Raw genomic sequence first — 57,671 nt, forward strand, 5'->3', positions numbered from 1 at the left:
CTTTCCTCAACATTATGGCCCCAATTGCGCAATCCCTCAAATGTTTCAGTACCGGCAACAATTCTTAACAAAGTAGATTTTCCTTTACCATTGGCACCAATTAGTGCTATTTTATCGCCTCGGTTTATTTCGGCACTTGCATTTTGCAGAATGGTGGAAATACCAAATTTTTTATCAATATTTTTTAATTCGCAAATAATTTTACCCGGTTGTTTTTCTACTTGAAAATTTATTCTCATGTTTGGCCGCTCAAGGCTAACATTTTCAATGCGTTCAATTTTGTCTAATCGTTTAATGGCACTTTGTGCAGCAGCTGCTTTTGTGGCTTTTGAGCGAAAGCGTTCAATGAATCTTTCCTGCTGGCGAATGTATTCCTGTTGATTTTCATATGCTTTTTGCTGCAGTTCAATACGTAGCTCTTTTTCTTTTTCATAAAAATCAAAATCGCCCACGTACACATGTAATTGTTGTTGGTACAATTCAACGATTTTATTCACCATTCTATTTAAAAAGAACTTATCATGACTGACAATTACCACGCTACCCTGATAGTGTTTTAGGTACTTTTCTAACCATTCAATAGAAGGCAGGTCAAGATGGTTGGTCGGTTCATCTAACAATAGTACATCGGGTTGTTGTAAAATCATTTTGGCCAAAAGTACCCGCATCCGCCATCCACCACTGAATTCTTTGTAAGGACGGTGCAGATCGGCATTTTGAAAGCCAAGTCCCTGTAATACCTCCTCTGTTCTGTGATGAATGGTATAACCGCCGGCTACTTCCAGTTCGTGTAACTTATCGGTATATGCCATTAAAAGTGCTTCGTCTTCTTTTGTTTCCAAAATTTTACCCAATTCCGCAATTTCTCTTTCTAATTGTTTTACTTTTTCAAAGGCACCCATCGCTACTTCAAGAATGGAATCATTGGTATCAAAACTCAATAAATCCTGATGCAGATACCCAATGGTGGTATCTTTCCCTTTTTCAACTGTGCCTTTTGATGGAGTATACTCGCCCACCAAAACCTTTAATAGGGTCGATTTTCCGGTTCCGTTATACCCAATTAATCCAATTCTGTCACCCGGCTGTATGTGCCAGGTAGCATCTGCTACAATTACTCTTGCACCAAATTCAAACGTAACATTTTGTAAACCTATCAACATTTTTTTTTGTATGTTTTGCTGCAAAGGTAATTGTCTGGTTTGAATGCATGCATGCAATAAGTGACATGCATCTAATTATCAATATATTGAAGGTAATTCAGAACTGATTTGCGCAGGTTTAAGTAAATTTGATGTATTATTCAGTATAAAATTGATGGTATGAAATTATGGCATTGGGGTTTTGTATGTTGTTTTGTTGTAATAGGATTAATAGCATGTAATCAAACCAATAATAAAGTTCCTATTCAGGAAAATACAGATGAGCCACTCATGGTATCGAAACACCAAATAAAATTTGATGCTGCATTTTCGGTGTTTCTGCACCAGTATTATCAATTGTCTGACGGATTGTATCATCAACAAATGAATACTATGAACAAAGCTGCTACCGATATGATGACTGCTGCCGATAGTTTACCGTTTCAGTTACTGAAAGCAGATACAGTGATTATTGAAACAGCACAACAAAATGTTGCGAACATAAAGGCAGATTTAGCGGGTATGGTTGGTGAACAAAATATGCAGGAAAAATTAAAAGGTTTTGCTGCAGTAAGCCAGGCGTTATATGATTTAATTAGAACCGTTCAATACAGTAAAGAAACAGTATATCATTTTCATTGTTCTACTGTTTTTAATAATGCCGGAGCCGATTGGTTAAGTAATTGTTCTGAAATTCAAAATCCATATTTGCCAAAAGCAAAAACTGTTTGTGGTAGTTTATTGGATTCATTACAATTTAAACCTTAAAACAAGCTTGCATTTGCATCATTATTATTTTAATATTTTTCTGCCCGGATGGTTTTGGGTCGGTAAGTAATTAGTACTTTGGCATTGGTGCCTTCATCAGAAGTAATAAAAATTTCATGCCTTTCATTACCGGCTGTGACTACCATTAATGCAGTATTGGGCGGTACATCGCCTAAATTATTGGCCACTGTAATAATTTCATGTGTTGGATTTTCTTTGCTCAGATGCAAGTATACTGTAATGGGTTTTTCGCTGAGCCTGCCGCTGTTCACCACTAATTGATGGTCATCATATACAGTAATAGTATCATTGTCAATTACACCATTGTCGTAAAAATCTATTTTTACATCTGGTGCAGCAACAAATATTTCCTTCACCATTTTATTTTTTCGTTCGGTTAATTCAGGTGGAATAACCGAAGACTGGGGAGTTGTTTTTACAACCGGTTTTTGGGCCGTATCCGGTAAAACCGGCGTTGTTTCCCTTTGCTTGTTTTGTTGTAAATTGGGTGTTGCAGGTTTTGTATTATTCCCACTTATTGTATTTTTTTGTTGTATTTCCTGAATCAATGCATTAATTTGTTGATTGTTGTTGAAATCAGGCGCTGGATTTACATCGGGTATTTTTTTTAGCAAAGCAGCTTTGCTTTTGGGCCCCCAGTTGCCATCTACAGTAATTCCCAATGCCTGTTGTAATTTTTTGATATTAACATGCTCAGAAGAGGCAATAGCCGGTGGTGAATCCGGTTTATTTTTCTCAACCAGCGGGTTTTGTTTTAAGAAGGGGGCAGGTTCAAAATCAGATTCGGGCACTTTTTCTAAATATACCATCCCACTGCCGCAATCCGTTTTATCTTTTTCACCCATACTGGAATAAGTACCGGAAAGCGTTTGCAGTTTACCTTCTTTACTATAATCCAAATAACAGGTCATTAAACAGGGCACACTGTAATCGCCAGCTTTTATTTCCAGCATTTTGGTTTCTTTGATTACTAAATTTTTAGTAGCAGGCGTATACAAGCCCCTGAATGCAGCCTTACCATAAAATACAGTGGTTTTATAGGAATAAGTAACACCTTCCAATGCTTTATTGGGCAGCTCATTAATTTGCACTTCATACTTATATCTGTCTTCCACAAACTGTCCGGAAAAGGGGTTATAATTTTTTTGTATAAAATAGCCCCTCCATATTCCCGTTAATTTTTGAGCGGGGAGCAATTGAAAATTCATGCAGAGAAAAAGGCAGATTGCAACAACACGATACATATCTTACAAAGCTAAGTTTCTTAATGAGGATGGCAGTATAATAAAGCGTTAAGGTTTTTTGAAGCAATTTAGTACAAAAAAAAATCTCTGCTGCCAATTTGTTACCTTTGTGTTTCTTTAAAAAATATATTTAAAATTGAATATGATTGAAATTCGTTTTCCCGATGGTGCAGTGAGGACATACCCCAAAGGCACCACTTCATTGGAAATAGCAAAATCTATTAGTGAGGGATTAGCAAAAAAAGTACTGGCAGCTAAAGTGAATGGTGTGGTTTGGGATGCCACACGACCTATTGAAACCGATGCTACATTGCAATTACTTACCTGGAATGATACCGATGGCAAACAAACTTTTTGGCATTCTTCAGCTCACTTAATGGCCGAAGCGGTTGAAAGTATGTTTCCGGGTGTTAAATTTTGGGTAGGCCCGGCCATTGACCATGGATTTTATTATGACATGGATCTGGGCGACAGAAAAATGACGGAAGAGGATTTGCTAGCATTAGAGAAAAAAATGAATGAACTGGCTAAACAAGCCAATGCCTACCGGCGTAAAGCCATACCCAAAGCCGAAGCCATTGCTTATTTTAATGAAAAAGGCGATGAATATAAATTAGACCTTTTACAAAACCTAAACGATGGCGAAATTACTTTTTATACCCAGGGTAACTTTACCGACCTGTGCCGTGGCCCGCATATTCCCAATACCGGATTTATTAAAGCCATTAAGCTTACCAATATAGCCGGTGCATACTGGAAGGGAGATGAACACAATAAACAACTTACCAGGGTATATGGCATTACATTCCCCAATCAGAATGAGTTGGATGAATATTTAGCCATGTTAGAAGAGGCTAAAAAACGCGACCATCGTAAATTAGGCAAAGAATTAAGTATTTTTACAATGGATGATGATGTTGGTCCGGGTTTGCCTTTATGGATGCCCAATGGCACCATTATTATTGAAGAATTAGAAAAATTAGCCAAAGAAACAGAAGAAGATGCCGGTTATAAAAGGGTAGTAACACCGCATATTGCCAAAGAAAGCATGTATTTAACCAGTGGTCACCTGCCTTATTATGCCGACAGTATGTTTCCGCCCATGGAAATGGATGGAGAGAAATATTATTTAAAAGCCATGAACTGTCCGCATCACCACAAAATTTTTGCTGCGGAATCCAAAAGTTATCGTGATTTGCCTTACCGCATTGCAGAATATGGTACCTGTTATCGGTATGAGCAGAGTGGCGAATTATTTGGCTTAATGCGGGTGCGTTGTTTGCATATGAATGATGCACATATTTATTGTACCAAAGAACAGTTTGCTGAAGAATTTGAGGCAGTAAACAATATGTATCTGAAATATTTTGATTTATTTGGAATAGATAAATATGTGATGCGCTTATCATTGCACGATCCGGCTAAACTGGGGCAGAAATATGTGAATGAACCGCAATTGTGGTTAGAAACCGAAGAAATGGTACGTAAAGTTTTAATAGAAACCAATACACCTTTCATTGAAGTGCCCGATGAAGCTGCCTTTTACGGGCCTAAAATTGATGTACAGATATGGAGTGCCATTGGGCGTGAGTTTACTTTAGCCACCAACCAGGTAGATTTTAATTCAGGAAGAAAATTTTCATTAGCCTACACCACCGCCAATAATGATACAGATATTCCGCTGATTATTCATAGGGCACCTTTAGGTACACATGAGCGATTTATTGGCTTTTTGTTAGAACATTATGCAGGTAAATTTCCGGTATGGCTTGCGCCGCAGCAAGTGGCTGTATTGCCCATTAGCGATAAGTTTGCTGCTTATGCACAGGAAGTAGTACGGCAATTGAAGCAATACCGGGTACGTGCTCAGGTAGATGAACGCAATGAAAAAATAGGAAAGAAAATTCGGGAAGCTGAAATGATGCGAATACCTTATATGTTGGTAGTGGGCGAAAAAGAAATGAATGAAAATATGCTCTCAGTTCGCCGTCAGGGAAGAGGAGATGCAGGCACTTTACCTGTTGAAGCTTTCATAAAAAATATCGTTGCAGAAATATCTAACCGTAAATCTGTTGATTAGCAATATTTAATCATTATTTTTACATTCGAATTTATAATTTAAACCAGTTTAATGGCATTACCTTTTAAAAGTAACAGCGGTGGATACGGAGGAAGAATGAATCCCCGCTTTCAAAGACATCAGGAACCTGAACATCGAATTAACGAAAGAATCAGAGCAGCGCAGGTAAGGTTGGTAGGTGATAATGTAACCGTGGGAATTTATCCGTTACAGGAAGCATTGAAAATTGCGGCAGAACAAGAGATGGATTTGGTGGAAATATCGCCCAACGCAGATCCACCAGTTTGTAAAGTAATTGATTACAAAAAATTTCTGTACGAAAAAAAGAAGAAAGAAAAGGAAATGAAAGCCAATGCCAAACAAAGCGAAGTAAAAGAAATTCGCTTTACGCCAGGCACCGACGATCATGATTTCGACTTTAAATCCAAACATGCAGAAAAGTTTTTACAGGATGGCAATAAAGTGAAAGCTTATGTTCAATTTAAAGGAAGGGCTATTCAGTTTAAAGAAAGAGGAGAACTGATATTATTAAAATTTGCTGAAAGACTGGCAGAAATTAGTCAGCCGGAAAGTTTACCCAAATTAGAAGGCAAAAGAATGTTTCTGATGCTTACGCCTAAAACAGCAAAAAAGAAAAAAGAATCCGCATAAATTTAAATTGTTACATCATTATTAAGAGGCTGTCTCAAAATTGAGGCCGCCTCTTTTATTGTACATTAGTTTTTTTGATATTTATCAAACCAGTAATACCGCTCATACATTTTAACATACTGCAAAGTTTTTATACAGATTTCCTACAGAATACAAGGTTAGTTTTGCAATTTAATTAGTTGCCGAAAATTCTTTTAACTGATGTATAAATTTTTCCTCACTGTTTTATTGTTTATTGTTTCAACACAGGTTCAGGCTTTTGATGCTGCTGCGGGCAAAGTAACCGGTAAGGTAATGGATGCTGTAAGCAAACAACCCATTGAATATGCAACGATAACCGTTTTAAATAAAAGCACAAAGAATGTAGTCAATGGAACCATTACCGATGGCACGGGATCTTTTGTAATAAAAGGATTGGCTCCGGGCAATTATATTTTTAAAATACAATCGCTGGGTTATCAGGAATATACCATTAATACAGTTAGTGTACAAAAAAACGCTTCCATCAACTTACCGGTTATTGCATTGGTAAAACAGGAGAATGTACTACAAGGCGTTACCGTTACTGCTAAAAAACCTTTGGTTGAAAACAAAATTGATAAGATGGTTTTTAATGCAGAAAAGGATCTTACCTCTCAAAGTGGGGTTGCTACCGATTTATTGAAGAAAGTGCCCATGGTTTCAGTAGATGTAGATGGTAATGTACAGTTGGCAGGTAGTTCCAGTATTCAGTTTTTAATTAATGGGCGACCTTCTACCGCATTTGGCAATAATATTGCCGATGTATTACAGGCAATACCTGCCAGCCAGATTAAAAGTATTGAAGTGATTACCAACCCCGGCGCCAAATATGATGCATCCGGATTAGGTGGTATCATTAACATCATTTTAAAAGATAACCATGCAAAAGGCATCAATGGTAATTTGTCATTAACAGCAGGTACTTTATTGCAAAATGGTTCTTTTAACCTAACAGCAAGAAAGAAAAATTTTGGTATCAATGCATTTGTAAGCGGCGGTGCCCGTTTAAGATCAACCACTCCCAATACAGTTGACAGAGTATCGATGGATACGCTGAATAAAACCAATGTTGCTTTATTACAATCAGGCACATCACGTTTTACCCGTCATGGCATGCAATCGGGGGTTGGCTTCGACTGGACACTCGATTCAATGAATAATATTTCAGGCGGTGTAAATTATAATTTGTTTGGGTATGCCGGCAGCGGTTTTGTGAATCAAACACAAACCACCACCGATATAATGAACGGTGGCAATGTGTTATCTGACATCGCTTCTTTCAGTAACTCAAATGGCGGATTTCATTTTCATAATATTGATGCCAATTTAAATTACAAGAAAACATTTGCAAAGCCCGATCAGGAATTAGATATTTCATTGAATTCCAGTTTTGGACATAATCATGGTTACTCAAACAGCGAGCAGTTTTTAGTACCATCCGATTCAAAGTTTTTTGGAACACAGAACGATAATCCGGGTACCAATAACGTACATGTATTGACGGTAGATTATACACAACCCATTACCTCAAAAATAAAATTTGGAACCGGAGGCAGAGTTACTTTAACCGATATTAACAGTACAGCTTCCATTCTTTCACTCAATAACAATACCGGCAATTATTATTTTGATTCTACACAATCCAACCATCTCAACTACCATCAGCAGGTATATGCTGTATATAGCGAATTAAGTTTTCCGGTTGGGACCTTGTTTGATGCTAAAGTTGGCGGACGTTACGAAAGAACTGAAATAAACGATTATTATTCCAATGCAATCTCCCAGGTAAAAACCCCGGGTTACAATACATTTGTACCCAGTGTTTACTTCATCAGAAAATTAACCGGCAATTCAACTTTAAAAATTAGCTACTCTAAACGAATAGAACGCCCCAGCTATCAGGATTTGAACCCTTTCGTTAATACTAGCGATCCTAAAAATATTTCAACAGGTAATCCTTATTTGCAACCCCAAATAGGTAACCGCTATGAGTTGAGTTACAACAAGCAAATTAATAATATAGGTTCGTTTATGATCGCAGCATTTTATCGCACATCAAATCATGATATACAGCCTTATGTGGTTTTTTATCCTGATTATACCGTAGGAGACTCAGTTTTTACAAATGTATCAGTGAGTACCCGACAGAACATTGGCTTGGAAAAAAATATAGGTATAAATTTATTTTCCAGTATTGATGTATCCAATGCACTGAACCTGCGAACCAATATGTTTTTTTATGAACGCAATACCATCAACGCATTAGATCCTGGCTATAATTCAAATAGTTTCAATTACCATATTAATTTAAATGCGAGTTACCAGTTTAAACATGATGTAGCAGCAGAAGTATTTGGTAATTTTCGTTCTGCCAGAAATGAAGTACAGGGCAGGTATCCCTCTTTCACTACTTACAGCTTTGCGGTTCGTAAACAATTTTGGAACAAAAAAGGAAGTTTGGCTTTAACAGCAGTAAATGTATTCAGTCAATATCTTGATCAGAGAACGGTTTTAACAGGACCCAATTTTACCACCAATAATTTAAGACAAATTCCTTTTCGCTCTATCGGACTCAATTTTACTTGGAAATTCGGTAAGTTAGAATTTAAAAAAGACGACAATACCAAGCCAGATTCCGGGGGAAATGGATTAGACAATGGTTAGTATATGCTACTGAACTGTTGATGTATTTGTATTTCCAATTTATCAATCACCATCATAGCATTCAGAATTTATTCCAGGCCACCCCTGCCACTCATTTTTGGCACCCTAAAGGCTCTTTCAATGTGCCATAGGTTCTTATAATTTTCAATGACCTGCTTATCGGATATTTTGGTATTGGTGGTGTATCCTTTTAACCCATCCCAGACTTTATCCTGATGAAACTTTTGATAATCAATAGCTATAGATATATTGCCTTCTAATTTTAAGTATTTGTTGTAGCCTTTGTTGTTGATGTTTTCATTTTCTGTTGTATTGATGCATGAAAATAACTTTCATGAGAACATAAGTAATTGGACATGCGGCTACTCATGTATGGCTATCACAAAAAAATGATTCTTTTAAAAGTAGTGAAAACCTACAGTCATCAAAAAGCCACCTTTTACAAGATGGCCTTTTTTTATATACGGGTTAATCTGTGTTGTGTTATTCACCACCGTCAATCCGAACGGGATAGCTATAGGTATCACCATAACCGGGATAAATACCATCTATTCTAACGGTACCACTATTGCTGGAATTAGATAGGGCAGCTTTTAAATCGTCTACTGTTTTTACTTCAATACCATTTACGGCAGTAATCACAAATCCTTCCTGTATGCGTGATTTTTGAATAGCGCCACCGGGCTGTATTTTCTTTACTACTACACCACCATTTAGGTTATTGGCATCGGCGGTCTTCTTATCTACATTCGCCAGATCGGCTCCCAAACGATCCATTACATTGGCTACCTTCACTACATTGGTGTTACCTGCTTTGTTTTTAAGGGTAACGTTCACGGTTTTCTGTTCGCCGTTTCTGATATAACCCAGTGTAATTTTATCACCCGGTTTGTAACGGGCAATTTGTTCAACCATTTCTGGTCCTGTGGTAACGGTCACCCCATTGATGTTGGTAATAATATCGCCTTTTTTAATGCCTGCCTCAGCAGCGGCACCACCGGCGGGTACATCTAATACATAAATACCATTGTTTACATCTTTAATACCGGCTTGTTTTTTCTCTTCATCACTCAAACCATCTTTAGGATAAGATATACCCAAAAATGCACGTTGTACGGTTCCGTATTTAATAATATCGTTCACAACTTTCTTTACAATATTTACCGGAATAGCATACGAGTATCCTGCATAAGAACCGGTAGGAGAGGCAATAGCCGAATTAATACCAATTAATTCGCCACGGGTATTGATTAATGCACCGCCACTGTTACCCGGGTTAACTGCCGCATCGGTTTGGATAAATGATTCAATAGGTGTTGCACTTTGGCGTGAGTTAATATTAATCTGCCTGGCTTTGGCACTAATAATACCGGCGGTAACCGTAACGTCTAATGTCAATGGATAACCAATAGCCAGTACCCATTGTCCTAATTTGGCTTCATCACTATTGCCGTATACCAGATAGGGAAGGTTTTTGGCATCAATTTTAATAACAGCCAAATCACTACTGGGGTCGGTACCTACTACCGTTGCTTTGTACGTTTTGCGGTTAGGTAAGGTAATATTAATTTCATCGGCACCATCAATCACGTGGTTATTGGTAACAATATAGCCATCTTCACTAATAATAACCCCACTGCCACTGGCTCTTTGTTCAGGAATAATTCTGGGGCCCATGCCACCAAATAAATCGCCAAACATATTATCGCCAAAAAAATCGCTGAATGGGTCATTGCGTTTGGGTAAGTCATTGCTAACCTGTTTGGCTTTGGTTCTGGTTTTAATATGAACAACTGCAGGTGTGGCCGCAGCACAAGCCTCTGTAAAATCAAAACTGTTGTCTGATGATCCGGAATGGTTGTTAAAAAAACCGGCATAGTTTACGGGTAATTTACCGGGTTCCTGCATTCCTGCATACCTGTATTCCTGATAACGGCCAAAGCCCCATACACTTAATAAAGCGGTTGCAGCACTAATGGCAACAATCGCTAACACGTTTTTAAGTTTCATAGTATATACATTAATAAATGTGAAAAATTAAACTTCTATTGCAAAGTAACGAAGCAGTTTGAATACTGTTTGTTAGTAAAAATCCATTTAACAAATGTTTTACGATGCTTGTCGTATTTGCTGTTAGTGAACTCAAAAAAATTATAACACGCTTTGGTTAACATGGTTGTAATTAGCAATGTTGTTTAAAAATAATAAGGTGTCTTCTCCATCGGCATAATCGTTCAGTGCCGGTTGTTGCGCATTTCCGAAAGGTACATCTTTTTTGCTAACAATGCATTGTACATCGTTGTTTCGTTGCAATGTTTTTTTCAATTCCTGTGCATTGCTGTAATAACCGTAGTGTATTTGTGCAATGGGTGAGAAGAGTGTTTCTTTTTCTACCAGCAGCACCGATTCATTCGTCATATAATACTGATTGCTCATAATTAATACAGCCAGTTGGTAATCATAATTGTGTTTGTATTTATGAAAATCCATATAATAATCGTATTGCTTCAAGGCTTGCAGCAGAAGGATGAAATCATAATTTTCCGGAACATAAATTTTGGTAACATTTCTGCATCCCAAACCAAAATACAATTGAATGTCTGAGGCCAGGGCAGCAAGTTCCTCTTTTGTTTCCTCACCGGTTAACAGTGCTACAGAGGTTCTGTTGCGGCGTATAATGTGCGGATATTTTCCAAAATAATAGTCAAAATACCGGCTACTGTTATTGCTGCCTGTGGCAATATAGGCATCACAGCCTTTTAATTGTGGCGCAATAGTGATGCTATCTTTCAGTGAAGGCTCAAAGACAAATAATTTTTGTATCAGGTGGGTGATCAGTACTTCATCTTTTGAAGAAGGTTTAATAATGGCATTGTGCCCGCTGATGCATACACATAAAAAATCATGAAACCCAACCAATGGAATATTACCAGCCATTACAATACCAATATTTTTGGGGCTTGCATTGTGTTGGGCAATATCGTATTGCTGTACCCAGGCGGCTAATTTATCTTCCTGTAAAAAAGCGGTACAAATATTTTCAATGGCTGTATCAATAAATTCGGGTAAAAACCAGAAATTTTTTTCGGCAGCTATTTTTTTTATAGCTTGCCATTCTGCCTCATTTGCCTGCATATAGGCGCCTAATTTGCTCAATGCGATAATTCTTTGTGCTAAATCCATTTGTTGAATTGCTTTTGCGTTTAAATTTGTTACATCTTTCAAAAATTCAAAATTACACTTATGGCCATTAAAATTACAGATGAATGTATTAATTGCGGTGCCTGTGAGCCCGAATGTCCCAATAATGCTATTTACGAAGGCGGTGTTGAATGGGCAATTGCCGATGGAACTACTGTAAAAGGCACGTTTACTTTAATGGACGGTACTGCTGTGGATGTAGAACAACGCTTTCCACCCATATCAACCGATACCTATTATATTGTTCCCAATAAATGTACGGAGTGTCAGGGTTTTCATGAAGAGCCCCAATGCGCCTCTGTTTGTCCGGTAGATTGTTGCGTACCCGATGAAATGTATCAGGAAACAGTAGAAGGGCTGCTTGCTAAAAAAGACCGTTTGCATATTTAACATTTGTGCATATTTTTTTGTAGAAAAAAATTTGTCATTTTCTACAAAAGCATATTAACTTTATAAGGTCAATCAAATGCTACTGAAAAGTAACATTCTGTAACGGTGGGTGATATTTCCCGCCAGCGTGAGGTGAAGAAGCTATAGGTTTCTTCACCTTTTTTGTAGCCGATTGGTGCTGAGCATAGCTGCTGATTCTCGAACTCGTATCCATTGTAAACATAGAATAGTTGCTATATTTGGCGTATACATGTAAAAAAGGTAATTGGGTTGGCCTTTTAATACACATGATAATTGCAAATGGTAAAAAGTATTAATCATAATATATGAAGAAAAAGATTGCTTTGGTTACGGGCGGATATAGTCGCGAGGCGGAAATAAGTTATAAAAGCGCTAAAACAATAGAAACGCATATCAATCGCTCATTATACGATGTATTTGTGATTGATATTACTCCGGAAGGATGGTGGTATATTCCATCCAATGGTCAACAACAGCCAGTGAACAAAGCCGATTTTACTATTCAGGAATCGGGTACTACCATTCATTTTGATGCCGTTTTATTTTGTATACACGGCACACCCGGCGAGGATGGTAAAATGCAGGGCTATTTTGATATGCTACATCTGCCTTATACTAGTTGTGATGCTGCTACATCGGCCATTACCTTTAATAAACGGTATACCGTTGCTGTAGTAGCATTCAGTGGCATTTCGGTTGCCAAAAGCATGCATGTATTTCATCATACACCGGTAACTGCAACTGAAATTTTGCAAACCATACAATTGCCTGTGTTTATTAAACCCAATAATGGTGGCAGTAGCATTGGTATGAGTAAAGTGAATGATGCGGCCGAACTAATGCCCGCTATTGAAAAAGCATTCCAAGAAGACAATCAGGTGTTGGTAGAAGAATATATTGCCGGCCGTGAATTTACCATTGGGGTATTTAAATCTGAAGGAAACATTATTGTATTGCCCATTACAGAGGTGATGACCGAAAAAGATTTTTTTGATTTTGAAGCAAAATACCATGGAAAAAGCAAGGAAATTACGCCGGCCATTATACCTGCCGAATGGCAAAACAAATTAGAAGCAGCAGCAAGAAAGGTTTATGAAGTGTTGAATTGCCGCGGTATTGTACGAATGGATTTTATTTTTAATGAAACCAGGCAAGCGCCTTATTTGTTAGAAGTGAACACAATACCCGGACAAAGCGAAGCGAGTATTGTACCCCAGCAGGTTAAAGCAATGGGGTGGAGCCTGCAGGAATTTTATACCCGATTAATTGAGGAGGCTTTTAACAAATACTAAATGGCTTTTACCCTTCAAATCAATTATTTTCACCGAACCAACTAAAAATATCGTGTTTAAATTCATTACGCGTAAGCCTCTTTGGGTAAATATTATGGCAGCCATTGGCATTGTATTGGTTGCGCTGTTTGTTTTCATTGAAATGTTGTCGTTTATAACCCAACATAATAAAACCGAAAAAGTACCCTCTGTAATTGGGCAAAATATAGATGCTGCACGAGAAGCTTTAACCGCAAAGGGTTTTCATGTGCAGGTAATCGATTCAGTATATGATAATACCATTGGGGCATTGGCTGTGGCCAAACAAAGTCCTGATGCCGATGCACAGGTTAAACTGGGGCGTACTATTTATTTAACCGTGAATCGGGCATCAGCACCCGAAGTATCAATGCCCAACTTAATCGGTTTTTCCATTAAAAGTGCACAAATGTATTTGCAAACCCTTGGGTTAAAAATGGGTGATACTACTTATAAACCGGATATTGCCCGTAATGCTGTGTTAGAGCAACGGTATAATGGAAGCAGCATTAAGCCCGGCACCAAATTGCCCGTGGGCAGCGCTATTAGTTTTGTGTTAGGCAGCGGTATTGGCAGTGGTGAATACCAGGTGCCCGATTTAATTGGACTCACTTTGGCACAGGCACGTAACCAGTTGAATGCTTTAAATATTAATATTGGTTCAATTGTACCCATGGATAACGTGTCTGATACATTGAATGCTTTTATTGTGAAACAAATTCCGGAAGTATTTACCGAAGTATCACCGGGTACCAAAGTGCATAATGTAATTCATCAGGGACAGGTGGTAGATGTATTTATCAGTAGTACACCACCACCCGCAAGAGATTCTGCCTTGCGCTACTAAACTATCATTCACTAATTTATAAAAATATGAAAGTACTTTCAGTAGATGACTTAAAAATGAAAATTGAAAATGGCGAACCGGTAAACCTGATAGATGTGCGGGAACCGCATGAAAATGCAGAATTTAATATTGGTGGAATTTTACTGCCTTTAGGCAAAGTGCAAACCATGCAAATTGAAGCGATTGAAGATTTAAAAGAGGAACCTATTATTGTGTACTGCAGAAGTGGCAACAGAAGCATGCAGGCTGCCATGATATTAGAGCAATTAGGTTTTAGTGATGTTACCAATTTAGCCGGTGGTATGCTGGCATGGGAAGATAAATTTGGCCGATAAAAAAGAGGTTAGCTTGATGAACCGGCTAACCTCCTTTGTTGAATTTGTGTACAATCTTTATAAAAAAATATTCACAGCCATCATAAAATTGGTGCCGGCCATGGGGAAATAATTATTATCGGTGTACAACTGATTGTTGCTGATGTAACTATAGGTATAACCGTTGGGCTGGTATAATTTATTGAATACATTATTCACCTGCAGAATAAAATTCCATTCCTTAAATACTACATTCTTTACACTATAACTGGTGCGAACGGTTTCAGTAAAAAAGCCGGGCAAACTTCTGTTTTCGGTTTGGGTATTATCCATATACTGTTTGCTTACATATTTGCTTAACAAACTAAGGGTAACATTTTTTGCAGGAATAATATTGATGGTAACACCACCAATATTATCGGGCGAAAAAGAAATATCTGTATTGTTGTGTTGCACGGCATTTTGTCCGCCGGTATCATAATTGTCTATATACTCGGTAAAGCTTTTTATTTTATTTCTGCTAAAACTAAAATTAGCTTGCGCATTTAGCCATTCATTAAATACATATGCACCTTGTAATTCAATTCCCATTCTGTAACTGTTCGGAACATTAATGCGGGTATAAGCACCTACATCGTTAATAATACCGGTTAACACCAATTGGTTTTTGTACAACATATAATACAGATTGGCGCTATAATTAAAACGGCTATTTTTTCTGGCAACGCCTAACTCAAAATCGTGTAGGGTTTCTGCTACGGGCTGATTTTGTAAACTGGCCTGAAAATCATCTCTGTTGGGTTCTTTATTACCCAAGGCATAACTGAAATAGGCCTGCCAACTATTGTGGCTGTAGGTAATACCTGCTTTCGGATTCACAAAGTGAAAAGTACGGTTTACATTTAAATTGCCATTGCCTTCAAAGCCCTGCATATTGTGGGTAACGGTACGGTATTGCACATCGGCAAAACTATACCAGTACTTTGCAAAATTGTGTTGCCATTTGGTATACACATTGATGTCGGTTTTTACTGCAGGATAATAATAATACTGATAGTTGGGCTCTGTTACACCATATTGTGCCCATATTACATTACCGAAATGGTTGCCTTCATACCGCGTCCATCCACCACCAATAGTGAGTTCATCTTTGGCGTTTTTGTATTGCAGTGAGGCAATTTGCCCGTAAAAATGGTTGCTTAACCAGCGGCGGCGAATTAAATCGGTTGAATCAAGCACCGTATTGCCCACGATAAATGGCGATAAACCATAATCACTAAAATTTTGCGCGGCTTTGTATTCTTCATAATAACCCCGGCCATAAGTCATGAATAAAGCTGTATTAAAATTCCAACGATTGTTGATTTCCTGATTCAGAAATAGCTGATAGTGGTCTTGCTGGTAATTGTCGGTTTCGTTGGCGTATGGTGCTCCGGGTTTTTCTGTTCCGGCGGGATTGTAGGTTCTGTCTTTTGCCAACAGGGTATCGGGTACGCCGTACCAGGCCTGATAAGTTTTTTCTTTTCCGGAGAAAATATTAAAACGAATGGAAGTTTTTTTGTTGATATAAGCGGTAGAAAGCGCAAATGATTGCAGCAGTGAGCTGGCACGGTCAATATACCCATCACTGCTGATTTTGCTCAAACGGGCATCAACGGTAAAATGTCCATTCAATAAACCACTACCCACTTTCAATGTATTTTTCCAGGAGTTGAAAGAGCCATAACTATTATTGACTTCAGCATAAGGCTTTTCATGAAATTCGTTGGTAGAAAGGTTGATGGTAGCGCCAAATGCACCAGTGCCGTTGGAGGAAGTACCTACGCCACGCTGAATTTGAATGCTATTGAGCGATGAAGCAAAATCAGGTAAATCCACCCAATAAGTACCCTGGCTTTCTGCATCATTATAAGGAATACCATTAAGGGTAACATTTATTCTCGTAGCATCTGTACCTCTGATGTGGATATCGGTATAGCCAATGCCATTGCCGGCATCTGAGTTTACAAACACAGAAGGGGTTTGGTTGAGGAGGAATGGAATATCCTGTCCCAGATTGGTTTTGGCAATTTCCTGTTCATTGATATTGGTAACTGCAAATGGTGCTTTACTGCCTGCGCGGATGGCCTTCACTTCTAAAGGCTGTAGGAATAATGGAATGTTGGTTAAAGTAATTTCTAACTTTTGTCCTTCCTGAGGTATTTGAATGGTACGCTTGTACACTTCAAATCCAATGCTGTTTACAACAACGGTAGTATTGCCGGTTATCAGGTTCATGAAAATAAAATGGCCATCATCACCGGTAATGGTGGTTCTGTTTTGCGTTGTAATAGCAGCGCCTGCAACGGGTTTTTTGGTTTGTGCATCTACTACTACACCCGAAAGAAAAGCATGTTTTTTTATCTGGCTAAAGCTGTTAACGTAACAAAGCAAAAATGCCAGCGTTCCCAAAAAGAATTTCATTTTTTTTTGATTAAATGGTTAAAAAATTTGGGAACAGGGAGCTGTGCTAATGGAGAGGCTGACTAAAATAAGCAGTACACCTTCCCTTCGCAGGAATTACCCTGTTCAGGTTCAACGGGTATTATCTCAGCCGGATGTTGTTGATGTGTTAACCCATCAAGGCAATCCAGCACCCCGGGGAAAATCTGCCGCAAAATTAATGCGTAAAAATTTAAAAAGGGTGTAACTTTTTTTGCAGTGCTGCGTTTCAATGTAAAAACTAACTTTTTTGTTTCATTTCTTTAAACAAATAACAATGAAAAAAATAATGTTGATGCTGGTAATCCTTCTGTCGCTTTCTTTTGTAAAAGGGCAGGAAGTTAAAAATTTGGTGTATGATGCCAATGCCGAAGTACGGAAGGTGGGCAATTTTTCCGGATTAGATGTTTCCGGTGCTGTTACGGTGTACCTTTCACAAGGTAATACCAATGCCGTTGCCATTAGTGCCGATGGGGGCGATAAAGCAAAAATTATCACTGAAGTAAAAAATGATGTATTGCACATTTATACGGAAAGTGGTTTTTGGAACAAATGGAATTGGAGCGATAAAAAAATTAAAGCTTATGTAACAGTTACTGATTTAAATAAAATTGTGCTTTCAGGGGCCAGCCAGTTGAATATTGTTGATCAATTAAAAGGAAATGCTTTAAAATTAAAAGCAACCGGTGCCAGTTATGTAAAAGGCAGTTTTAATGTAGCTGAATTATCCATTAACTTAAGCGGAGCATCTAATGCAACAATGAAAGGACAGGTAGGAACTTTAAATGTAGATGTTAGCGGCGCCAGTGTAATAAAAGGTTATGATTTAACCGTAGCCAACTGCGATGTATCTGCTTCCGGCGCATCGAATGTTCGTGTAAATGTAGAAAAAACTTTTACCCGATTAGAAGCCAGTGGTGCCAGCAGTATACGATATAAAGGCAACCCCGTTATTCAAAATATTCAGTCGAGCGGCGCATCTTCCATTAAAAAAGAAGACTAATGTTAAATTAGTTTTGGCAGTTCACCTTACTAACCTTAATTTTGCAACTTATTAAATCGCGAGGTAGAGCAGCGGTAGCTCGTCGGGCTCATAACCCGAAGGTCGGAGGTTCGATTCCCCCCCTCGCAACTAAAACTTTAAAAGCCTCAATTCGTGAGGCTTTTAGTTTTTAAACACAGTTATCATCATGAAAGCGGGATTTGTAGGTATTTTTGGAAAACCCAATGCAGGTAAAAGCACATTACTCAACGCCTTATTGGGCGAGAAGTTGGCTATTGTTTCTTCAAAAGTGCAAACCACACGCCATCGTATCAAAGGGTTTTTAAGCAAACCCGGCGAATATCAAATTGTATTTTCAGATACACCCGGCATCATTGAAGCCAAATACAAATTGCACGAAAAAATGATGGGTGCAGTGAAAAGTGCATTGGAAGATACGGATGTGGCAATTTTATTAGCAGATGTTACCGACGATTTGGAAAGTTGCGATGCCCTGTTTCAATCGCTGCATTTAAAAGTGCCCGTTATTGTGGTGTTGAATAAAAAAGATAAGGTGGGCAAAGAAGTGTTGCAAAATGCCATTCATTTCTTTGAATCAAAACCTTATGCTAAAAAAGTGTTGGCCATTGCAGCATTGCAGCAGCAAAAAACCGATGAACTGGTCAATTCAATCGTTGAATTTTTGCCCGAAGGAGAACCTTTTTATCCCGAAGATGAATTAAGTGATTTACCCACCCGTTTTTTTGTGAGTGAATTAATCCGGGAAAAAATTTATACTTTGTTTGAAGAGGAAATACCTTATCATGTGGCGGTACTGGTAAACGAGTTTAAAGAAAAAGAACACTTAATTAAAATACAGGCCGATATTATTGTAAACAGAGATACCCAGAAATCGATCATCATTGGGCATCAGGGTAATAAAATAAAAGAAATTGGAACTTTGGCCAGAAAAGATATAGAGGCCTTCTTAGGCGGGAAGGTATTTTTAGAATTATTTGTAAAAGTGCGGCCAAAATGGCGGGATAATGATTTGTTTTTGAAAGAATTTGGCTATCATTAAAAATTTAACCATCTGTAAAAAATGTGAATTATGGGCTATACAGTAGCAATTGTAGGCAGACCAAATGTGGGGAAAAGTACACTGTTTAACCGTTTATTAGAACAGCGCAAAGCTATTGTAGATGATATTAGCGGCGTAACCCGCGACCGGCAATATGGTATTTCTGAATGGGCCGGCAAAACCTTTAATGTAATTGATACCGGCGGTTTTGTGCCCGATTCGCAGGATGTATTTGAAAAAGAAATTCGTAAGCAGGTGCAAATTGCCATTCAGGAAGCCGATACTATTGTTTTTCTGGTAGATGTTGCCGTGGGCATTACCGATTTAGATGATGCCATGGCGCATTTGCTGCGGCAGGCAAAAAAACCAGTGTTTCTAACTGTGAATAAAGTTGATAATGGGCAGCGCGAATTAGAAGCCGCCGAATTTTATCGTCTGGGTTTTGATACCATTTATACCATCAGCAGTATCAGTGGAACGGGTACCGGCGAATTATTAGATGCCATTGTGGCCAATATACCTGAAGTGCTTGATGAAAAGGAAACAACAGAAAAAACAATTCCCAAATTAGCCATTATAGGGCAGCCGAATGTGGGTAAATCTTCATTACTGAATGCTTTGCTGGGTGAAGAAAGAACCATTGTAAGTGATGTTGCCGGAACCACCCGTGATACCATTCATACTCATTACAACTTATTCAATAAAGAATGTATACTAATTGATACCGCCGGTATTCGGAAAAAAAACAGCGAGAAAGACGATTTAGAATTTTATTCTGTAATCCGTGCCATTAAAGCCATGGATGAAGCCGATGTTTGTTTGATTGTAATTGATGCACAAAAAGGTATTACTGCTCAGGATGTATCGTTATTTAGTTTAGCTACCCGTAAAGGAAAAGGTGTAGTAGTAGTGGTTAATAAATGGGATTTGATGGAAAAAAACACTAATACTGCCCGTGATTATGAGAAAAAACTAAAAGAAAAAATTGCGCCATTTACCGATGTGCCCGTTTTGTTTATTTCAGCATTAGAAAAAACAAGGTTACTAAAAGTGCTGGAAGCCGGTATGGCGGTATTTGAAAGTAAGCAACAAAAAATTGCTACATCCAAACTAAATGAAGTAATGCTAAAAGCGGTTGAAGCTTACCATGCACCGGTAGTGCGGGGGCATACCGTAAAAATAAAGTATGTAACACAGTTGCCAACTCATGTGCCTTCTTTTGCTTTTTTTACTAATTTTCCGGATGATATTAAAATGCCGTACAAAAATTATCTGGAAAATCAGCTCCGTGCACACTTTAATTTTAAGGGAGTACCCATTAGAATTTTCTTTCGGAAAAAATAAATAACAAAAAATATCGTTAAATTTTGTGTATTTTAAGCGTGAAGCCTATATTTGCGCAAATTTTAAAATTTTAAAAAAACAAGTACAATGAAAAAATTATTAGCTCTTTTAGCAATCGCAGGTTTTGTAGCTTGCAACAGCGGTGAAAACAAAGAAGCAAAAGCAGATTCTACAGCAACAACTGCTCCTGCTATGGACACAACCATGAAACATGACAGCATGCCAGCTATGGATACTGCTAAAAAAGCAATGGACACTACTAAAAAAATGTAGTTCTTATCTTTTGCAGATATTGAAGAAACCCCCCGGATTCATTTCAGGAGGGTTTCTTGTTATTGAAAAGCAGTGCGAACTGCCTCCATTGTTTTGGCTCCTGGGAAAAATGATACCAGCCTTTCTATTACTGCTTCTACAATATTATCCGGACAACTTGCTCCGCTGGTAATTAAGATTTTAAGAGGTGTTTTGCCAGGTAAATAACCTGAAATGGTTTGGGTTGCTTTGGTTTGCCAGTTGCAATGCACTAAGTTTTGTGCATCTAATAATTTATTGGCACTATCAATAAAATAAGTAGGTAATTGCTGTTCGCACAATTCAACCAGGTGTGAAGTATTACTGCTTTTATAACCTCCTATAACAATAGCCAAATCGGCAGGAGTCCGCAACATACCTGTTACTGCAGTTTGGTTATCGTTGGTAGCATAACACAATGTATCTCTGGTATCAGCAAATCTTTGTTGCATGGTAGCATCGGTTAATTGATATTTTACAATCATTACATTTTTTAAATAATCGGCTATGGCCTGGGTATCGGTAGCTAATTGTGTGGTTTGATTTACTACGCCAATTTTCTGCAAATCCTTTTCCACATCAAAACCTTCAGAGAAATGCCCTTTGAATACTTCATAAAATTCTGCAGCGGGTCTGCTGCCGGTTATAAATTCTCCCAATATAATGGCTTCCCGCATATCACTAATAATTAATGTGGCTGTATTGGCAGCTGCATGCGAAAAAGTAGCCCTTGTTTCTTCATGCTTTGGTTTGCCGTGAATAATAATGGTATAACCTTTTTGTGCAATCTGTTCACTTCGGTTCCATACTTTTTCTACAAAAGGGCAGGTAGTATTGTATTGTGCTGTTTCAATTCCTTTTTCGTGTAATATTTTTTCAATGGCCAGCGTAGTACCAAAGGCCGGAATTAAAACAATATCATCCTGTTTTAATTCATCAAAAGGAATCAGTTGGTTGCCCAAATTATCTTGCAGAAATAAAACACCTTCTGCCTTTAAATCGGTATTTACCTGTGGGTTATGAATCATTTCACTCAATAAAAATATGCGCTTGCCTTTATGTATTTCAATGGTTTTAAAGGCAATTTCAATGGCATTTTCAACGCCATAGCAAAACCCGAAATGGCGTGCCAGGAATATTTGTATCGGTCCAAAATCTAATAGGGTGGGTGTAAAATCCTTTTTCAGTTTATCTGCATTTTTCCTGTAATTTTTAATATGGCTGATTAAATTACTTCTATAAAATACCGGAACATTAAATTGCTTCATGCTTTATTCATTATGGGTTAATGCAGGTAATGTTTTTTCAAAAGTTTCAAAATATTCTTTAGTTGCTAATTGCTACTCCTGCTACAAACTTGATTAAAATGGTATAACCATTTAACTGCTGTAAAGTAGTAATATCATCCATGCAAAGGTACAATGTTCGGCTGCAATTTATAAGCACCTGTGCATTTCGTTTTCGGGAACGTTTCCGTAAAATTTTTTCTGTTCATCTTCAATGCATAATAGATTTGACTAAATAGGAATAACCGATTGCTCAAAAATGATATACAAACTTATTTATGAAAAAAACAATTTCTTTTCATTCCTTCTCAATACAATACAGGTTGTTGTTGATGGTAGTAATCTGCAGTTTATCAGTAGTAACCCAAGTAGCTGCACAGGATAAAACCATGGATGATTATCATAAACTGGCACCCTTTGCCATGCCGGAAGTACAATTACCGGTTTTTTCTGAAAACAGCTACCGTATTACAGATTTTGGTGCCATTGGCAATGGTCAGGCTTTGAATACCAGTGCCATTCAGCAAGCCATTGAAGCCTGCAGCAATGCCGGTGGTGGAACCGTGGTATTTCCACCGGGTTTATGGCTTACCGGACCTATTACGTTAAAAAGCAATATTCAATTGCATATTTCAACCGGTGCAGTTGTTTTATTTACACCTGATAGAAACAGTTATCCTATTATACCAGCATCAAAAAATACCATCAAAAATTTTATCGTACAGCCACCTGTTTATGGTTATAAACTAAAAAATGTGGCCATTACCGGTGGGGGTGTATTAGATGGTTCAGGAGAAGCCTGGAGGCCGGTAAAAAAATCGAAAGTTTCTGAGATTCAATGGAAATATTTTTTATCGGCAGGTGGTGTATTGAGTAAAGATGGGCAAATTTGGTGGCCATCTGAAGCGGCAATGAATGGCGATAAATATTTAAAATCGATCCGGAAAAAAGAAGCGCTAACGGCGGATGATTTTTTGCCGGCACGTGATTTTCTCAGACCCAAAATGGTGGTATTAGTGGATTGTGATAAAGTATTGATAGATGGGCCTACTTTTAAAAACGCACCCAATTTTGTAATGAATCCGCAACATTGCACCAATCTGGTGATTAGAAATGTACAGGTGAATAATGAATACTGGGCACAAAATGGGGATGGTATTGATATTAGTTCCTGTAAAAATGTTATGATTTACAAATGCACTGTTACGGCAGGTGATGATGGTATTTGTATGAAATCGAGCGGCGAAAAAACACCCGGTGTGGCGGAGTTAGCCAATGTAATTATTGCAGATTGTATTGTATATCATGCACATGGTGGTTTTGTAATTGGCAGCAATACCGATGGTGGTATGCAAAACATTTTTGTAAACAATTGCAGCTTTATTGGCACTGATATGGGTGTAAGAGTAAAAAGTAATGCCGGCCGGGGCGGAACAGTAAAAGATATATATGTGCAGAATATTTATATGACTAATATAGTAAATGAGGCCATAGGGTTTGATACATATTATGAAGATATGCCTGCAGGAAAAGAAAAATCAACCTTACATGAACAACCCATGGATAAAGTGCCCAACTTTTCAAACTTTTATTTTCAGAACATTTATTGTAATGGTGCTGCCACAGCAATCAGTATTAAGGGAATGCCTGATGCATTGATTCGGCAATTACATTTTAAAGATATGGTCATAGCAGCCAAATCAGGCTTTGCCTGCGAAAATGCAACAGACCTGTTTTTGGAAAATGTACACATTATTACCGGTAAACAACCTGTTTTTGAAACCAATGGTTGTAAAAATATTCAAATAACAGAATAGGTTCAAGTAAGCGGTATTAACTGCACAATTTGTTCCAGATACAACCTGTCTGTTTCATCGAATTGTGAAACAGTTTTTGCATCTGCATCCAACACACCCATAACAGCACCTTTATGCAAGATTGGAACTACAATTTCTGATTGTGATAAACTACTGCAGGCAATATGTCCCGGAAAAGCATTTACATCCGAAACAACAATGGTGGCTGCCTGTTGCCAGCTGGTGCCACAAACGCCACGGCCTTTGCGTATGCGTGTACAGGCAATGGGCCCCTGAAAAGGCCCTAAAACCAGTTCATCATTTTTTACCAGATAAAACCCCACCCATAACCAGTTAAATTGTTCTTTTAACATGGCAGCTATATTGGCTAAATTGGCAATTAAATCAGTTTCTCCCTCAATAATGGCTGCTATTTGTGGTAGCAAAGTATTGTATTGTTCTGTTTTACTTCCTGTTGCTTTTATAAAATTTTCTGCCATATTATGGTATTGAATCTTTTTGAACGAATGGTTTATTTAATGGAATGCATTTGTAAATAATTCCATCTGAAAATGTATGCATCGGTATGCATTGTTTTACTTTATTCATTTCATTATGTTCTATCAAATCAGGGTTGTCGCCACTATTCAGCCAAATAACATACAAAGCATTAGTTTGTAAAAACACATTGAGTTCATTTTCGTGGGTTAGTTCGGGTAAGGTTTTTACTTTTTTTCCGGTAAAATAATAAATGGCAGCATAGTCATTACTGTATAAAGGAATGGTAGCAGTATCTGTAAATGGAGAAGTTTTTAAAAAATGCAATATATCAGATGATTGCCAGTAATCTTCCGCATAACCTCCAATACCCGCTTCATGATTGTTTTTTAAAGTAGTATAGCCATTCTTTAAATTGCCTATGAAAGCAAATAAGGCCAGTAATCCGGCCAGAATCATGGTTGTTCTGGATGATTTTTTGGGGGCATTGATCATTTGAGGAATTCCGGCACCAATGATTAAAAAAAATGGAATGGCAACTGGGGCCAACAAGCGATTATTGATATCATCATAATTAGAAAATGTAGAAGAAAGAATAATAAACAACACATATATCAGAAGAAAAGCTTCAGCAATGACAGTAAAACCTATTTCCTTTTTTTGATGAACGATGGCTGTATACAAATAAATTCCTGTGATGATGATTAATAAAATACCCAACAACAACGCAAAAAGCATGGATGGATGATTAGAGCCCAGCCATCCTGCCAGTACATTGCCATATAGCTGTATGTTTTCAATAAAGCCTGTATCTGCCGGTAATCGTTTACCGGTTAAATATCCCGACTGTAGTATGTTCGATAACAAATTAATACACAAAAAACTACTGCTGATGCATCCAAACAAAATGGTATGCATCCATCTTTTTGTCCAGTTGGAATGTGTTGCAAACAGCAACAAAAAGCAACCTGTTGCAATTAAGGTAATACCTGCATAACGCGTAATGGCGGCAAAACCGGCAATAACAGCAGCAAATAATAAATTTTTAAAATCAGCGTGATGCATATAACGCTGTTGTACTACAATAAACAACATTACCAGAAAAATAAACAGTGTTTCAGACCAAAGCATGGTATACACCTCCAAAAGTGCAGGGTTGGTTATCAGCAACAGCAGTATAACATTTTTGTATATACGATTTTTCATCCTTGCATTTTCTAAAATATACCCTGCTATATAAATATTACCGGCAAATAAAATAGCGGTGAGGTAGGGAGCAACCACAACAATATCCTGCTGTGTTAGCAACATTATCAAATGTAAAAAATAAGGAAAGGCAACCGGAAACATGGTAAGCGGTTTGCCATCAAACTGCAGAAAGCCATTGCCCAACGTAAGATTTCTGGCTACGCTGGTATACATAATTGAGTCGGGCGAAATACCAATGCCACCATGTTGCGTTAGTAACAATACAAAGTAAAATGCCAGTGCTGCAGCAATACAAGTGTCAATATGTTGTTTCAAAAATTGAACAATAAGTTTCAATGCTTTGTTTTTTGGGGTTATAACGCTGTAAAATAATGGTATATGATTATTTCGCAAAAATAAACAGATACTTGCAATCATTCATCTATGTTCATTTCACTGAGAACATGCGCTCATTTCATTAAAGCGGAATATATTGTTGAAAGATGTTGGCGTATTGTGCTGAACCTTGCGGTTTAACCTGTATCAGGCAGTATATTTGCAGCATGCATTATGTTTCTGTAGAAGGACTTACAAAGAGTTATGGGATCAATCCCTTGTTTAAAAATATTTCATTTCACATTAATGAAGGAGATAAAATAGCATTGATTGCCAGAAATGGAGTAGGCAAGTCAACCTTACTGCGTATTTTAAATGGGGATGAAACAGCTGATTCCGGCACCATTTTTATACACAAAGATGTTACCGTAGCATTGTTTGAGCAGGAACCCAAATTTGAAGAACATTTAACGGTATTGGAAAATATATTCTCATCTGATCATCCCGTTATGAATGTAATCAGGGCTTATGAAGCTGCGGCTGATAAAGAAGATGGAGAGACAATGGCCGAATTGTTCGAAAAAATGGATACTTATCAGGCATGGGATTTTGAAGTGAAGGTAAAACAGATTTTAACCAAATTAAACATTCATCATTTAGAACAACCGGTTAGTGCATTGAGTGGCGGGCAAAGAAAAAGAGTAGCCCTGGCAAAAACTTTAATTAACATAGGTTTTAATCATCAACATACTTTGTTAATGATGGATGAACCTACCAACCATTTGGATGTTGAAATGATTGAGTGGCTCGAAAATTATTTAAGTCAGCAGAATGTTACCTTATTATTGGTTACCCACGACCGCTATTTTTTAGATACCGTTACCGAAGAAATTTGGGAATTGGAACGTGAAAATATGTATGTGTATAAAGGTAATTATGAAAACTATCTGGAACGAAAAGCGGCACGTATTGAAAGTGAATTAGCCAGTATTGACAAAGCAAAAAATCAATACCGGAAAGAATTGGAATGGATGCGTAAGCAACCAAAAGCACGCACCACCAAAAGCAAAAGCAGGCAGGATAATTTTTATGAAGTAGAAGCCAAAGCCAAACAAAGAATAGAAGATGCCCAATTGCAATTAAACGTAAAAATGAGCAGGCTGGGAGGTAAGATTGTTGAAATGAAAAAAGTATACAAAAGCTATGGAAATCTTAATGTATTAAAAGGGTTTGATTATACATTTTCAAAAGGGGAGCGTATTGGTATTGTAGGAAAAAATGGGGTAGGAAAAAGTACATTTTTAAATGTGTTGCAACAAATTGAACCAACCGATAGTGGTAAAATCAATATAGGCGATACGGTGTTATTTGGAAATTTTTCACAAGCCGGATTAGTGATTAAAGAAAATATGCGGGTAATTGAATATGTAAAAACTTTTGCAGAAAGCTTCCCCTTGGCCAATGGTGGCTCTATTAGCGCTGCGCAGTTTTTAGAATTGTTTCTTTTTACTCCTGATAAACAATATACTTATTTGCAATCGTTGAGTGGTGGTGAAAAAAAACGCCTGCAGTTATTAATTGTGCTTTTTCAAAATCCTAATTTTTTAATTTTAGATGAACCTACCAATGATTTAGATTTACCAACATTGGCCGTTCTGGAGCAGTTTTTAAGCGAATACCAAGGTTGTGTGTTAATTGTAAGTCACGATCGCTATTTTATGGATCGGTTGGTAGATCATTTATTTATTTTTGAAGGAGATGGCGTTATACGCGATTTTCCTGGAAATTACACCCAATACCGTATCTGGCTAAAAGATCAGGAAAAGAAAACACTGAATATGGTGAGCCCATTGTCTGAAACAAAGGAAGAAAAAGGCGGAAAAAATAAAACAGAAAGCACAACTGAAGAAAAAAAGAAATTTAGCTTCAAAGAGAAACGTGAGTTTGAATTGTTAGAACAAGAAATTGTTGCACTGGAAGAACAGAAAAATGAACTCACCACCAAAATGAGTAGCGGTAATTTAGATTTTGACGCTTTACAACAATTGAGTCAGCAAATGATTGAAATAACCAACATGCTTTCATTGAAAGAAAACCGCTGGCTTGAATTAAGTGAAAAAATGTAGCAGTAAAAATTAATTGATATGAATTAACTCCACTTCAAAAATAAGGATGCTGTTGGGATCAATGGCAGCACTTACCTGGCCTGTCGCCATAGCCTAAATGTGGCGGTATAAACAATCTCCATATACTTCCTGTGGGCATTAATTGCAAAGCTTCGGTCCATCTTTTTATAACCCTGTTTAATGGAAAACTGGCTGGCGTACCTCGTTGCACACTGCTGTCAAAAACAGTTCCATCAATCAGCTTTCCATGGTAATGGCAGGTTACTGTATCCGTAGCTAATGGCTTTTCTCTATTCCCGGCAATTAGAATTTCATACTGAAGCCCATCCGGAAGTGTAACTACATTATTTCTTTTGGCATTTTCTACAAGAAATTGAAGTACCGGCTGCTAAATTTTCAGTTGCTTTTTTCGATTTCCATTGAAATAATTTATCAGAAAGGCTCACTTTTTTTTTGTTACAAACTTAACCGTAAACAATGTAAACCATTTACTTGTGTAGAAATAAACTTAATTTTATTGTCTGAAAAGTATTGTGGTAATGGCTTGCAATTGCTGCTGAGTTCTAAAAAATCATATTATATTGAAACGTATACATCCTTTAGTTATTTGGGCGGGCATCATCATTATCATCCTTACCATTGGCGTTTTAGGATTTATGCTGGTTGAGCACTGGTCGTTTTTAGATGCGTTGTATATGACCATCATTACCATTACTTCCGTTGGCTATCAGGAAATTAAACCACTATCTGATAATGTAAAAATATTTAATATTATTTTTATCATTGGTTCTTTTTCAACTTTTACCTATGCGTTGGCCAGTTTAACCCGCTATATTATTAGTGGTGAAATGCAATTGTATTTTAAAAGCAAAAAAATTATGAGCAGTTTAGATAACCTTCGCAATCATGTAATTGTATGTGGTTTTGGCCGAAATGGTCAGAAGGCAGCCATTACGTTAATGGACCAACAAATTCCATTTGTAGTAATTGAACCGGAAGAACGCAATACCAGGGAGTTTATCATTGAGTATTCTAATTTCATTTTTATTATTGGTGATGTTACGGAAGATGCTTTGTTAAAAAAAGCAGGAATTGAACAGGCAGTTAGTTTAATCACTACTTTACTCGATGATGCGGATAATGTTTTTATTGTTTTATCAGCCTATTCTTTAAATAGTCATTTACAAATAATCAGTAGGGCATCTTTTAATTCTGCAGTAGCTTAACTATTAACTAAAAAAAGCTGGTGCCAAAAATGTAATTATGCCCAATAAAATTGGTGGTTAACACATGGCTACCATTGTATCAAAACCCGATGTAGTTGCATTTATTGATTATTTAACGGGCCATGAAGATGAAAGTATGAATATAGAATCGGTAGGGTATGAGCAATTACCTGCAGCCATTCGTAATAGCACTTTACAACAAATTATGGATTGGCAAAAAACAGGTGTGAATTGTATTGGTATCAAACAAAAAAATGGAAGGTTTTTGATCAATCCGCCGGAAAATACTGTTATTTCAGACGGTATGAAATTAATTATTTTAGGCTCTAAGCAACAAATTCATAAAATGAAATTGAATCTTGGTTAAATAGGCTGAGCCGATTTTGAGGGATGAAATTGAATTATTCATTTTAAATATTCATTTATGAAACAAAAAAAATTAGGCAGCCAGGGAATTCTGGCATCTGAATTGGGTTTGGGATGTATGGGTATGAGTGAATTTTATGGCCGGGCAGATGACAACGAAAACATAAAAGTGTTGCATCATGCATTGGAAATTGGTGTCAATTTTTGGGATACCGCCGATATGTACGGTCCGTACACCAATGAAATTTTGGTTGGAAAAGCACTAAAAGGTCATCGTTCTGCGGTAACACTGGCAACAAAATTTGGTATTGTACGTAGTGGTGCCGATCACCAAACACGAGCATTAAACGGTACACCTGCGTACGTAAAACAAGCCTGTGAAGCCAGCTTAAAGAGATTAAATACCGATGTAATTGATTTGTATTATTTACACCGTCGCGATCCGAAAACGCCTATTGAAGATACGGTTGGTGCCATGGCCGAATTGGTAAAAGAAGGTAAAATTAGGGGTATTGGTTTAAGTGAAGTATCTGTTGAAACTTTACATAAAGCCCATGCCGTTCATCCTATTACTGCCGTTCAGAGTGAATATTCATTATGGTCAAGAGAACCTGAGGAAGGTATGTTAGCTGCATGCAGCTCAATGGGTATTGCATTTGTACCATACAGCCCCTTAGGCAGAGGATTTTTAACAGGGCAGTTTAAAAAGTTTGAAGATTTTGCGCTGGATGATTATCGTAGATTTTCACCGCGTTTTCAGGGAGAAAATTTTACCAGAAACTTGCAATTGGTTGAAAAAATTGCAGAATTGGCAAAACAGAAAAATTGTACACCTGCTCAATTGGCACTAGCTTGGGTGATGGCACAAGGCGATTATATTTTTCCCATTCCCGGTACCAAAAAAATAAAGTATTTGGATGAAAACATTGGTGCTTTAGCGGTGCAGCTTACTAAAGATGACTTGGCGGCAATTGATGCTGTGTTTCCTAAAAATGCAGCAGCTGGTACAAGGTATCCGGAGAGTATGATGGGTACTTTGAACGGGTAAAATTTCGTATTGCTTTTGTTCAATTCATTGCTTTCTGCAATCATTGTATTGCAATATTTTTATAAAATAAAAAAGCCTGTTTGCTTTTGGCAACAGGCTTTTGTTTGGTTGAGCTTTACTTATTTTTTTAAGGAAGCAATATCAATTACAAAACGATAGCGTACATCGCTCTTTAACACTCTTTCATATGCTTCATTTACATAATCAATATTAATTACTTCAACATCTGATACAATATTGTGTTCACCACAAAAGTCTAGCATTTCCTGCGTTTCTTTAATACCACCAATTAATGAACCAATGATACTTCTTCTTTTGGCAATTAAGTTAAAAGCAGGTACTTGAGATGGAGTAGGGGGAACGCCCACTACAATCATAGTTCCATTTGTTCTTAAAAGTGGCAGGTAAGTATTGTAGTCATGCGGAGCAGAAACGGTATTTAAAATAAAATCGAAGGTGTTTTCTAATTGCTGCATGGTTGCTTTGTCGGATGTTAATGCAAAATGGTGTGCACCCAAACGTTCAGCATCTGCTTTTTTTGAGGGTGATGAACTGAGCATGGTTACTTCAGCTCCGAAAGCAACAGCAAATTTTACAGCCATGTGTCCAAGTCCACCTAAGCCTAAAACGGCTACTTTGTCGCCTTTTTTAACGCCAACATGGCGTAAAGGTGAATAGGTGGTAATACCGGCGCATAATAGTGGTGCTACACCTACTAATGGTAAATTGGCAGGTATTTTTAAAGTGTATTGTTCATCTACAACAATTTGAGTAGAATAGCCGCCATAAGTAGGTTTACCTTCTTTGTCCAGTGAATTGTAAGTGCCAATCATACCTGTATCGCAATATTGTTCTAATCCATCTAAGCAATTTTGGCAGGTACGGCAGGAGTCTACAAAACATCCTACACCGGCTAAATCACCAACTTTAAAGTTTTTAACATGATTGCCTACATGCGTAATTCTACCTACAATTTCGTGTCCGGGTACCATGGGGTAAATTGAGTTACCCCATTCATTTCGTACCTGATGAATATCGGAGTGGCAAACACCACAATACAATATTTCAATTTGTACATCATGTGGGCCGGGTGTTCTTCTTTCTAACTGAAAAGGTGTTAAAGGGGTTGTTGCTGCCTGTGCGGCATAAGCTTTTGTTGCTGTCATATTCATGAATTGATTTGTTACAGAAAAGAAACAAAAGTAACGCATAATGGTTTAAAAAAGGTGCAGAACTGTTAAAGTGGAAAACAAGTCTAATTGTTTTTTAATGAAAATTATAAGTACTTATCCGTGATACTTGCTAACTTTATTCACTTCAAACAAAGCATATCATGCTAAATTATGCATTTACCAACTTAAAAAATAATACATATGCGTAAGTTTTTATTTGTTTCGGCGGCAGCAATGATTGTTTTTACTGCCTGTAATTCCGGCTCAGAATCGGCCGCTTCTAAAGATTCAATGGCTGCAAAAGCAACAGATACTGCTGCTAAAATGGAAGAAGCCATACCTCCTGTGCCTGCTATCCCTGCAGGAGCAAAAGTGTTTTTTAAAAATTTAAAAGATGGGCAATCGGTAACTTCACCACTTAAAATTGAAATGGGTGCTGAAGGTATTAGTGTAGATTCATCAGGCCATGTGGTTGCCAATTCAGGGCACCATCATTTGTTAATTGATAGTGGAGATTCTATTCCAATAGGTGTAGTGGTTCCAAAAGATAGTCTGCATTTGCATTTTGGGAATGCACAAAAAGAAACCACCATTCAGTTAGCACCTGGTAAACACCGTTTGGCTTTACAGTTTGCAGATGGTATTCATCGTTCTTATGGAAGTAAATTATCTGCTGCCATTACGGTGAATGTTAAAAAATAAATGATATTTTTTTGGGTACTAAAAAAGCCTCACTGCAATGTGGGGCTTTTTTGTAAGTAGGTATTTGGATAAGGTTAACCAATTAATTCAATGCCATTTTCGGTTAAGGTAATTTTCTTTTTTTTGTATAATGTGCCTACTACCATTTTAAAAGTTTTTTTACTCATTCCAAATACCTTATAAATTTCTTCAGGTGCTGATTTATCGTGGTACGGTAAGAAGCCTTTGTTTTGTTGAAGCAAATGCAGAATGTGTTCACTTTCATCGGCAACTTTTTGAAATCCGGGTTTGCCTAATGCCACATCAATTTTATTATCGGGTAATATGTTTTTGATATAGCCTTCATATATTTTACCAATCACCAAATCTTTAAACACTTCATTATCATGCAGCAAGCCAACGTGTTGCTGATTGATGATCATGCTATATCCAAGATCTGTTTTGCGATAAGCCATTAGTTGCACCATTTCTTTTTCTGAAACAGTTAATATTTCATTACTTAAAAAATGGTCTATTTTTTCAGATGCTGCAATTCTATTACTCTGCTGGTCAATATAAATTTTAACCAAATAAGTATCACCAGTTCGCATTCCCATTATTTGTTGCGATTTTGCAACAAATAAATCTTTCATTAAACCCCAATCTAAAAAAGCTCCGGCGCCTGTTGCACTTACACATTTTAATAAAACAATATCGCCAACAATTCCTTTTGGATCCTGGGTGGTGGCAATGAGTCTGTTGTCTGAATCGTGGTAAACAAATACTTTTAAACTGTCTCCAATTTTTAGTTCCGGTGGTGCAAAGCGCTTCGGTAATAAAATACCTTCTCCACCATCATCCATATAAAAACCAAAGTCCACTTTTCTGCTAACGGTAAGGGTATTGTATTTTCCAAGTTCTATCATCATTGCTGTAGAATTAATCGGTGAAAATAACAAAGCTTTTTTAATATAACATATAAAACTGAAAGCAGTTATTAATTAACCCAAGTTTCCTAAAATAGAAGCATTTGAAATAGGAATAATTTTGAGTTGCGAAAACAAAACTTCTACTCAAATGCTTCAGGACAAAGTTATTGGAATTTACTGTTTAGTGGATGATATATTGAAAGGCATCCATCATCATGAACACAAGGAACGAAAAGTTAGTGATAGCGAGATCATAAGCACGGCAATAGTGTCAGCTCTTTATTTTAAAGGAAACCAGTTTCATGCTATTAATTATATGCGCACACATGCTATGATACCTGGTATGATTGGCAAGAGTGGTTTTAACAAACGGTTGCATAAGGTTGCCTCGCTGTTGATGTGGTTGTTTTTACACATTGGCAGAATGTTCAAATATTTGTGTGCAGAGTTGGAATATATCATTGATTCGTTTCCATTAAAAGTCTGCCATAACATACGTATTAACAGGAGCAAATTATTAACAGGAGAACAGTGGAGAGGCTTCAATGCCAGTAAAAGGGAATATTTTTATGGGGTAAAGGTACAGTTGATTACAACCAAAAATGGTATACCGGTTGAAATTTGTTTTTCACCTGGTAGCGAACATGATGTAGAAGCCTTGCAGAAAATGTTTATGGATCTGCCGCCAGAGAGCTCTTTATTTGGAGACAGTGCCTATACAGCATATGAATTAGAAGAATTATATAAAGAAACTGAGCTGATAGAGTTAAAAATATGCAGAAAATCAAACAGTAAAAAACCAGATAAACCTTATCATGCTTTTATTAAAAATGCAATGAGAAAACGTATAGAAACCACTATTAGTGAAATTGTAGAAATGACACCCCATTCTATTCACGCAGTCACTAAAGATGGATTCTTACTTAAAATATTACTATTCGTTTTAGCTTTTCAAGTAAAAGCAATCGTTTAAAATAGGAAACTTGAATTATTTATTTAAATTTTTTTTCATAAAACTCCCATTATAATCAATGAACCAATCCTGCACTGGTTTCAATAACCGTTCTGTAGAAATTGTAATATCTTCTGTAATCGGCAATGGGCAACCGTTCATTCAATCCGTGAAAACCTTTACTATCCATCAATGCAGAAAAATTAACCACACCATTACTTATTTTTCGATAACTTCTGCTATCTGTAGCACCTATCATAATAAATGGAACAGGTATTACATCATCTACCACATCTGTAATAGCCTGTTGTACAGCTAAAAATGCAGGGCCATGTGTATCAGTAGCAGCAGAAGGTTCTGTATTAAAATCGCCTGTAACAGTAATGTGTACCCTTTCATCCTGAATGGTATTTTTCATAAATTGAATTACATCATGGGTTGTTTCTCCCGAAAGAATTCTGGAATTTACAATAGCAGTTGCAATGGTCGGTATTACATTTTCTCTTACACCACTTTCCAGAATAGTGGGTACAATCGTTGTTCTGATCATGGCATTGCTTTCAGGGCTGGCAGATAGTACTCTTTTATCTGCCCATGCAAATAACCATTGATTGGTGAGTAGTACTTTATTGAAAAAATTGGTAGAAGAAGCGCCTGCCCTGTCTAAAAACGTAGCAACCGGTTCGGTAATGGTTGCAGGCATTTGTGTGCTGCGCAATTTGTATAAAGCCCTTGATAATACATCGATTGCTGTTTCTCTGGCGGGTTTGGAAGAATGCCCGCCAGGAATACTTACTTTTAATTGAAAAGTAGCATATCCTTTTTCTGCCACACCAATAAACGCAATGGGACGAGGTATATCTTTTATTTTTTCAGTACTGATTTCGCCACCCTCATCAATAACCAGATCTGCACGTATACCTCTTTTTTGCAAAGTATCTACAATAGCTATTGCACCGGTTCCGGTAGATTCTTCATTGTGTCCAAAGCAGAGTAAAACTGTTCGTTTAGGTTGATAGCCTTCTTTTAATAACTGTTCTACGGTTTCTAAAATAGAAACGACACCCGATTTATCATCTACCGATCCGCGACCCCAAATAGCACTGTCTGCCACTACGCCACTAAATGGTGGATGCTGCCACATGGTAACCGAGGCTTGTTCAACCGGTACCACATCATAATGGCCCATTAATATAATGGGTGCTAGTGTTTTGTCGGTTCCATCCCATTGGTACACATAACTATAGCCATTTACTACGGTTCTTTTCAGTTGCTGATGAATGAGCGGGTAAGCATTGGTTAGAAATTGATTGAATTGGGTGAAATGCAAGGTGTCGATATGCAGGGTATCTTCCGGCGATATAGTAGGTATTTGAACTGCCCGGCTCATGTGTACAATAGCCGAGTCGGGTAATGGCAATAATGCTTTTGCTTTTTGTGCAGGCCAGGGTTTTTGAAAAACAGTGTGGAGAATAAGGGTAATCAGCAAGACTAAAAAAGATGCCATTAAGATTTTAATCCAATTATATTTCATAAGTGTAGTAGTGTTGGTTTTTTGAAGTAAAATAATGCATTGCACCTACCATTTACTGTTGATGTAAAAAGCATTTAATCATTATTTTGTTGAACAGAAAATAAAATTAACCAAGTTGTGTGATTGAAGAGCATAAATGTAGCTTAACTTTGTGCTTATTTGTTAACTTAATTATAATTGTAACCTTGTTAGAGATTAAAAAAGCTTCCCGGAAAGAAGTAATGTTGCATTTGTCAAAAGAAATGGATGACATTATTGAGACTTATTTAAAACCAATTGACGAAAATTGGCAGCCCGGCGATTTTTTGCCCCAAAGTAATCATCCCGATTTTATTGATGAAATCAAAGAAATACAGAAGGAGTGTAAAGAATTACCGTACGATTATTTAGCGGTATTGGTAGGTGATATTATTACAGAAGAAGCATTGCCCACCTATGAAGGGTGGTTAATGCAGGTAGATGGTATTGCAAATCAGGAACCGCACGGCTGGAGCCGGTGGGTCAGAATGTGGTCGGCAGAAGAAAACCGGCACGGCGATTTGCTGAATATGTTTATTTATTTATCTGGCAGGGTAGATATGCGTCAAATGCAAATCAGTACGCAATATCTTATTGCAGATGGAATGGATATTGGCGTTGCTAATGATCCTTATTTGAATTTTGTATATACCTCATTTCAGGAAACGGCTACACAAATTTCGCACAGAAGAACTGCAACAATGGCCAAGAAATATGGTAATAACCGCTTGTCTAAAATTTGTGGTGTTATAGCAGGCGATGAAGCCCGGCATGCAAAAGCATATAAAAGTTTTATTGAAAAAATATTTGAAATAGATACCAGTGAAATGATGTTAGCATTTGAAGATATGATGCGTAAAAAAATTGTAATGCCTGCACATTTTTTACGACAACAGGGCGAAAAAATTGGTGCAACATTTTCTCATTTCAGTGATGCCGCACAACGGTTAGGTGTTTACACTTCTAAAGATTATACTGATATTGTTGAAACCCTTGTAAAAGAATGGGGTATTGAATACATGACGGGTTTAACCGATAAGGCTGAAAAAGCCCGTGATTATTTAATGAATTTACCTGCCCGATTTAGAAAAGTGGCAGAGCGCACTGCTATAAAAGCGCCATTAGAATATGAATTTAACTGGATTTACCGATAATATTTATATAGAAATTTTAAAAAGCAGATCTTGTTGGGTCTGCTTTTTTATTTGGCAGGAATCTTGCTTAGATAGCTTGAAGAATTGAATTAGAAAGAAACGTTAAACTATTGTATTTTATCTTATTTTTTTGCCGGATAGTTTAATAGTTCTGCCTTTTTTAAAGTCTATGTAATATTGTCGCAGCATTATGTAACTAATTTTACTTTTTTAAAATTTGAGTGTATGAAAAAATTACGCCTATTTTTTAGCCCTTTACTTTTTGTTGCTTTTTTGATATTACATTCGGCAGTAATGGCGCAGGATAATACAGAATGGCCAAAAGTGATTACTGCCAATGATGGATCAATCATTAAAGTTTATCAGCCAGAACCTGAGTCTTTATCCGGTGATATTTTGAAATTTCGTGCAGTAGTATCTGTACAAAATTCAGATAGTCAAGATCCTTTGTTTGGAACTTTTTGGTCTGTAGCAACCATTTCAACCGATAGAGATACTCGATTGGTGCATTTTGTATATACACGGGTGCCCAATTTAAAATTAAGCAGCGATAGTGACGTAAATCGTATTGCCTACTTAAAAACAACTTTAGAAACACAATTGCCACAGGCAGGAATTACATTGCCTATGGATCAGTTATTAACCCAGTTAGATAATAATATAGAAAAGCATAAGTTGGCGCAAAATTTTGATAATAATCCGCCTCATATTATTTATGCTAACCGACCTTCTATATTGGTGTTAGTAGATGGTGAGCCTAAAATGAAAAAAAATCCGAATTGGGGATTAGATGCCGTTGTTAATACCCCTTATACCATTGTAAGAAATACCGATGGACAGTTTTATTTATATGGTGCCAAACATTGGTATCGTGCCCCAAGTGCAACGGGGCCATTCTCTCCGGCAAATAATCCTCCGGCAAACTTATCTAAAATTGCCAGTGATGTAGATGCAGCCAATGATGCACAAGCAGGCTATAGTAGTAAAGCAGAAAAAAGTGATGATAATGTATATACCGGCTATTCCGATATCATTGTAAGTACCCAACCTGCCGAATTAATTCAAACCAATGGCCAGGCGAATATGGTGCCGATTGATAATACTGCTTTATTGTACGCAGCCAATAGCAGCAATGATATTTTTCTGGATACTAATACACAGCAATATTATATTTTAATTTCTGGAAGATGGTATACTTCCAATAATTTAAACGGAAACTGGCAAAACATTGAAGCAAATAATATTCCTAATGATTTTACTAAAATTCCTGAAGGTTCACCGAAAGATAATGTTTTAGCCAGTGTGCCCGGAACCTATGCTGCCAAAGAGGCGATTATAGATGCACAGATACCCCAAACAGCGAAAGTAGACAGAAATAAAGCTGCAGCTGAAGTAACTTATGATGGTGATCCACAATTTAAACCTATTGAAGGTACCCATATGCAGTACGCTGTTAATACTGCCTCTTCTGTTGTGAGATATGGTAACCAGTATTATACTGTGGAAAGTGGCGTTTGGTTTGTAGCACCTTCACCCAACGGCCCCTGGTCTGTTGCAACTGAACGTCCTGCTGAAATTGATATTATTCCGCCCAGTTATCCGGTATACAATTTAAAATATGTGTATATCTATGATGTTACTCCCGATTGGGTGTATATGGGCTATACCCCGGGTTATTTAAACACATTTGTGTATGGGCCTACAGTTGTGTATGGTACCGGTTATTATTACAGGCCCTGGTGGGGTAACTATTATTACCCCAAGCCATATACATGGGGTTTTAATATGATGTATAATCCCTGGTACGGATGGGGTATGGGCTTTAATTATAGTTTTGGCTGGTTTAATATTGGCTTTGGTACCAGTATCTGGAATGAATGGGCCGGCGGCTGGTGGGGCCCAAGAATTTATCATCCACCTTATTGCTGGTCGCCACGCAATTATGGTTTTTATGGAAGAAATGTAGGTGGAGGTGGTTTTGCCAGAAGACCTATAATTGTTAACAACAATCGTTTTGTAACCAACAATATTTACAATTACCGGCATGATGTAATTACCAACAACAGAATGATATATAATAACAGCAATGTGAATGTCAGAAACGATCGTTACAATTACGATAGAGCTAATATTCGAAATAACAATTATGGTAATGATAGAAATATAAGAGGGGTACATGTTCAACCCAATATGCCCAATAATGTAGCAGGAGAAAATAATATTTTATCTGACAGACAGGGAAATGTGTATAGAAATCAGCAAGGCAAATGGGAACAAAGAATCCCCCAACGACAATGGGCACCCGTTAATAACAATTATCAGGAAATTATTAGAAATTTAGATCGGCAGCAGGCAATGCAGCAAAGAGGACAAACGAGGTTTCAAAATTTCCAAATCAACCGGCCGGCACCAGTACAACGTTCAGCACCGGCACCATCCAGAGGTGGCGGCGGATGGAACAATAACAGAGGTGAGAGAGGCGGACATTAATCCTGTTCATCGCAAAAAAACTGTTGAGGTAATTTATAATTTAATGCCTCAACAATTTTTTTAGGAATGTACCTCTAAGATTATTTCTCCATGTAACTCTCAATGGGCTCGCAGGTACAAATTAAATTTCTGTCGCCATACGTGTTATTGATTCTGGCAACCGATGGCCAGAATTTATTTTGCGTAACATAAAACAAAGGAAATGCTGCCTGTTGCCTGCTATAACTATGGTTCCAGGTATCGGCAGCAACCATTAATTGTGTATGAGGTGCATTTTTTAAAGGATTATCCACTGCATCTAACTCGCCGGATTCAATGGCTTTAATTTCATCGTGAATAGCAATTAATGCATCGCAGAAACGATCTAATTCCGCCTTATCTTCACTTTCAGTGGGTTCAATCATAATGGTGCCCGGTACCGGAAAACTCATGGTGGGGGCATGAAAGCCATAATCCATTAAACGTTTGGCCACATCTTCCGCTTCTATACCTGCGGTTTGTTTATATGGTCTTAAATCAACAATAAATTCATGTGCTGCAAAACCATTGGTACCAGTATATAAAATTTTAAAATAGGGTTCTAATCGGGCCTTCATGTAATTGGCATTTAAAATGGCATATTCGGTAGCCATTTTAACGCCATGTGCACCTAACATTTTGATATAAGCATAGCTAATCAGTAAAATAGAGGCAGAGCCAACCGGTGCAGCACTAACAGCGCCTGAGCCATGATTATTGTTGTTGCTGTAAATGGTATGACCCGGTAAAAAAGGTGCCAGTTGGGCTGTTACACAAATAGGTCCAACACCCGGTCCGCCGCCACCATGCGGAATTGCAAAGGTTTTATGTAGGTTTAAATGACAAACATCGGCACCAATTTCTGCAGGAGAAGTTAAACCCACCTGTGCGTTCATGTTGGCACCATCCATATAAACCAAACCGCCATTTTCGTGAATAATGGCACAGATTTCTTTAATACTTTCTTCAAAAACACCATGGGTAGAAGGGTAGGTAACCATTAAACCTGCCAATTCTTGTTGATGCATTTCTGCTTTTTCCTTCAAATCATTTACATCAATATGTCCTTCTGCTGTTCCTTTCACTACAACTACTTTCATTCCGGCCATTACTGCACTGGCAGGGTTGGTGCCATGTGCTGAAATGGGTATCAGCACTACATTGCGATGACTATTATTATTTGCTTCATGAAATTTTCGAATGGTTAATAAGCCAGCATACTCGCCTTGTGCACCGCTATTGGGTTGCAAACTGCAATCGGCAAAACCAGTAATAACACATAAATATTTTTTCAATTCTTTTATCACCTGATGGTAGCCTGCTGCCTGATTTGTGGGAACAAATGGGTGTAACTGGCTAAATGCCGGCCAGCTAACTGGCATCATTTCAGCAGCTGCATTTAATTTCATGGTGCAACTTCCTAAAGATATCATGCTGATATTGAGCGATAAATCTTTCTGTTCCAATTGTTTAATATACCGCATCATTTGTGTTTCACTATGATGTGTATTAAATACAGGATGTGTTAAGTAGGCAGAATGGCGCTGTGCAAATTCCGGAATTTGGTGCTGTTCATTGAATGCGGTTTCAAAAACAACAGCTGCACTGTCTTTTTCCTGAGCAGCAGCAAAAATCATAGCAATATTCACCACATCTTCACGGGTTGTTGTTTCATCTAAGGCAATGCTAACTGTATTTTCATTGCTATAAAACAGATTAATATGGTGTTGTTCAGCAATAGACTGAATCAACTTTGCATTTGCTTTTAGCTGAATGGTATCAAAAAAGTGCTGCTTTTCAATGGTATAATTCAGGGCTTCCAGTGTATTTTTCAGGGCTACTGTTAATAAATGAATGCGTTTGGCAATATTTTTTAAACCTTTAGGACCATGATATACCGCATACATGGCGGCCATGTTGGCCAAAAGTGCCTGCGCTGTACAAATATTACTGGTTGCTTTTTCTCTTTTAATATGTTGCTCTCTGGTTTGCAGGGCCATTCTAAGTGCCCGGTTTCCCTGTGCATCAACACTTACACCAATTAACCGGCCAGGCATATTGCGTTTAAATTCATCCTTGGTAGCAAAAAATGCTGCGTGTGGGCCGCCATACCCCAATGGTACTCCAAAACGTTGTGCAGAACCAACGGCCACATCTGCTCCCAATTCACCGGGAGGTGTTAATAAAGTTAAAGCTAACAAATCGGTAGCTATTACTGCATAAGCACCTACAGCATGCACATTGGCAATAAATCCGCGATAATCGTTAATAGTACCATTGGCAGCAGGATATTGTACAATAGCACCAAAAAAAGTATCGTCTAATAAAGCGGTTGCAAAATTTCCAAATACCAATTCAATTTCCAAAGGATTGGCCCTTGTCATTAAAACATCTTTGGTTTGCACAAAAATGGCATCGTCCACAAAAAATTTATTTCTGCTTACCTGTTCTGTTTTATTGGCCTGATGGTATAGCATAGTCATGGCTTCTGCTGCTGCTGTAGCTTCATCTAATAACGATGCATTGGCTATTTCTAAACCAGTTAAATCTGTAACCATGGTTTGAAAATTCAGCAAGCTTTCCAATCGTCCCTGCGATATTTCTGCCTGATAAGGCGTATACTGGGTATACCAACCCGGATTTTCGAATATATTTCTGAGTATAACAGAAGGGGTAATGGTATTATAATATCCCTGACCAATATAGGTTTTGTATAGCTTATTTTGCTGTGCAATTTGTTGTAACTGGTTTAATAAAGCCTGTTCACTCATCGCATCCGGCAATTGAAGCGGTTTTTTTAAACGGATAGAGGCAGGAATGGTCTGATTCATCAGCGTTTCAATACTGTCTACCCCAATAGTGTTTAACATTTTTTCGGTATTGGCAGGATTAGGGCCAATATGACGATACAAAAATTCAGCATCTTGTAATTGAAATAAATTCATAATATATTAGGTTGACCACGTTAAAAGATTTGCAAAGTTAAGCGGAAATCAGAGCAAAAGAAAGCGTTTGTTGAAACTGTGCATAGTGTGTGTATGAAGTAGATGGACAGATTATTTTTTTGTGCACTTTGTATGATTCAAAGCAACAGCATTGTTTAATATTGGAACAGGTGTAAGGAAAGAAATAAGAATGGTTATTTTAAATGGTTTGCATCTGTAATTGGTCGGATTCCCCAGATTGAATAGGATTGGCTGGATCACCTGATTGCAGTGATTCTAATATCTGTAAATCTTTGCTGGTTTGTCGGCTGCCATCATGGCTCCACCCCGGAGGGCCAAATAAATAGCCCATTCTTTGTTTAAAGGAAATATTTTTTTGAAGAACATCTTTGGCAATTTGAATCCATTCATGAAAAATAATGGTGAAAGCATCGGGTTTTTCGAGATTCTTGGTTAATCCGTAATGTATGGGCTGGTATTCATCGGTAGGCAATTCTTCCTGAAAAGTATTGAATAGTTTATCCCATATAATCAGGAACATTCCCATGTTTTTATCTAAGTATTTTGGATTCGATCCATGGTGTACTCTGTGGTGGGATGGGGTAACCATAAAATATTCTAACCAACCCATTTTGCCAATAAGTTCCGTATGCACAAAAATGCCCCATATCTGTGTAGCAGAATATATGAACAGAATATCAACCGGATGAAAGCCTGCCATGGCTAAAGGAATGAAGTAAATAAAACGATACAGTGGTTGAAAAACGGATGAACGAAAGCCAACCGTAAAATTCATTAACGGCGAACTATGGTGTGTTACGTGAGTAGCCCAGAAAAACCGTATTTCATGGTCGAACCGATGCAGCCAATAATATAGAAAATCTTCTGCCAGCAGTAACATCAGCCAATAGGTTAATCCATGTTCTTGCCATTTAAAAAATGCATGCAGAAAAAAATACTGCCAAATACCGATATAAATAAGCCTGAGTACCAAATCAATTCCGCCATTCAACAGCATTAAATACACATTGGTTACGGTATCTTTAAATGTATATACTTTTTTATGTTGCAGGTGCGATAACATCAATTCTATACCAATGATGATGATATAGACAGGTGTTGAAATTAAAATCAGCCATTGCTCCCTTAAACTGTCCATGCTATTGAAAAGATTGAATATTATTGCAAAGTAAGGTCATAACTTGCATAATAAGTAATAACAAAGCCTTAATATATTGTTGAAATCGACAAATATTTTGTATTAAAAATTAATTTATATTATAGTATGAGTGGTGAAGTTTTTTTAGATAACTGGCACAAACAAAGCGCAGCCAATCAAAAAAAATACAAAAATTGGTTGCAACGTGTACAACGCAATAAAGTATTGAAAAAATTACCTGCTTTGCATGAGGAGGCATTTCGGCATATTGACTGTTCGTCGTGTGCACAATGTTGTAAAAATTATTCCCCCCGTTTTAAAACTCCGGATATCAAACGAATTAGTAAGCATCTTAAAATGAAAGAAAGTTTGTTTATAGACACATATCTTACGTTGGATGTGGAAGGGGATTATGTTGTAAAGCAAACACCTTGTCCGTTTTTAGTTGAAAATAATGCCTGTTCTATTTATGAAATCCGGCCATCAGATTGTGCCCGGTTTCCCTATACGGATGAAGATGTATTGTTAAAAAGAGTGAACATTACTTTGAAAAATTCAGAATTTTGTCCGGCTGTATTTTATGTACTTGAAAAACTGACGAATGAGAAACTGTAATACTTAAATTCAATGCTATTTTTGGTAAACGTTTTGGTTACCCATTTAATATTCCATTTTTCTTAATACCGGCGATTTAATCCAGGTAACACCTACAACCAATAAGGTCATACATCCACCAAAAACAACTGAAGGCACTACGCCCATAAGTTTAGCTGCCATTCCACTTTCAAATTGTCCCAATTCATTGCTGGAGTTTACAAACATAGAACTAACACTTAATACCCTTCCACGCATATGATCGGGTGTTTTTAATTGCATAATAGTTCCTCTTACCACTACACTAACCCCATCTACAATTCCTGAAATTAATAGAACTACAAATGATATCCAGAATACTTTAGAAATTGCGAACACAATAATGCATAGACCAAACATTCCTACGGCAATCAATAATTTTTTACCCTGTTGTTTTCTAAGCGGGAATAAAGTGAGCCATATTACGATGCAAATAGAACCTAAGTCGGATGCGCCGTTTAAAAATCCAAATCCTTCAGGTCCCACTTTCAAAATATCTCTGGCATAAACCGGTATCATGGCAACTGCGCCACCAAAAAAAACGGCAAATAAATCGAGGGTAATAGCGCTCAGCAGTTCTTTGGTTCTGTAAACAAAATACAGGCCTTCTTTTACACTTTCCCAGGTTTTTTTTTCGCCGCGTTCATTTAAAGGAGGTTTTGGTTTAAGAAAAAACAAAACCACCAGCGCAATACTCACTAAAACAATTACGGTTATTAACGTACCCGTATTGCCGAAACTAGCAATTAAAAATCCTGCGGAAGCGTGTCCGGTTACAGAAGCCGAAAGCCATGTTCCCTGACTCCAGGTAGTGGCATTGGCAATAATTTTTTTAGGAACAATATGCCCCAGCAAAGCACTAAAAGTAGGGCCGGTAAATGAACGGATAATGCCGGTGCCAAATACAATACAGTATATGCAGCCGGCAATGATGGTATTTTTTAAGTGTATAGCTGTGAAATGGGTGGAAAGTATGGTTAATAATATTGCTGCAAGCATGTATAAACCAATACAGGTAAGTAGTAATTTTCTTTTTTCACTTATGTCAATTATATGTCCGGCATACAATGCCAATGATACTGCAGGAATTACTTCAGACAAACCAATTAAACCAATGGCAATGGGTGCATTCGTTAATTCATATATCCACCAGCCCAGCAAAGTAGCCATCATGCGTAAACCCATGATAAAAGCAAAACGCCCAATCATTAAACTTCTAAATTCCGGGATACGCATCGATGCAAATGCATCGTGTAGTTGGTTAGGCTCATCCATTCATTGCAACAATTAAATGATCATTCCTACGAAAATAACATACAATAACATGTAAACATCAGGGCAGAGAAAAAAAGTGTTGTCCGGCATCATATTCCCGGTCTAAGGCATCTATTATAACTTGTAAATGTGCAGAATTACCTAAGAAATCCGCGTTTGAAACGTCAATAAACAAGGTTTTAATATTATGTTGTTTAATGTACTGCGTATAGGTTTCCTGTAAATTGAATAAGTAACTATCGGGAATATTTTGTTCGTAACTGCGTTGTCTTTTTTTGATGTTTTGCTGTAGTTTGTTTACTGGGGCATGTAAGTATATCAACAAATCAGGAAAAGCAATTTGTTGCTGCATAATATCGAATAACTTTTGATATAATCTGAATTCTTCATCCGGTAAATTCACTTTTGCAAATAACAAACATTTTGAAAACAAATAATCTGAAATGGTAATACTGCTAAATAAATCATGTGTATGCAGCATGGTTTTTAATTGTTTAAACCTTTCAGCCATGAAAAACAATTCTAACGGAAATGCAAATTTTGAAGGGTCGGCATAAAATTTTTCAAGGAATGGATTGTCTGCAAATGCTTCTAAAATAATTCTGGCATTGTAGTGCTTAGCCAGTAAATGGGTAAGCGTGGTTTTGCCTGCACCTATATTTCCTTCAACTGTAATATAATGGTATTTCATTGAGCAGTAGCGATGGTTTGATGGGTAAAATTAAGCGTGATTTTCAAATTTTTCTACACGCAATTTATCTGTACAAGCTTGTAACATTTGGGTAATGCTAAGTTGAGTTATTGGATGAATAATTTGCGGTGCTATTTCCTGCAAGGGCAATAAAACAAATTTGCGTTGTTGCATGGCAGGGTGCGGAACAGTTAAGAGCGGTGTTTGAAAGATGAGGTTATTAATGAGTAAAATATCTAAATCAATGGTTCGTTCTGCAAAACGTTTTGTTCTTTTTCTGCCTAATTTCAACTCAATTTCAAGCAAGGTTTGCATTAACTGTTCAGGCAATAAAGTGGTTGTAATGGCAATTACCTGATTTAAATAGGGCGGCTGTTGTTCTACTCCCCAGGCTTCTGTTTCATAAATAGATGAAGTTATAATAATTGGTCCGCATTGCTTCTCAATTTCATTGATGGCAGCTTGCAGGTATGCCGTTCTGTTACCCAAATTACTTCCCAATAAAATATATGCAGTTGTAGTTGCCATGATGACTTTGTTATTCAGAATTTTTTGAAAATCCGAATAATTGGCAGCAATACTACAACAATTGTATATGGGAAAATTATTTTTTTATTCTTTTGCTGTGTTTTCGGTAATTGCGTTTTGTAGATAGAATGGATTGACTGAGCAACAATTCAAAATCATACAACTTGGTTTCTGTATCTTTGATGGAAACATAATTTCAAACAATATGATGCCACAATCTGTGAATGTTGCTGAAAAGCTATCTTGTATAGATACCTATTGGAATCCTGCTGTTGTGGGCCACTTAAATGGCCAGGACGTAAAATTAGTAAAATTTAAAGGTGCATTTATCTGGCATCACCATGATGATGAGGATGAACTATTTTATGTAATAAAAGGAGCTTTTGTAATGGAGTTTGCCGATAAAAAAATTGATGTGAAAGAAGGGGAATTTATTATTGTACCTCGTGGTGTTGAACACAGGCCTGTTGCAGAGGCGGAGGTGCATATAATGTTGTTTGAACCTGCAGGTACATTGAATACCGGTAATGTTGTGAATGAATTTACAAAAGCAACACTGCGCAATATTTAAAATGGTTCATCAATTTGCTGTTATCAAGTATCATTATACAGTAAATCTTTTTTATTAAAATAGTAATACTGCTATGAAAAAAATTACCATCTTTTGTTCTTTTGTATTGGTTAGTTTAATAGCTTTCTCTCAGCAAAAAACAAATAACCTGCTGCTTCCACCTGCCTTTAATGCTATTCGTATTGAAGATTTACAAAATAATTTGTACTCACTTGCAGCTGATGCTTTCAGGGGTAGAAGGGCAGGAACATTGGATGAATTGGAAGCTGCAGCGTGGGTAGCACAAAAGGCACAGGAAGCAGGTTTGGCACCCGGAGGTGATAATGGCACTTATTTTCAATTTTTTAATTTATTGCGTGCAAGAATAGCCGATGAGAGCCGGTTTGTTTTAAACGGAGTACCACTAACATTATGGAAAGATTATTGGCCAACAGTAGTGGCAGATATACATTTATCCGGCAATATTGTTTGGCTTAACACTTATGCCGATACGGTACAATCTATCAAAGATAAAATGGTGGCTATGCAAATAGTAGCACCTAATCCGCTACCTGCTAAGGGAATGAGTTTGTGGGCGTTTAGATATACGTTATTGGCTTTGCGTAATGCCGGATCAATTATGCAAAGAAATGGGGCTTCAGGGTTACTTGTGGTAGCTGATAGCACCGTAATGTCTTTATTGCCTTTTATCAGTCATGCTTACCAAACAGGGCAATACCAGATTGAGGGAATGCAACAAGCCAATACCGATCGTAAACCATTTCAAATTATTTTGATTTCCCCAAATAAAGCACATGAATTATTGGTAGCGAATGCAAAAGTCAACATTCATTTTATTGCCGAACATTTTACTTATCCTTCAGTAAATGTAATTGGGAAGATAAAGGGAACAGATCCTGTTTTAAATCAACAATATGTTTTGTTCAGCAGCCATCATGATCATGATGGGGTAGGCAATCCTGTTGATAATGATTCTATTTGGAACGGAGCAGATGATAATGCCTCTGTAACTGTTGCCATGTTGGCTATTGCCAGAGCCTGGCATGAAAAGCCCGGGAAGCGATCTGCTTTATTTGTTTGGCATGGAGCCGAGGAGAGAGGTTTATTGGGCTCACGCTGGTATGCCAAACATTCCACTGTTCCCAAAAATGATATTGTTGCAGTATTAAATGGTGATATGATTGGCAGAAATGCACCTGATTCTGCAGCCTTATTAGGGACGTTAAAACCACACAAAAATTCAACTGCATTGGTCGATATAGCCATGCAAGCAAATGATAAGTATACTCATTTTAAGGTAGATTTTTCTTGGGACGCACCTACACATCCGGAAAACTGGTATTTTAGAAGTGATCATTTGCCTTATGCACAAGAAGGTATACCTGCAATATTTTTTACTACTTTACTGCATCCAGATTATCATACGCCGAAAGATGAGCCAAATAGAATAGATTATAATAAGTTATATAAAATGACCAAATGGATGTATGCTACAGGATGGATAGTAGCAGAATCAACTCAAAAACCTGCGTTAGACAAATAATGATTAATTAATTGATAAAATGAATGGGCGGATTCACTTTCTTACCCGTTTATAAAATTCCTCCTGCAAAGGTAATGTAGTGGTATCTGCTTTAATAGCTTTAATGGCATTTGCCAATTGATCCACAACATGATTTACTAATAGCTCACCCAATGCCGCTGTGGCTTTATCACCCTCGCCGGCATAATGATTCGGAAAATCGGCATACCACCAAATGGCCGTATACACATTAGGAATATGCCATCTGTTTAAATTTTTACCTGATTCATTTTTAGCGCTATCCATTTTAACTAAATCTGGTCTTAGATACAACAATTCTGAAGTTTCATTTTCTCCGGCATGCATATCTGTACTAAGCGGAGATTGGTGCAATGTTTTCAATTGTTGTAGATATGCACTATCACTATGGGGCTCAAAAAAATAAACTGCATAGTTATGCGGTTGCTCTAATCTTGTTTGGATGAAATAACGTATCAATTCCTGATTGCCGCCATGACCATTAATAATAATGATTTTTTTAAATCCGTTACGCGCAATTTCATCACAGGTTGCTTCTAATAAATCCCATACTACGCGTTCTTTGAGGGCAAAAACACCGGGCTGATGCCGGGCTTCATTAATTTGGCCATAGAAATAATCCGGAAAAACAACAGCATATTCTTTTTTTGTGGCGCGGGCTGCATATTCCCTTACCCGTATTAAATCAGACCCAATGGGTACATGCGGGCCATGTTTTTCTAAGATGCCAATGGGTAGAATACAAGTGTAGTTTGATTGTTGAAGTGCATTGTTCCAATCACTTGCAGTTAATTCATCCCAACGGGTAGGTAAAGCTTGTGCATGGCTTTTTTGTACAAGGATAAGGAGTAAAAAAAGAAAAATTTTTGCTGCGTTCAATAAATATTTCATTGCAATTGTTTTATAATGTTTTATAATAAAAATAACTTAACCGTAAAACTGAATCATATGATTGTAAATTAGGGGCTGATATTTAAAACAATTTTTTTAAGTCATCAAAATCTACATCCACATCTTTATCAAGCCCCAATTTGCTTCCAATAGAGTTAGCTATACCCCAAAAATTAGTATTGCCCGATGTAAGGCTACTCAATATATTCTGAATATCGCCCGAACCATTTCCCATATTTTGGATGCTATTCAATACATTGGGTATTACACTGGCGGCAATGCCGGATGCAGCTTCACTTGATATGCCAAATTTTTGCGTAATACTGCTAATAAAATTGCTTGAAATGTTCTGAATGGCAGGATTGTTGGTTGATACATTGCCGCCTTGAAAAAGCGTATTCAATCCACAGCCAGATAACAGATTTTGCAATCCATTGGTAATGGAATGGCCGGCCTCCTGCATTACTGCTTCATTGTTTTCGTTGGGAACGGCCGGATTGTTCACAACAGCATCCTGTGCATGTTGCTGAACCAATTGCAAGATTTGTTCAAACATAAGTTGTATTATTTGTTAGAATAGGCATTTAAAATACAACAATTTGGTCAATAATGCTCCTGTCAGTATTTATTTTGCCTTGACGTAATATTCAATATATTGTTGAAAATAGAATGTATAGTCTGCATGAATGGTGTGGATAGATTGCATTAATTGTTGAAGGGGCAGGCTTAAAGCCATTTTACAACAGAAAAGGAAATACAAACGGATTGAATTTAAAATATTTGCTATAATTTTTTTTAATGATTTTTTAATAATGCTCAGTTGCCTGCAGAAGATAAATAAACAAATAGCTTTGCTACACAATTAAAATTGATATGCAGAAAAAATATAATCAAATAACTGCCATGTTGGCAATTACTAAGGCCAGTTTAAGAGCTACCTTGCGTAGCCCTTCAGCCGTAGCGTTCAGCATTGGATTCCCATTAGTTTTTATTTTGGTTTTTGGTTTTTTAGGAAATGGCGGTGGTGTTTCGCTGAATGTGGTTATGGACAAAACTTCTGATACGGCCAATTTCATTTATCCTGCATTGAAAAACATCAGCAACTTAAAGTTTAAAGACAAAGCGGATGAACAATTGAAAGAAGACTTGGAAAAAGGGCGCATTACGGCTATTATAAAAATTGAACATTCTAATAATCCGGCCATTCCTTATATCATCCAGTTAAAAAGCTCCGAATCGGTAAATCCTCAGAATATATCCATCTTAAAGCAAATTATTCAATCGATTATAACGGGCATCAATCAAAAAATGTATCCCAATACACCTAGTATTGCTACCATTAATAATACGATTGAAAAAATTCCGGGCAGAATTTACCGTACCATCGATTTTATACTACCGGGCCAATTGGGTTTTTCTTTATTAAGTTCCGGCGTATTTGGGGTTGCTTTTTTGTTTTTTAACTTGAGGCAACAGTTGGTATTGAAGCGTTTTTTTGCTACACCCATTAAACGATCTTATATTATTTTAGGTGAAGCCTTGGGCAGAATTATATTTCAGTTAATTACTGCAGTGGTTATCATTGTAATTGGAAAAGTATTTTTTCATTTTACGTTAGTGCATGGAATTGTAACCTTCATCAACATCATGCTTCTGAGTTTTTTGGCTTTAATCGTATTCATGGGTTTTGGTTTTATTGTAAGTGGTGTAGCCAAAAACGAAAGCACCATTCCTCCTTTTGCCAACATTTTTACATTACCTCAATTTTTATTAGCCGGCACCTTTTTCTCGATTGATAATTTTCCGGTATGGATGCAACCTTTTTGTAATGCATTACCCTTAACGCAATTCAACAATGCCATGCGGTCAATTTCTTTCGAGGGCGCATCATTAATCAGTGTGTGGAAAGAGATTGGCATTTTAGCAATTTGGGGTATTTTAATTTACTATGTAGCCATTAAAACCTTTAAATGGGAATAACTGCATTATGCGATTAGTAAAACAAGCTTTTTTCAGCATTCTTTTTTTAGCAATATTGGTACAGGTAATAGCACTATTGTTTCCTGCACGTATTATTGTTTCAAGAGCCATTACCATTCATGCACCAGTAGATAGTGTAAGACCTTACTTGCAAAATATGCAAGGTTGGCAAAAATGGATTTCGGGTATGCAGGATACATCGGTACATGTGCTTTCACAAACTGAAGCAGAAATTGGAAATAGAACAGTGCAGATCGAAAAAGTTGTGCCCGATTCTGTTGTTTCTGTTTGGCGAAGTGCAAAAAATCATCTCTTAATTTCAACCATGCAAATCATACCTGCATCTAATGGAGCATCTGCTGTTGTGCAATGGCAATATGAACAATTTTTTAAATGGTATCCCTGGGAGCGATTTGGTTCTTTAATGAGTGATAAAATTATTGGCAGAATGTTAGAACAAAATCTGAACCGGCTTCAAACATTGGTTGAAAAGAAAAATTAATTTTGTTTAGGCAGGAAAACTGACTTTCCCCATTGTAATAGCAGGCTGACCTTCACCTAACGCCAACCCCTTTCCGCTAACACATTCATTACCTAATACTGCAAATAATACGGCTTCTTTTGCATCGGGATTAATGTTCAACTCCTGTGTATTTCTAAAAACCATATTGGGTAATAAAGCCTTTAAATGATGCATGAGTAAAGGATTGTGCATGCCACCACCACTACAATAAATAACAGACGTTTTGTTGTGTGTACTTGCTTTTAAAATGGCTTCTGCTATAGTATCGGCCGTAAATTTGTTTAAGGTGGCCATTATATCTTCTTTTGTATAGTGCTGAATGCCGGAGCTTTCAATAGCCTGTTGCAAATAGGCCAGATTAAATAATTCCGGTCCAATTGTTTTGGGGAATTCGTTATTGAAGAAAGTATGATCTTTTAATGCTATTAACAGTGCAGGAAGTATCTTTCCGTTTAACGCAACAGCGGCATTTTTATCGAAATAATTTCCCGGAAAATGATGTTGAATATAAGCATCCATCAGGGTATTACCCGGGCCGGTATCGGTACAAAAAACTTTTTGTACATCTAAATCTCCCGGCAAATAAGTAAAATTGGCTATGCCGCCAATATTCAGCATAATCCTATTTTCATGTTTTTTGCTAAACAAAAAATAATCGCCATAAGCTGCTAAAGGGGCACCTTCACCACCTGCGGCAATATGTTTTTGCCGAAAATCGCTGATGGTGATAATGCCTGTTTTTACAGCCAAATGATCTCCATCGCCAATTTGCAGTGTGGCATTATTAAATGCTTCTAATCCATGTAATCGTTTTGGGGCATGGTAAATGGTTTGTCCATGGCTAGCAATCAAATCAATATTTTTGGGATGAATGTTCCAGCCTGCAAGAGTTGCCAGAATTATTTTGGCATGTTCTTCTGCAATCCATTCATTCAGTATACATACTTTTTCTAAATCGGCATGGCGATTGCTGAAAACAGATTTTACTTCCGTTTTAAACTTTTGTGTGTATGGTACTGTTGTAAATTCTTGAATGGTTACAGATGTATTCAACCCATTGCCTTCACATGTGCAAATAGCAATATCCAAACCATCTAAGGAAGTGCCACTCATCAATCCTATAATTTTTTTGGATTGCTTTTGTGCTATATGATAGAGTTGCTCAATATTGCTATTCATAATGTTGCAGTATGTTTTTAATAACTGTGAAAACTATTCTTAACTCCTCATCTGTAATGCAATAGGGCGGCATCACATAAACGGTATTGCCCAATGGTCTTAAATAAACCCCTTGTTTTAATGCTGCTTGTGTTACAAATTGGCTCACATTGTTTAAGTACTCATCTTTTCCTAATTTTATTTCAAAGGCTATAATTGTGCCTAAAGTTCTAATGTTTTTGATGGGCGCTTTTAATTGGGTAAGTTCATTTGCAAAAACTGCTATTGATTTACAAATTTTCTCAATTGCAGTAACGGTATCGGGCTGCTGTAGTAAATCCAAACTGGCTAAGGCTGCGGTACAGGCTAAGGGATTGGCAGTGAAGGAATGGCCATGGAAAAAAGTTTTGAGTGCATCATCCTGCATGTATGCGTTATATATTTGTTGAGTGCAGGCAGTAACACCCAGTGCCATAGTGCCTCCTGTTAATCCTTTGCTCAAACAAATAATATCGGGTTTAACAGTTAAATATTCTGAAGCAAACATTTTACCTGTTCTGCCAAACCCGGTCATTACTTCATCTGCAATGCAAATAATGCTGTTTTCTTTTGCTGCAACAAGTAGTTGATTGAGTAAAGCGGCATCATACATTTTTAATCCGCCTGCTCCCTGAACCAATGGTTCATAAATAAATGCAGCCGTTTCTGCGGCATATTGTTGCATAGTGGCAATAGATGAAACTATGTTTTCTTGTGAAGGTGTATCCAAAAAAATTACTTCAAAAAGTAAATCATGAAAAGCAAGTGTAAAAACACTACGATCGCTAACACTCATGGCCCCAAATGTATCTCCATGATATGCGTTTTTAAAAGCAATAATTTTCTTTCTTTGCTGCTGTTGTTGGTTCCACCAAAATTGTATCGCCATTTTTAATGCCACTTCGGTTGAGGTGCTGCCATTATCGCTGTAAAATATTTTTGCAAAGGGGCCGGATAAAATTTCAAGTAATCTTTCTGCTAAACAAACGGCTGGCTCATGTGTAAAGCCTGCAAAAATTACCTGTTCTAACTGCAAAGCCTGCCGGTATAATTTTTCTGCAATGTAAGGATGTGCATGTCCGTGTAAGGTAACCCACCAACTACTAATCGCATCAATGTATGCATTACCGGCTGCATCAAACAAAAGTGTACCTTTTCCTTTCGTGATAGGAATAGGGTCTATTCTGTTTTTTTGTGGCGTAAAAGGATGCCAGATTACTGCTGCATCGCGTTCAACTAAATTCATTACACAAAATTAAGGGTATGCAAAATATGGATATAAATACTTTAAGTAGGCTATACCCATTAAGGTATGTTTGTGTCATCAATAACTGTATCTGATTGAATGAAACGCAAGTTGCGTTGTATACCCTTGTATTTACTTCTTTTTAAAGGGGAATGTTTAAATATCTGGTTGAATGCTGCTTCACTTAGGTGCATCCATTCCTGCGTACTTAATTCTAAAATTTCGGGAATAGGCGAAAATGCCGGCTCGTTGTGTGGTTGACTGAAACGGTTCCAAGGGCATACTTCCTGACAAATATCACACCCAAACATCCAGTTATTAAACTTCCCTTTTTGTGTTTCGGGTATCATCATTTCTTTCAATTCAATGGTGAAATAGGAAATACATTGACTACCATTAATGGTTTTATTAGGCAAAATTGCATCAGTAGGGCAGGCATCTAAACATTTGGTGCAGGTGCCGCAGTAATCTTTCGTCAATGGGTTATCGTAATTCAACTCTAAGTCGGTAATTAATGTTGCAATAAAATAAAATGAACCTGCTTTGGGGTGAATTAAGTTGCCATTTTTCCCAATCCAGCCCAAACCGCTTTTTTGTGCCCATGCTCTTTCTAAAACTGGTGCTGAATCAACAAATCCTCTTCCGGCTATTGCCCCGATAGTATTTGAAATACTTGCTAAAAATTCATTCAGTTGCTGTTTAATAACCAGATGATAATCTTTGCCATAGGCATAACGTGCTATTTTAGGCGTATTGTTTTTTTGTTGTTGCGCAGGAAAGTAATTCTTTAACAAGGTAATAACTGATTTTGCTCCCGGTACCAACTTGCGTGGGTCTGTTCTCATGTCAAAATAATTTTCCATGTATTGCATCGTGCCATGCATGCCTTTATTTAGCCAGGCTTCTAATTTTTTGGCATCTTCCTCTAATTGTTCAGCCTTGGCAATACCACAATAATCAAACCATAATTTTTGAGCAGTTTGCTTAACAATGCTTGTATTTCTATCGGTTAAATGGCTCAAAATTTTTTTCTTATTAAATTGTTGATGAAATAAAAATTTTATGTATTATTGATTATGCAAAAATAAAATTACGCTTCCTAAACTTTATTCTATGAAAAGTTTTAAAATTTGGCCGGTTTTTGTTTGTTGTTTATTAAGCATGGCTTTTGCGCAGCAACGGAGAATTCAATTAAAATTTGGGCATATAACTACCGATGATTTTATGCCTACGCAATATAAAATTGATTCTGCTGCTGATGCGGTAATATTGTATAATGCAGGAAGTTCAAGTTATGTAGGAAACAGTAATGGTTTCTTCTCCGTAATTTATGAGCAATATTCCCGTATGCGTTTAATGCATAAAAATGGTTTTGATGCAGCTATTATAATAATACCACTTTATATTTCTAATGATTATCAAACTAAATTGGTATCGCTTGAAGCTTCTACTTTTAATTTAGAAAATGGACAAGTGGTTGAAACCAAATTGGATAAATCTGCTTTGTTTACTGAAGTAGGAAAAGATATAACTACATATAAATTTACTTATCCCAATATAAAAGAAGGTTCAATTGTTGAGTTTCATATTAAAGTTATTTTGCCTGGGTATAGTTTTATGCCCGACTGGGATTTTCAAAAAAAATATCCTGTTTTATATAGTGAATATGAAGTGAATGTGCCTTACTTTTTTAATTATGCCATCATAAAACAAGGGTTGCAAAATTATTATATTGATACAGCTACAGAAGTGCGAGAACGGTATTACATTCATGAAAATGGTAAAAGTGCAGCGGAGTCGGGAAATACCGGAGCAGTGAGTACACAGGCAATTAAACATATTTGGGCAATGAAAGATGTGCCGGCATTCCATCCTCAATTGTATATGACTAGTTCTGGTAATTATGTAAGTGCTATTCAATTTCAATTATCAGAAATACGCATGCCCGAAGAAAATGTGGAAAAAGTTGCACAAAGCTGGTTTCAAATTTCTGAAAAATTATTGAAAGACTCAGATTTTGGTTTAGAGTTGAATTACAATAATATCTGGTTGAAAGACGATATTAAAACCGCAACTGCAAATGCTACCAACGATCTTGAAAAAGCACAAGGTATATTTGCTTTTGTAAGAGATCATTATTCCTGTAATGATTATAGTTCCAGATTTTTATCTGCACCATTAAAAAAAATTGCTCAATCAAAAAAAGGGAATGTTGCTGATCTTAATATTTTATTAACCGCCATGTTAAAGCAGGCCGGACTGGAAGCCTATCCTGTTATACTCAGTACCCGCGATCATGGAAAAGTTTTACAAAACTATCCGGTGATGCGGAAGTTTAATTATGTAATTACCCGTGTTTTTATAAATGATGAAGCCTATTACTTGGATGCAACCAGACCAAATTTAGGTTTTAATCATTTGCCGGCTGATTGTTACAATGGCTTTGCAAGAGTTATTAATGATAAAGAGCCATTGCTGATAAGTTTTGATGCTGATTCTGTGAAAGAGTATCAAATGGATATTGTGCATATGCAACCCGATGTGGCTAATAAGGCACTCAATGTTGTTTTCAATAAAAGCTTTGGCAATTTTGAATCGCAGGATGTGCGTAATGAAATTACCGCTACATCAATAGATGCCTACACCAAAAAACTCCAAAAACAATTCAATGAACCGGTTCAGATTAAAGATATGCATGCCGATAATTTAAAAGATTTGGATGAGCCATTAAAATTGCAATATACTGCTGTTTTTAGCTTTAATCCCGATGATGATTTAATTTATTTAAATCCGATTTTAC

The 57,671-nt window shown here is 37.1% G+C and carries 49 protein-coding genes, 1 tRNA gene and 1 riboswitch (2 of these 51 only partly in view); of the genes, 28 read left to right on the forward strand and 22 right to left on the reverse strand.

Annotated features, from left to right (window positions below):
* Positions 1-1,163, reverse strand: the 5' portion of a protein-coding gene (gene abc-f / locus AC3QLY_RS12505; RefSeq protein WP_492989827.1) for a ribosomal protection-like ABC-F family protein. The gene continues 778 nt to the left of window position 1, outside the view; only the first 1,163 of its 1,941 coding nucleotides appear in the window; it begins with the start codon at positions 1,161-1,163; the stop codon falls past the left edge of the window.
* A gap of 159 nt (positions 1,164-1,322) precedes the next feature.
* Here abc-f and AC3QLY_RS12510 point away from each other — a divergent pair, with 159 nt between their 5' ends.
* The gene (locus AC3QLY_RS12510; protein ID WP_074420385.1) at positions 1,323-1,910 is read left to right on the forward strand and encodes a DUF3347 domain-containing protein; all 588 of its coding nucleotides are present in this window, start codon (positions 1,323-1,325) and stop codon (positions 1,908-1,910) included.
* 29 nt (positions 1,911-1,939) lie between these two features.
* Here AC3QLY_RS12510 and AC3QLY_RS12515 read toward each other — a convergent pair whose 3' ends face one another.
* A complete protein-coding gene (locus tag AC3QLY_RS12515) occupies positions 1,940-3,139 on the reverse strand; it encodes a hypothetical protein (RefSeq protein WP_074420384.1) in 1,200 nt (399 codons plus the stop codon).
* A 178-nt stretch (positions 3,140-3,317) separates the two neighbouring features.
* Between AC3QLY_RS12515 and thrS the strand changes: the two genes are divergently transcribed.
* The 3 genes from thrS (at position 3,318) to AC3QLY_RS12530 (ending at position 8,591) form a co-directional block, all read left to right on the forward strand.
* Positions 3,318-5,255, forward strand: a complete 1,938-nt coding sequence (gene thrS / locus AC3QLY_RS12520) for a threonine--tRNA ligase (protein ID WP_074420383.1) — start codon at positions 3,318-3,320, stop codon at positions 5,253-5,255.
* Positions 5,256-5,306: 51 nt separating this feature from the next.
* A complete protein-coding gene (gene infC / locus AC3QLY_RS12525; RefSeq protein ID WP_068242113.1) occupies positions 5,307-5,906 on the forward strand; it encodes a translation initiation factor IF-3 in 600 nt (199 codons plus the stop codon).
* Between the two features lie 201 nt (positions 5,907-6,107).
* The gene (locus AC3QLY_RS12530) at positions 6,108-8,591 is read left to right on the forward strand and encodes a TonB-dependent receptor (RefSeq protein ID WP_492989828.1); all 2,484 of its coding nucleotides are present in this window, start codon (positions 6,108-6,110) and stop codon (positions 8,589-8,591) included.
* 483 nt (positions 8,592-9,074) lie between these two features.
* Here the strand turns inward: AC3QLY_RS12530 and AC3QLY_RS12535 are convergent, their stop codons facing one another.
* Complete coding sequence (locus tag AC3QLY_RS12535) at positions 9,075-10,601, reverse strand: Do family serine endopeptidase (RefSeq protein WP_218331019.1); 1,527 nt, start codon at positions 10,599-10,601, stop codon at positions 9,075-9,077.
* A gap of 141 nt (positions 10,602-10,742) precedes the next feature.
* Positions 10,743-11,816 (reverse strand): acyl-CoA reductase, encoded by a 1,074-nt coding sequence (locus AC3QLY_RS12540; protein WP_492989829.1) that lies wholly within the window; start codon positions 11,814-11,816, stop codon positions 10,743-10,745.
* Positions 11,817-11,834: 18 nt separating this feature from the next.
* Here AC3QLY_RS12540 and AC3QLY_RS12545 point away from each other — a divergent pair, with 18 nt between their 5' ends.
* The 4 genes from AC3QLY_RS12545 to AC3QLY_RS12560 all read left to right on the forward strand — a co-directional run bounded on the left by AC3QLY_RS12545 (position 11,835) and on the right by AC3QLY_RS12560 (position 14,695).
* Positions 11,835-12,182, forward strand: a complete 348-nt coding sequence (locus AC3QLY_RS12545; RefSeq protein ID WP_218331020.1) for a 4Fe-4S dicluster domain-containing protein — start codon at positions 11,835-11,837, stop codon at positions 12,180-12,182.
* Positions 12,183-12,508: 326 nt separating this feature from the next.
* The gene (locus tag AC3QLY_RS12550; protein WP_492989830.1) at positions 12,509-13,495 is read left to right on the forward strand and encodes a D-alanine--D-alanine ligase; all 987 of its coding nucleotides are present in this window, start codon (positions 12,509-12,511) and stop codon (positions 13,493-13,495) included.
* A gap of 52 nt (positions 13,496-13,547) precedes the next feature.
* Positions 13,548-14,360 (forward strand): PASTA domain-containing protein, encoded by an 813-nt coding sequence (locus AC3QLY_RS12555; protein WP_218331022.1) that lies wholly within the window; start codon positions 13,548-13,550, stop codon positions 14,358-14,360.
* Between the two features lie 26 nt (positions 14,361-14,386).
* Complete coding sequence (locus AC3QLY_RS12560; RefSeq protein ID WP_075051765.1) at positions 14,387-14,695, forward strand: rhodanese-like domain-containing protein; 309 nt, start codon at positions 14,387-14,389, stop codon at positions 14,693-14,695.
* Between the two features lie 57 nt (positions 14,696-14,752).
* Here the strand turns inward: AC3QLY_RS12560 and AC3QLY_RS12565 are convergent, their stop codons facing one another.
* On the reverse strand, positions 14,753-17,137 hold the full coding sequence (locus AC3QLY_RS12565) for a TonB-dependent receptor (protein WP_492989831.1): 2,385 nt from the start codon (positions 17,135-17,137) through the stop codon (positions 14,753-14,755).
* Positions 17,138-17,202: 65 nt separating this feature from the next.
* A riboswitch (TPP riboswitch) is annotated at positions 17,203-17,324 on the reverse strand.
* A gap of 108 nt (positions 17,325-17,432) precedes the next feature.
* Between AC3QLY_RS12565 and AC3QLY_RS12570 the strand changes: the two genes are divergently transcribed.
* The 5 genes from AC3QLY_RS12570 (at position 17,433) to AC3QLY_RS12590 (ending at position 20,835) form a co-directional block, all read left to right on the forward strand.
* Positions 17,433-18,158, forward strand: coding sequence for a head GIN domain-containing protein (locus tag AC3QLY_RS12570; protein WP_218331024.1), 726 nt, complete (start codon positions 17,433-17,435; stop codon positions 18,156-18,158).
* A 57-nt stretch (positions 18,159-18,215) separates the two neighbouring features.
* A tRNA-Met gene (locus tag AC3QLY_RS12575) sits at positions 18,216-18,287 on the forward strand.
* A gap of 58 nt (positions 18,288-18,345) precedes the next feature.
* On the forward strand, positions 18,346-19,218 hold the full coding sequence (gene era / locus AC3QLY_RS12580; protein WP_218331025.1) for a GTPase Era: 873 nt from the start codon (positions 18,346-18,348) through the stop codon (positions 19,216-19,218).
* Between the two features lie 30 nt (positions 19,219-19,248).
* Positions 19,249-20,562, forward strand: coding sequence for a ribosome biogenesis GTPase Der (gene der / locus AC3QLY_RS12585; protein WP_288071472.1), 1,314 nt, complete (start codon positions 19,249-19,251; stop codon positions 20,560-20,562).
* An 87-nt stretch (positions 20,563-20,649) separates the two neighbouring features.
* Complete coding sequence (locus AC3QLY_RS12590) at positions 20,650-20,835, forward strand: hypothetical protein (RefSeq protein ID WP_068241051.1); 186 nt, start codon at positions 20,650-20,652, stop codon at positions 20,833-20,835.
* A gap of 59 nt (positions 20,836-20,894) precedes the next feature.
* On the opposite strand, the gene AC3QLY_RS12595 is transcribed toward AC3QLY_RS12590, so the two are convergent.
* On the reverse strand, positions 20,895-22,121 hold the full coding sequence (locus tag AC3QLY_RS12595; RefSeq protein ID WP_218331027.1) for a 4-hydroxy-3-methylbut-2-enyl diphosphate reductase: 1,227 nt from the start codon (positions 22,119-22,121) through the stop codon (positions 20,895-20,897).
* 296 nt (positions 22,122-22,417) lie between these two features.
* Between AC3QLY_RS12595 and AC3QLY_RS12600 the strand changes: the two genes are divergently transcribed.
* Positions 22,418-23,956 carry a glycoside hydrolase family 28 protein gene (locus AC3QLY_RS12600; RefSeq protein WP_218331028.1) on the forward strand — a complete coding sequence of 513 codons (1,539 nt, stop codon included), beginning with the start codon at positions 22,418-22,420 and terminating at the stop codon, positions 23,954-23,956.
* Between the two features lie 2 nt (positions 23,957-23,958).
* Here AC3QLY_RS12600 and AC3QLY_RS12605 read toward each other — a convergent pair whose 3' ends face one another.
* Together AC3QLY_RS12605 and AC3QLY_RS12610 are read right to left on the reverse strand one after the other, a co-directional pair.
* A complete protein-coding gene (locus tag AC3QLY_RS12605) occupies positions 23,959-24,435 on the reverse strand; it encodes a GAF domain-containing protein (RefSeq protein WP_075051818.1) in 477 nt (158 codons plus the stop codon).
* A gap of 1 nt (position 24,436) precedes the next feature.
* Positions 24,437-25,978 carry a hypothetical protein gene (locus AC3QLY_RS12610; protein WP_492989832.1) on the reverse strand — a complete coding sequence of 514 codons (1,542 nt, stop codon included), beginning with the start codon at positions 25,976-25,978 and terminating at the stop codon, positions 24,437-24,439.
* Positions 25,979-26,184: 206 nt separating this feature from the next.
* Here AC3QLY_RS12610 and AC3QLY_RS12615 point away from each other — a divergent pair, with 206 nt between their 5' ends.
* A complete protein-coding gene (locus AC3QLY_RS12615) occupies positions 26,185-28,083 on the forward strand; it encodes an ABC-F family ATP-binding cassette domain-containing protein (protein WP_075051819.1) in 1,899 nt (632 codons plus the stop codon).
* Positions 28,084-28,141: 58 nt separating this feature from the next.
* Here the strand turns inward: AC3QLY_RS12615 and AC3QLY_RS12620 are convergent, their stop codons facing one another.
* Positions 28,142-28,393, reverse strand: a complete 252-nt coding sequence (locus AC3QLY_RS12620; protein WP_317196298.1) for an FKBP-type peptidyl-prolyl cis-trans isomerase — start codon at positions 28,391-28,393, stop codon at positions 28,142-28,144.
* A 271-nt stretch (positions 28,394-28,664) separates the two neighbouring features.
* Between AC3QLY_RS12620 and AC3QLY_RS12625 the strand changes: the two genes are divergently transcribed.
* From AC3QLY_RS12625 to AC3QLY_RS12635, 3 genes are all read left to right on the forward strand, one after another.
* Positions 28,665-29,309, forward strand: a complete 645-nt coding sequence (locus AC3QLY_RS12625) for a potassium channel family protein (protein ID WP_218331029.1) — start codon at positions 28,665-28,667, stop codon at positions 29,307-29,309.
* A 64-nt stretch (positions 29,310-29,373) separates the two neighbouring features.
* Positions 29,374-29,676 (forward strand): cation:proton antiporter regulatory subunit, encoded by a 303-nt coding sequence (locus tag AC3QLY_RS12630; protein WP_218331030.1) that lies wholly within the window; start codon positions 29,374-29,376, stop codon positions 29,674-29,676.
* A gap of 57 nt (positions 29,677-29,733) precedes the next feature.
* Positions 29,734-30,723: an aldo/keto reductase gene (locus AC3QLY_RS12635; RefSeq protein WP_287100630.1), complete on the forward strand. Its 990-nt coding sequence runs from the start codon at positions 29,734-29,736 to the stop codon at positions 30,721-30,723.
* Positions 30,724-30,842: 119 nt separating this feature from the next.
* On the opposite strand, the gene AC3QLY_RS12640 is transcribed toward AC3QLY_RS12635, so the two are convergent.
* Positions 30,843-31,889: an NAD(P)-dependent alcohol dehydrogenase gene (locus AC3QLY_RS12640; RefSeq protein WP_288071459.1), complete on the reverse strand. Its 1,047-nt coding sequence runs from the start codon at positions 31,887-31,889 to the stop codon at positions 30,843-30,845.
* Between the two features lie 207 nt (positions 31,890-32,096).
* On the opposite strand from AC3QLY_RS12640, the gene AC3QLY_RS12645 reads away from it, so the two are divergent.
* Positions 32,097-32,597: a DUF4399 domain-containing protein gene (locus tag AC3QLY_RS12645; protein WP_218331033.1), complete on the forward strand. Its 501-nt coding sequence runs from the start codon at positions 32,097-32,099 to the stop codon at positions 32,595-32,597.
* A gap of 74 nt (positions 32,598-32,671) precedes the next feature.
* On the opposite strand, the gene AC3QLY_RS12650 is transcribed toward AC3QLY_RS12645, so the two are convergent.
* Positions 32,672-33,505: a CvfB family protein gene (locus AC3QLY_RS12650; RefSeq protein ID WP_228733173.1), complete on the reverse strand. Its 834-nt coding sequence runs from the start codon at positions 33,503-33,505 to the stop codon at positions 32,672-32,674.
* Positions 33,506-33,653: 148 nt separating this feature from the next.
* On the opposite strand from AC3QLY_RS12650, the gene AC3QLY_RS12655 reads away from it, so the two are divergent.
* A complete protein-coding gene (locus AC3QLY_RS12655) occupies positions 33,654-34,478 on the forward strand; it encodes an IS982 family transposase (protein ID WP_075051507.1) in 825 nt (274 codons plus the stop codon).
* Positions 34,479-34,533: 55 nt separating this feature from the next.
* On the opposite strand, the gene AC3QLY_RS12660 is transcribed toward AC3QLY_RS12655, so the two are convergent.
* The gene (locus tag AC3QLY_RS12660) at positions 34,534-35,991 is read right to left on the reverse strand and encodes a M20/M25/M40 family metallo-hydrolase (protein WP_218331034.1); all 1,458 of its coding nucleotides are present in this window, start codon (positions 35,989-35,991) and stop codon (positions 34,534-34,536) included.
* Positions 35,992-36,176: 185 nt separating this feature from the next.
* On the opposite strand from AC3QLY_RS12660, the gene AC3QLY_RS12665 reads away from it, so the two are divergent.
* Together AC3QLY_RS12665 and AC3QLY_RS12670 are read left to right on the forward strand one after the other, a co-directional pair.
* Positions 36,177-37,163, forward strand: coding sequence for an acyl-ACP desaturase (locus tag AC3QLY_RS12665; RefSeq protein WP_218331035.1), 987 nt, complete (start codon positions 36,177-36,179; stop codon positions 37,161-37,163).
* A gap of 225 nt (positions 37,164-37,388) precedes the next feature.
* Complete coding sequence (locus tag AC3QLY_RS12670; RefSeq protein ID WP_218331036.1) at positions 37,389-39,653, forward strand: hypothetical protein; 2,265 nt, start codon at positions 37,389-37,391, stop codon at positions 39,651-39,653.
* A gap of 80 nt (positions 39,654-39,733) precedes the next feature.
* On the opposite strand, the gene gcvP is transcribed toward AC3QLY_RS12670, so the two are convergent.
* Positions 39,734-42,616, reverse strand: coding sequence for an aminomethyl-transferring glycine dehydrogenase (gcvP, locus tag AC3QLY_RS12675; RefSeq protein ID WP_218331037.1), 2,883 nt, complete (start codon positions 42,614-42,616; stop codon positions 39,734-39,736).
* Between the two features lie 199 nt (positions 42,617-42,815).
* Complete coding sequence (locus AC3QLY_RS12680) at positions 42,816-43,775, reverse strand: sterol desaturase family protein (RefSeq protein ID WP_218331038.1); 960 nt, start codon at positions 43,773-43,775, stop codon at positions 42,816-42,818.
* A gap of 126 nt (positions 43,776-43,901) precedes the next feature.
* On the opposite strand from AC3QLY_RS12680, the gene AC3QLY_RS12685 reads away from it, so the two are divergent.
* A complete protein-coding gene (locus AC3QLY_RS12685; RefSeq protein ID WP_218331039.1) occupies positions 43,902-44,390 on the forward strand; it encodes a YkgJ family cysteine cluster protein in 489 nt (162 codons plus the stop codon).
* Between the two features lie 45 nt (positions 44,391-44,435).
* Here AC3QLY_RS12685 and AC3QLY_RS12690 read toward each other — a convergent pair whose 3' ends face one another.
* From AC3QLY_RS12690 to folK, 3 genes are read right to left on the reverse strand one after another with little or no spacing between them, the layout of a single operon-like run.
* A complete protein-coding gene (locus tag AC3QLY_RS12690) occupies positions 44,436-45,683 on the reverse strand; it encodes an MFS transporter (RefSeq protein ID WP_218331040.1) in 1,248 nt (415 codons plus the stop codon).
* A 58-nt stretch (positions 45,684-45,741) separates the two neighbouring features.
* Positions 45,742-46,374, reverse strand: a complete 633-nt coding sequence (locus AC3QLY_RS12695) for a deoxynucleoside kinase (protein WP_218331041.1) — start codon at positions 46,372-46,374, stop codon at positions 45,742-45,744.
* Positions 46,375-46,404: 30 nt separating this feature from the next.
* Positions 46,405-46,902, reverse strand: coding sequence for a 2-amino-4-hydroxy-6-hydroxymethyldihydropteridine diphosphokinase (folK, locus tag AC3QLY_RS12700; protein WP_218331042.1), 498 nt, complete (start codon positions 46,900-46,902; stop codon positions 46,405-46,407).
* A 205-nt stretch (positions 46,903-47,107) separates the two neighbouring features.
* On the opposite strand from folK, the gene AC3QLY_RS12705 reads away from it, so the two are divergent.
* Positions 47,108-47,473 (forward strand): cupin domain-containing protein, encoded by a 366-nt coding sequence (locus AC3QLY_RS12705; protein WP_218331043.1) that lies wholly within the window; start codon positions 47,108-47,110, stop codon positions 47,471-47,473.
* 73 nt (positions 47,474-47,546) lie between these two features.
* Positions 47,547-49,016 carry a M28 family metallopeptidase gene (locus AC3QLY_RS12710; RefSeq protein ID WP_492989833.1) on the forward strand — a complete coding sequence of 490 codons (1,470 nt, stop codon included), beginning with the start codon at positions 47,547-47,549 and terminating at the stop codon, positions 49,014-49,016.
* Positions 49,017-49,049: 33 nt separating this feature from the next.
* On the opposite strand, the gene AC3QLY_RS12715 is transcribed toward AC3QLY_RS12710, so the two are convergent.
* Complete coding sequence (locus AC3QLY_RS12715) at positions 49,050-49,925, reverse strand: creatininase family protein (RefSeq protein WP_492989834.1); 876 nt, start codon at positions 49,923-49,925, stop codon at positions 49,050-49,052.
* An 82-nt stretch (positions 49,926-50,007) separates the two neighbouring features.
* Positions 50,008-50,481: a hypothetical protein gene (locus AC3QLY_RS12720; RefSeq protein WP_218331046.1), complete on the reverse strand. Its 474-nt coding sequence runs from the start codon at positions 50,479-50,481 to the stop codon at positions 50,008-50,010.
* A gap of 317 nt (positions 50,482-50,798) precedes the next feature.
* On the opposite strand from AC3QLY_RS12720, the gene AC3QLY_RS12725 reads away from it, so the two are divergent.
* The gene (locus AC3QLY_RS12725; protein ID WP_218331047.1) at positions 50,799-51,905 is read left to right on the forward strand and encodes an ABC transporter permease; all 1,107 of its coding nucleotides are present in this window, start codon (positions 50,799-50,801) and stop codon (positions 51,903-51,905) included.
* Positions 51,906-51,912: 7 nt separating this feature from the next.
* Positions 51,913-52,407 carry an SRPBCC family protein gene (locus tag AC3QLY_RS12730; protein WP_218331048.1) on the forward strand — a complete coding sequence of 165 codons (495 nt, stop codon included), beginning with the start codon at positions 51,913-51,915 and terminating at the stop codon, positions 52,405-52,407.
* 6 nt (positions 52,408-52,413) lie between these two features.
* On the opposite strand, the gene AC3QLY_RS12735 is transcribed toward AC3QLY_RS12730, so the two are convergent.
* The 3 genes from AC3QLY_RS12735 to queG are packed head-to-tail and all read right to left on the reverse strand — an operon-like array spanning position 52,414 to position 55,893.
* The gene (locus AC3QLY_RS12735; protein WP_218331049.1) at positions 52,414-53,607 is read right to left on the reverse strand and encodes an anhydro-N-acetylmuramic acid kinase; all 1,194 of its coding nucleotides are present in this window, start codon (positions 53,605-53,607) and stop codon (positions 52,414-52,416) included.
* Positions 53,600-54,871, reverse strand: a complete 1,272-nt coding sequence (gene bioA / locus AC3QLY_RS12740; RefSeq protein WP_218331050.1) for an adenosylmethionine--8-amino-7-oxononanoate transaminase — start codon at positions 54,869-54,871, stop codon at positions 53,600-53,602. The genes AC3QLY_RS12735 and bioA overlap by 8 nt, the downstream gene beginning before the upstream one ends.
* 59 nt (positions 54,872-54,930) lie before the next feature.
* Positions 54,931-55,893 carry a tRNA epoxyqueuosine(34) reductase QueG gene (gene queG / locus AC3QLY_RS12745; RefSeq protein WP_218331051.1) on the reverse strand — a complete coding sequence of 321 codons (963 nt, stop codon included), beginning with the start codon at positions 55,891-55,893 and terminating at the stop codon, positions 54,931-54,933.
* 91 nt (positions 55,894-55,984) lie between these two features.
* Between queG and AC3QLY_RS12750 the strand changes: the two genes are divergently transcribed.
* Positions 55,985-57,671 carry the 5' portion of a transglutaminase domain-containing protein gene (locus tag AC3QLY_RS12750; protein ID WP_218331052.1) on the forward strand. The gene runs 347 nt beyond the window's last position, so 1,687 of the gene's 2,034 nt are visible here — the first part of the coding sequence; its start codon is at positions 55,985-55,987; its stop codon lies off the right edge, out of view.

This window comes from Hydrotalea sp. GW822-HT8A01, from assembly GCF_058798575.1.

Bases quoted from the DNA above. Each gene is read 5' to 3' on its own strand.
- AC3QLY_RS12510 (WP_074420385.1), top strand. From the start codon at position 1,323: ATGAAATTATGGCATTGGGGTTTTGTATGTTGTTTTGTTGTAATAGGA.
- AC3QLY_RS12515 (WP_074420384.1), bottom strand. From the start codon at position 3,139: ATGAATTTTCAATTGCTCCCCGCTCAAAAATTAACGGGAATATGGAGG.
- thrS (WP_074420383.1), top strand. From the start codon at position 3,318: ATGATTGAAATTCGTTTTCCCGATGGTGCAGTGAGGACATACCCCAAA.
- infC (WP_068242113.1), top strand. From the start codon at position 5,307: ATGGCATTACCTTTTAAAAGTAACAGCGGTGGATACGGAGGAAGAATG.
- AC3QLY_RS12530 (WP_492989828.1), top strand. From the start codon at position 6,108: ATGTATAAATTTTTCCTCACTGTTTTATTGTTTATTGTTTCAACACAG.
- AC3QLY_RS12535 (WP_218331019.1), bottom strand. From the start codon at position 10,601: ATGAAACTTAAAAACGTGTTAGCGATTGTTGCCATTAGTGCTGCAACC.
- AC3QLY_RS12545 (WP_218331020.1), top strand. From the start codon at position 11,835: ATGGCCATTAAAATTACAGATGAATGTATTAATTGCGGTGCCTGTGAG.
- AC3QLY_RS12550 (WP_492989830.1), top strand. From the start codon at position 12,509: ATGAAGAAAAAGATTGCTTTGGTTACGGGCGGATATAGTCGCGAGGCG.
- AC3QLY_RS12560 (WP_075051765.1), top strand. From the start codon at position 14,387: ATGAAAGTACTTTCAGTAGATGACTTAAAAATGAAAATTGAAAATGGC.
- AC3QLY_RS12565 (WP_492989831.1), bottom strand. From the start codon at position 17,137: ATGAAATTCTTTTTGGGAACGCTGGCATTTTTGCTTTGTTACGTTAAC.
- AC3QLY_RS12570 (WP_218331024.1), top strand. From the start codon at position 17,433: ATGAAAAAAATAATGTTGATGCTGGTAATCCTTCTGTCGCTTTCTTTT.
- era (WP_218331025.1), top strand. From the start codon at position 18,346: ATGAAAGCGGGATTTGTAGGTATTTTTGGAAAACCCAATGCAGGTAAA.
- der (WP_288071472.1), top strand. From the start codon at position 19,249: ATGGGCTATACAGTAGCAATTGTAGGCAGACCAAATGTGGGGAAAAGT.
- AC3QLY_RS12590 (WP_068241051.1), top strand. From the start codon at position 20,650: ATGAAAAAATTATTAGCTCTTTTAGCAATCGCAGGTTTTGTAGCTTGC.
- AC3QLY_RS12595 (WP_218331027.1), bottom strand. From the start codon at position 22,121: ATGAAGCAATTTAATGTTCCGGTATTTTATAGAAGTAATTTAATCAGC.
- AC3QLY_RS12600 (WP_218331028.1), top strand. From the start codon at position 22,418: ATGAAAAAAACAATTTCTTTTCATTCCTTCTCAATACAATACAGGTTG.
- AC3QLY_RS12605 (WP_075051818.1), bottom strand. From the start codon at position 24,435: ATGGCAGAAAATTTTATAAAAGCAACAGGAAGTAAAACAGAACAATAC.
- AC3QLY_RS12615 (WP_075051819.1), top strand. From the start codon at position 26,185: ATGCATTATGTTTCTGTAGAAGGACTTACAAAGAGTTATGGGATCAAT.
- AC3QLY_RS12630 (WP_218331030.1), top strand. From the start codon at position 29,374: ATGGCTACCATTGTATCAAAACCCGATGTAGTTGCATTTATTGATTAT.
- AC3QLY_RS12635 (WP_287100630.1), top strand. From the start codon at position 29,734: ATGAAACAAAAAAAATTAGGCAGCCAGGGAATTCTGGCATCTGAATTG.
- AC3QLY_RS12640 (WP_288071459.1), bottom strand. From the start codon at position 31,889: ATGACAGCAACAAAAGCTTATGCCGCACAGGCAGCAACAACCCCTTTA.
- AC3QLY_RS12645 (WP_218331033.1), top strand. From the start codon at position 32,097: ATGCGTAAGTTTTTATTTGTTTCGGCGGCAGCAATGATTGTTTTTACT.
- AC3QLY_RS12650 (WP_228733173.1), bottom strand. From the start codon at position 33,505: ATGATGATAGAACTTGGAAAATACAATACCCTTACCGTTAGCAGAAAA.
- AC3QLY_RS12655 (WP_075051507.1), top strand. From the start codon at position 33,654: ATGCTTCAGGACAAAGTTATTGGAATTTACTGTTTAGTGGATGATATA.
- AC3QLY_RS12660 (WP_218331034.1), bottom strand. From the start codon at position 35,991: ATGAAATATAATTGGATTAAAATCTTAATGGCATCTTTTTTAGTCTTG.
- AC3QLY_RS12670 (WP_218331036.1), top strand. From the start codon at position 37,389: ATGAAAAAATTACGCCTATTTTTTAGCCCTTTACTTTTTGTTGCTTTT.
- gcvP (WP_218331037.1), bottom strand. From the start codon at position 42,616: ATGAATTTATTTCAATTACAAGATGCTGAATTTTTGTATCGTCATATT.
- AC3QLY_RS12680 (WP_218331038.1), bottom strand. From the start codon at position 43,775: ATGGACAGTTTAAGGGAGCAATGGCTGATTTTAATTTCAACACCTGTC.
- AC3QLY_RS12685 (WP_218331039.1), top strand. From the start codon at position 43,902: ATGAGTGGTGAAGTTTTTTTAGATAACTGGCACAAACAAAGCGCAGCC.
- AC3QLY_RS12690 (WP_218331040.1), bottom strand. From the start codon at position 45,683: ATGGATGAGCCTAACCAACTACACGATGCATTTGCATCGATGCGTATC.
- AC3QLY_RS12695 (WP_218331041.1), bottom strand. From the start codon at position 46,374: ATGAAATACCATTATATTACAGTTGAAGGAAATATAGGTGCAGGCAAA.
- folK (WP_218331042.1), bottom strand. From the start codon at position 46,902: ATGGCAACTACAACTGCATATATTTTATTGGGAAGTAATTTGGGTAAC.
- AC3QLY_RS12705 (WP_218331043.1), top strand. From the start codon at position 47,108: ATGATGCCACAATCTGTGAATGTTGCTGAAAAGCTATCTTGTATAGAT.
- AC3QLY_RS12710 (WP_492989833.1), top strand. From the start codon at position 47,547: ATGAAAAAAATTACCATCTTTTGTTCTTTTGTATTGGTTAGTTTAATA.
- AC3QLY_RS12715 (WP_492989834.1), bottom strand. From the start codon at position 49,925: ATGAAATATTTATTGAACGCAGCAAAAATTTTTCTTTTTTTACTCCTT.
- AC3QLY_RS12720 (WP_218331046.1), bottom strand. From the start codon at position 50,481: ATGTTTGAACAAATCTTGCAATTGGTTCAGCAACATGCACAGGATGCT.
- AC3QLY_RS12725 (WP_218331047.1), top strand. From the start codon at position 50,799: ATGCAGAAAAAATATAATCAAATAACTGCCATGTTGGCAATTACTAAG.
- AC3QLY_RS12730 (WP_218331048.1), top strand. From the start codon at position 51,913: ATGCGATTAGTAAAACAAGCTTTTTTCAGCATTCTTTTTTTAGCAATA.
- AC3QLY_RS12735 (WP_218331049.1), bottom strand. From the start codon at position 53,607: ATGAATAGCAATATTGAGCAACTCTATCATATAGCACAAAAGCAATCC.
- bioA (WP_218331050.1), bottom strand. From the start codon at position 54,871: ATGAATTTAGTTGAACGCGATGCAGCAGTAATCTGGCATCCTTTTACG.